67 protein-coding genes and 1 pseudogene (2 of these 68 only partly in view) are annotated in these 56,245 nt (G+C 46.5%); 14 read left to right on the top strand and 54 right to left on the bottom strand.

Annotated elements, in window-relative coordinates; translation table 11 throughout:
* From ACXN9U_RS16925 to spoIIID, 4 genes are all read right to left on the bottom strand, one after another.
* Positions 1-296: the 5' portion of a flagellar hook-basal body protein gene (locus tag ACXN9U_RS16925; protein ID WP_029575297.1), read on the bottom strand. 526 nt of this gene lie to the left of the window's left edge; 296 of the gene's 822 nt are visible here — the first part of the coding sequence; its start codon is at positions 294-296; its stop codon lies off the left edge, out of view.
* A 24-nt stretch (positions 297-320) separates the two neighbouring features.
* On the bottom strand, positions 321-1,118 hold the full coding sequence (gene flhO / locus ACXN9U_RS16930) for a flagellar hook-basal body complex protein FlhO (protein ID WP_047475848.1): 798 nt from the start codon (positions 1,116-1,118) through the stop codon (positions 321-323).
* Positions 1,119-1,277: 159 nt separating this feature from the next.
* Entirely contained in the window at positions 1,278-2,279 is a 1,002-nt protein-coding gene (mbl, locus tag ACXN9U_RS16935) for a cell shape-determining protein Mbl (RefSeq protein WP_016937680.1), read from the bottom strand.
* A gap of 179 nt (positions 2,280-2,458) precedes the next feature.
* Positions 2,459-2,740 carry a sporulation transcriptional regulator SpoIIID gene (spoIIID, locus tag ACXN9U_RS16940; protein WP_003151236.1) on the bottom strand — a complete coding sequence of 94 codons (282 nt, stop codon included), beginning with the start codon at positions 2,738-2,740 and terminating at the stop codon, positions 2,459-2,461.
* A gap of 332 nt (positions 2,741-3,072) precedes the next feature.
* On the opposite strand from spoIIID, the gene ACXN9U_RS16945 reads away from it, so the two are divergent.
* Positions 3,073-3,486: a MarR family winged helix-turn-helix transcriptional regulator gene (locus tag ACXN9U_RS16945; protein WP_438420798.1), complete on the top strand. Its 414-nt coding sequence runs from the start codon at positions 3,073-3,075 to the stop codon at positions 3,484-3,486.
* A 24-nt stretch (positions 3,487-3,510) separates the two neighbouring features.
* On the top strand, positions 3,511-4,707 hold the full coding sequence (locus ACXN9U_RS16950; protein ID WP_045926376.1) for an MFS transporter: 1,197 nt from the start codon (positions 3,511-3,513) through the stop codon (positions 4,705-4,707).
* Positions 4,708-4,742: 35 nt separating this feature from the next.
* Here ACXN9U_RS16950 and ACXN9U_RS16955 read toward each other — a convergent pair whose 3' ends face one another.
* The 3 genes from ACXN9U_RS16955 to ACXN9U_RS16965 all read right to left on the bottom strand — a co-directional run bounded on the left by ACXN9U_RS16955 (position 4,743) and on the right by ACXN9U_RS16965 (position 8,290).
* Complete coding sequence (locus ACXN9U_RS16955; protein ID WP_060964080.1) at positions 4,743-6,197, bottom strand: NCS1 family nucleobase:cation symporter-1; 1,455 nt, start codon at positions 6,195-6,197, stop codon at positions 4,743-4,745.
* 165 nt (positions 6,198-6,362) lie between these two features.
* Positions 6,363-7,727: an MFS transporter gene (locus ACXN9U_RS16960; protein ID WP_188154349.1), complete on the bottom strand. Its 1,365-nt coding sequence runs from the start codon at positions 7,725-7,727 to the stop codon at positions 6,363-6,365.
* Positions 7,724-8,290, bottom strand: coding sequence for an isochorismatase family protein (locus ACXN9U_RS16965; RefSeq protein ID WP_060964078.1), 567 nt, complete (start codon positions 8,288-8,290; stop codon positions 7,724-7,726). Before ACXN9U_RS16965 ends, ACXN9U_RS16960 begins: the two co-directional genes overlap by 4 nt.
* 252 nt (positions 8,291-8,542) lie before the next feature.
* Here ACXN9U_RS16965 and ACXN9U_RS16970 point away from each other — a divergent pair, with 252 nt between their 5' ends.
* Positions 8,543-9,754: an ammonium transporter gene (locus ACXN9U_RS16970; protein ID WP_060964077.1), complete on the top strand. Its 1,212-nt coding sequence runs from the start codon at positions 8,543-8,545 to the stop codon at positions 9,752-9,754.
* A 17-nt stretch (positions 9,755-9,771) separates the two neighbouring features.
* Positions 9,772-10,122 (top strand): P-II family nitrogen regulator, encoded by a 351-nt coding sequence (locus ACXN9U_RS16975; RefSeq protein ID WP_014419080.1) that lies wholly within the window; start codon positions 9,772-9,774, stop codon positions 10,120-10,122.
* A 53-nt stretch (positions 10,123-10,175) separates the two neighbouring features.
* On the opposite strand, the gene ftsW is transcribed toward ACXN9U_RS16975, so the two are convergent.
* Complete coding sequence (gene ftsW, locus ACXN9U_RS16980; RefSeq protein ID WP_489201948.1) at positions 10,176-11,330, bottom strand: putative lipid II flippase FtsW; 1,155 nt, start codon at positions 11,328-11,330, stop codon at positions 10,176-10,178.
* Between the two features lie 164 nt (positions 11,331-11,494).
* Here ftsW and ACXN9U_RS16985 point away from each other — a divergent pair, with 164 nt between their 5' ends.
* A complete protein-coding gene (locus ACXN9U_RS16985) occupies positions 11,495-12,070 on the top strand; it encodes an undecaprenyl-diphosphatase (protein ID WP_047475852.1) in 576 nt (191 codons plus the stop codon).
* A 16-nt stretch (positions 12,071-12,086) separates the two neighbouring features.
* Here the strand turns inward: ACXN9U_RS16985 and ACXN9U_RS16990 are convergent, their stop codons facing one another.
* Positions 12,087-12,509, bottom strand: a complete 423-nt coding sequence (locus ACXN9U_RS16990; RefSeq protein WP_047475853.1) for a VanZ family protein — start codon at positions 12,507-12,509, stop codon at positions 12,087-12,089.
* A gap of 91 nt (positions 12,510-12,600) precedes the next feature.
* Entirely contained in the window at positions 12,601-13,470 is an 870-nt protein-coding gene (gene spoIIQ, locus ACXN9U_RS16995; protein WP_489201949.1) for a stage II sporulation protein SpoIIQ, read from the bottom strand.
* Between the two features lie 138 nt (positions 13,471-13,608).
* Here spoIIQ and ACXN9U_RS17000 point away from each other — a divergent pair, with 138 nt between their 5' ends.
* Positions 13,609-14,100 carry a GNAT family N-acetyltransferase gene (locus ACXN9U_RS17000; protein ID WP_489202508.1) on the top strand — a complete coding sequence of 164 codons (492 nt, stop codon included), beginning with the start codon at positions 13,609-13,611 and terminating at the stop codon, positions 14,098-14,100.
* Positions 14,097-14,549 carry a DUF5362 family protein gene (locus ACXN9U_RS17005; protein ID WP_489201950.1) on the top strand — a complete coding sequence of 151 codons (453 nt, stop codon included), beginning with the start codon at positions 14,097-14,099 and terminating at the stop codon, positions 14,547-14,549. Before ACXN9U_RS17000 ends, ACXN9U_RS17005 begins: the two co-directional genes overlap by 4 nt.
* Positions 14,550-14,581: 32 nt before the next feature.
* On the opposite strand, the gene ACXN9U_RS17010 is transcribed toward ACXN9U_RS17005, so the two are convergent.
* Positions 14,582-15,019 (bottom strand): DUF5392 family protein, encoded by a 438-nt coding sequence (locus ACXN9U_RS17010; RefSeq protein WP_016937666.1) that lies wholly within the window; start codon positions 15,017-15,019, stop codon positions 14,582-14,584.
* Between the two features lie 220 nt (positions 15,020-15,239).
* On the opposite strand from ACXN9U_RS17010, the gene cls reads away from it, so the two are divergent.
* The 3 genes from cls to xynA all read left to right on the top strand — a co-directional run bounded on the left by cls (position 15,240) and on the right by xynA (position 18,318).
* A complete protein-coding gene (gene cls, locus ACXN9U_RS17015; protein ID WP_489201951.1) occupies positions 15,240-16,688 on the top strand; it encodes a cardiolipin synthase in 1,449 nt (482 codons plus the stop codon).
* A gap of 137 nt (positions 16,689-16,825) precedes the next feature.
* Positions 16,826-17,212: a DUF5362 family protein gene (locus tag ACXN9U_RS17020; RefSeq protein WP_060964070.1), complete on the top strand. Its 387-nt coding sequence runs from the start codon at positions 16,826-16,828 to the stop codon at positions 17,210-17,212.
* 464 nt (positions 17,213-17,676) lie between these two features.
* Entirely contained in the window at positions 17,677-18,318 is a 642-nt protein-coding gene (xynA, locus tag ACXN9U_RS17025; RefSeq protein WP_060964069.1) for an endo-1,4-beta-xylanase XynA, read from the top strand.
* 289 nt (positions 18,319-18,607) lie between these two features.
* Here the strand turns inward: xynA and ACXN9U_RS17030 are convergent, their stop codons facing one another.
* From ACXN9U_RS17030 to ACXN9U_RS17105, 16 genes are all read right to left on the bottom strand, one after another.
* Entirely contained in the window at positions 18,608-19,012 is a 405-nt protein-coding gene (locus ACXN9U_RS17030) for an Rrf2 family transcriptional regulator (RefSeq protein ID WP_045926364.1), read from the bottom strand.
* A gap of 140 nt (positions 19,013-19,152) precedes the next feature.
* Entirely contained in the window at positions 19,153-20,862 is a 1,710-nt protein-coding gene (gene ureC / locus ACXN9U_RS17035) for an urease subunit alpha (RefSeq protein WP_060964068.1), read from the bottom strand.
* Positions 20,859-21,233 carry an urease subunit beta gene (ureB, locus tag ACXN9U_RS17040; protein WP_060964067.1) on the bottom strand — a complete coding sequence of 125 codons (375 nt, stop codon included), beginning with the start codon at positions 21,231-21,233 and terminating at the stop codon, positions 20,859-20,861. The genes ureC and ureB overlap by 4 nt, the downstream gene beginning before the upstream one ends.
* Positions 21,230-21,547: an urease subunit gamma gene (ureA, locus tag ACXN9U_RS17045; protein ID WP_016937659.1), complete on the bottom strand. Its 318-nt coding sequence runs from the start codon at positions 21,545-21,547 to the stop codon at positions 21,230-21,232. Before ureA ends, ureB begins: the two co-directional genes overlap by 4 nt.
* Before the next feature lie 350 nt (positions 21,548-21,897).
* Positions 21,898-22,086 (bottom strand): CsbD family protein, encoded by a 189-nt coding sequence (locus ACXN9U_RS17050; protein WP_016937658.1) that lies wholly within the window; start codon positions 22,084-22,086, stop codon positions 21,898-21,900.
* 73 nt (positions 22,087-22,159) lie between these two features.
* Positions 22,160-22,639, bottom strand: coding sequence for a hypothetical protein (locus ACXN9U_RS17055; protein WP_060964066.1), 480 nt, complete (start codon positions 22,637-22,639; stop codon positions 22,160-22,162).
* Between the two features lie 122 nt (positions 22,640-22,761).
* Entirely contained in the window at positions 22,762-23,892 is a 1,131-nt protein-coding gene (locus ACXN9U_RS17060) for a response regulator aspartate phosphatase (protein WP_060964065.1), read from the bottom strand.
* Between the two features lie 189 nt (positions 23,893-24,081).
* Positions 24,082-25,107: a GTP 3',8-cyclase MoaA gene (gene moaA / locus ACXN9U_RS17065; protein ID WP_489201952.1), complete on the bottom strand. Its 1,026-nt coding sequence runs from the start codon at positions 25,105-25,107 to the stop codon at positions 24,082-24,084.
* A gap of 17 nt (positions 25,108-25,124) precedes the next feature.
* Complete coding sequence (gene fdhD / locus ACXN9U_RS17070; protein WP_049627565.1) at positions 25,125-25,913, bottom strand: formate dehydrogenase accessory sulfurtransferase FdhD; 789 nt, start codon at positions 25,911-25,913, stop codon at positions 25,125-25,127.
* 94 nt (positions 25,914-26,007) lie between these two features.
* Positions 26,008-26,172, bottom strand: coding sequence for a hypothetical protein (locus tag ACXN9U_RS17075; protein ID WP_007407587.1), 165 nt, complete (start codon positions 26,170-26,172; stop codon positions 26,008-26,010).
* 85 nt (positions 26,173-26,257) lie between these two features.
* Entirely contained in the window at positions 26,258-26,938 is a 681-nt protein-coding gene (locus tag ACXN9U_RS17080) for a VWA domain-containing protein (protein ID WP_060964063.1), read from the bottom strand.
* A gap of 309 nt (positions 26,939-27,247) precedes the next feature.
* Positions 27,248-27,934 carry a VWA domain-containing protein gene (locus tag ACXN9U_RS17085; protein WP_060964062.1) on the bottom strand — a complete coding sequence of 229 codons (687 nt, stop codon included), beginning with the start codon at positions 27,932-27,934 and terminating at the stop codon, positions 27,248-27,250.
* A gap of 265 nt (positions 27,935-28,199) precedes the next feature.
* Positions 28,200-29,231 carry a stage II sporulation protein D gene (gene spoIID, locus ACXN9U_RS17090; RefSeq protein WP_489201953.1) on the bottom strand — a complete coding sequence of 344 codons (1,032 nt, stop codon included), beginning with the start codon at positions 29,229-29,231 and terminating at the stop codon, positions 28,200-28,202.
* 201 nt (positions 29,232-29,432) lie between these two features.
* A complete protein-coding gene (gene murA, locus ACXN9U_RS17095) occupies positions 29,433-30,743 on the bottom strand; it encodes a UDP-N-acetylglucosamine 1-carboxyvinyltransferase (RefSeq protein WP_016937650.1) in 1,311 nt (436 codons plus the stop codon).
* Positions 30,744-30,776: 33 nt separating this feature from the next.
* Entirely contained in the window at positions 30,777-31,517 is a 741-nt protein-coding gene (locus ACXN9U_RS17100) for a YwmB family TATA-box binding protein (protein WP_060964060.1), read from the bottom strand.
* Between the two features lie 142 nt (positions 31,518-31,659).
* Positions 31,660-31,890: a DUF1146 family protein gene (locus ACXN9U_RS17105; protein WP_007614366.1), complete on the bottom strand. Its 231-nt coding sequence runs from the start codon at positions 31,888-31,890 to the stop codon at positions 31,660-31,662.
* Between the two features lie 172 nt (positions 31,891-32,062).
* On the opposite strand from ACXN9U_RS17105, the gene ACXN9U_RS17110 reads away from it, so the two are divergent.
* On the top strand, positions 32,063-32,533 hold the full coding sequence (locus tag ACXN9U_RS17110) for a hypothetical protein (RefSeq protein WP_060964059.1): 471 nt from the start codon (positions 32,063-32,065) through the stop codon (positions 32,531-32,533).
* A gap of 44 nt (positions 32,534-32,577) precedes the next feature.
* On the opposite strand, the gene ACXN9U_RS17115 is transcribed toward ACXN9U_RS17110, so the two are convergent.
* From ACXN9U_RS17115 to spoIIR, 18 genes are all read right to left on the bottom strand, one after another.
* Entirely contained in the window at positions 32,578-32,976 is a 399-nt protein-coding gene (locus ACXN9U_RS17115) for a F0F1 ATP synthase subunit epsilon (protein ID WP_013353907.1), read from the bottom strand.
* A 23-nt stretch (positions 32,977-32,999) separates the two neighbouring features.
* Complete coding sequence (gene atpD / locus ACXN9U_RS17120) at positions 33,000-34,421, bottom strand: F0F1 ATP synthase subunit beta (RefSeq protein WP_016937646.1); 1,422 nt, start codon at positions 34,419-34,421, stop codon at positions 33,000-33,002.
* A 25-nt stretch (positions 34,422-34,446) separates the two neighbouring features.
* Entirely contained in the window at positions 34,447-35,310 is an 864-nt protein-coding gene (atpG, locus tag ACXN9U_RS17125) for an ATP synthase F1 subunit gamma (protein ID WP_003151172.1), read from the bottom strand.
* A 75-nt stretch (positions 35,311-35,385) separates the two neighbouring features.
* Positions 35,386-36,894, bottom strand: a complete 1,509-nt coding sequence (atpA, locus tag ACXN9U_RS17130) for a F0F1 ATP synthase subunit alpha (RefSeq protein WP_016937645.1) — start codon at positions 36,892-36,894, stop codon at positions 35,386-35,388.
* Between the two features lie 16 nt (positions 36,895-36,910).
* The gene (locus ACXN9U_RS17135) at positions 36,911-37,456 is read right to left on the bottom strand and encodes a F0F1 ATP synthase subunit delta (RefSeq protein ID WP_003151169.1); all 546 of its coding nucleotides are present in this window, start codon (positions 37,454-37,456) and stop codon (positions 36,911-36,913) included.
* Positions 37,453-37,965, bottom strand: a complete 513-nt coding sequence (gene atpF, locus ACXN9U_RS17140) for a F0F1 ATP synthase subunit B (RefSeq protein ID WP_016937644.1) — start codon at positions 37,963-37,965, stop codon at positions 37,453-37,455. The genes ACXN9U_RS17135 and atpF overlap by 4 nt, the downstream gene beginning before the upstream one ends.
* Positions 37,966-38,106: 141 nt before the next feature.
* Positions 38,107-38,319 carry a F0F1 ATP synthase subunit C gene (gene atpE, locus ACXN9U_RS17145; protein ID WP_003151167.1) on the bottom strand — a complete coding sequence of 71 codons (213 nt, stop codon included), beginning with the start codon at positions 38,317-38,319 and terminating at the stop codon, positions 38,107-38,109.
* Positions 38,320-38,365: 46 nt separating this feature from the next.
* Positions 38,366-39,100, bottom strand: coding sequence for a F0F1 ATP synthase subunit A (gene atpB, locus ACXN9U_RS17150; RefSeq protein ID WP_016937643.1), 735 nt, complete (start codon positions 39,098-39,100; stop codon positions 38,366-38,368).
* Positions 39,101-39,107: 7 nt separating this feature from the next.
* Entirely contained in the window at positions 39,108-39,491 is a 384-nt protein-coding gene (gene atpI / locus ACXN9U_RS17155) for an ATP synthase subunit I (protein ID WP_013353910.1), read from the bottom strand.
* Positions 39,492-39,910: 419 nt separating this feature from the next.
* Positions 39,911-40,540 carry a uracil phosphoribosyltransferase gene (gene upp / locus ACXN9U_RS17160; protein ID WP_060964058.1) on the bottom strand — a complete coding sequence of 210 codons (630 nt, stop codon included), beginning with the start codon at positions 40,538-40,540 and terminating at the stop codon, positions 39,911-39,913.
* 134 nt (positions 40,541-40,674) lie between these two features.
* Entirely contained in the window at positions 40,675-41,922 is a 1,248-nt protein-coding gene (gene glyA, locus ACXN9U_RS17165; protein ID WP_060964057.1) for a serine hydroxymethyltransferase, read from the bottom strand.
* A 147-nt stretch (positions 41,923-42,069) separates the two neighbouring features.
* Positions 42,070-42,612 (bottom strand): TIGR01440 family protein, encoded by a 543-nt coding sequence (locus ACXN9U_RS17170; RefSeq protein WP_060964056.1) that lies wholly within the window; start codon positions 42,610-42,612, stop codon positions 42,070-42,072.
* 13 nt (positions 42,613-42,625) lie between these two features.
* Positions 42,626-43,075, bottom strand: coding sequence for a ribose 5-phosphate isomerase B (gene rpiB / locus ACXN9U_RS17175; protein ID WP_016937637.1), 450 nt, complete (start codon positions 43,073-43,075; stop codon positions 42,626-42,628).
* Positions 43,076-43,206: 131 nt separating this feature from the next.
* Positions 43,207-43,662: a low molecular weight protein arginine phosphatase gene (locus ACXN9U_RS17180; protein ID WP_060964055.1), complete on the bottom strand. Its 456-nt coding sequence runs from the start codon at positions 43,660-43,662 to the stop codon at positions 43,207-43,209.
* A 73-nt stretch (positions 43,663-43,735) separates the two neighbouring features.
* On the bottom strand, positions 43,736-44,293 hold the full coding sequence (locus tag ACXN9U_RS17185; RefSeq protein ID WP_489201954.1) for a manganese efflux pump MntP: 558 nt from the start codon (positions 44,291-44,293) through the stop codon (positions 43,736-43,738).
* A gap of 69 nt (positions 44,294-44,362) precedes the next feature.
* Positions 44,363-45,403, bottom strand: coding sequence for an L-threonylcarbamoyladenylate synthase (locus ACXN9U_RS17190; protein WP_060964053.1), 1,041 nt, complete (start codon positions 45,401-45,403; stop codon positions 44,363-44,365).
* Between the two features lie 156 nt (positions 45,404-45,559).
* On the bottom strand, positions 45,560-46,003 hold the full coding sequence (locus tag ACXN9U_RS17195; protein ID WP_060964052.1) for a GNAT family N-acetyltransferase: 444 nt from the start codon (positions 46,001-46,003) through the stop codon (positions 45,560-45,562).
* A 72-nt stretch (positions 46,004-46,075) separates the two neighbouring features.
* Positions 46,076-46,756, bottom strand: coding sequence for a stage II sporulation protein R (spoIIR, locus tag ACXN9U_RS17200; protein WP_060964051.1), 681 nt, complete (start codon positions 46,754-46,756; stop codon positions 46,076-46,078).
* A 160-nt stretch (positions 46,757-46,916) separates the two neighbouring features.
* On the opposite strand from spoIIR, the gene ACXN9U_RS17205 reads away from it, so the two are divergent.
* Entirely contained in the window at positions 46,917-47,291 is a 375-nt protein-coding gene (locus tag ACXN9U_RS17205; protein WP_060964050.1) for a UPF0715 family protein, read from the top strand.
* Here the strand turns inward: ACXN9U_RS17205 and ACXN9U_RS17210 are convergent.
* The 3 genes from ACXN9U_RS17210 to prfA form a co-directional block, all read right to left on the bottom strand.
* On the bottom strand, positions 47,278-47,556 hold the full coding sequence (locus tag ACXN9U_RS17210; protein WP_029575295.1) for a DUF5316 family protein: 279 nt from the start codon (positions 47,554-47,556) through the stop codon (positions 47,278-47,280). The genes ACXN9U_RS17205 and ACXN9U_RS17210 overlap by 14 nt on opposite strands.
* 70 nt (positions 47,557-47,626) lie before the next feature.
* Positions 47,627-48,487, bottom strand: coding sequence for a peptide chain release factor N(5)-glutamine methyltransferase (prmC, locus tag ACXN9U_RS17215; protein WP_060964049.1), 861 nt, complete (start codon positions 48,485-48,487; stop codon positions 47,627-47,629).
* Between the two features lies 1 nt (position 48,488).
* Positions 48,489-49,559: a peptide chain release factor 1 gene (prfA, locus tag ACXN9U_RS17220; protein WP_029575294.1), complete on the bottom strand. Its 1,071-nt coding sequence runs from the start codon at positions 49,557-49,559 to the stop codon at positions 48,489-48,491.
* A gap of 111 nt (positions 49,560-49,670) precedes the next feature.
* Here prfA and gloA2 point away from each other — a divergent pair, with 111 nt between their 5' ends.
* Together gloA2 and racA are read left to right on the top strand one after the other, a co-directional pair.
* Entirely contained in the window at positions 49,671-50,054 is a 384-nt protein-coding gene (gene gloA2 / locus ACXN9U_RS17225) for an SMU1112c/YaeR family gloxylase I-like metalloprotein (RefSeq protein WP_489201955.1), read from the top strand.
* A 111-nt stretch (positions 50,055-50,165) separates the two neighbouring features.
* Positions 50,166-50,729 (top strand): chromosome-anchoring protein RacA, encoded by a 564-nt coding sequence (gene racA / locus ACXN9U_RS17230; RefSeq protein WP_060964048.1) that lies wholly within the window; start codon positions 50,166-50,168, stop codon positions 50,727-50,729.
* Between the two features lie 33 nt (positions 50,730-50,762).
* Here racA and ACXN9U_RS17235 read toward each other — a convergent pair whose 3' ends face one another.
* The 6 genes and pseudogenes from ACXN9U_RS17235 to ACXN9U_RS17260 all read right to left on the bottom strand — a co-directional run.
* Positions 50,763-51,719: an AEC family transporter gene (locus ACXN9U_RS17235; protein ID WP_316099674.1), complete on the bottom strand. Its 957-nt coding sequence runs from the start codon at positions 51,717-51,719 to the stop codon at positions 50,763-50,765.
* 85 nt (positions 51,720-51,804) lie between these two features.
* A complete protein-coding gene (gene malS / locus ACXN9U_RS17240) occupies positions 51,805-53,502 on the bottom strand; it encodes an oxaloacetate-decarboxylating malate dehydrogenase (RefSeq protein WP_060964047.1) in 1,698 nt (565 codons plus the stop codon).
* A 276-nt stretch (positions 53,503-53,778) separates the two neighbouring features.
* Positions 53,779-54,369 carry a thymidine kinase gene (locus tag ACXN9U_RS17245; protein WP_489201956.1) on the bottom strand — a complete coding sequence of 197 codons (591 nt, stop codon included), beginning with the start codon at positions 54,367-54,369 and terminating at the stop codon, positions 53,779-53,781.
* Between the two features lie 82 nt (positions 54,370-54,451).
* Complete coding sequence (gene rpmE / locus ACXN9U_RS17250) at positions 54,452-54,652, bottom strand: 50S ribosomal protein L31 (protein WP_003151132.1); 201 nt, start codon at positions 54,650-54,652, stop codon at positions 54,452-54,454.
* Between the two features lie 122 nt (positions 54,653-54,774).
* Complete coding sequence (rho, locus tag ACXN9U_RS17255) at positions 54,775-56,061, bottom strand: transcription termination factor Rho (protein WP_489201957.1); 1,287 nt, start codon at positions 56,059-56,061, stop codon at positions 54,775-54,777.
* A pseudogene (locus ACXN9U_RS17260) lies at positions 56,058-56,245 on the bottom strand (hypothetical protein) (it continues 22 nt past the right edge of the window). The gene rho and the pseudogene ACXN9U_RS17260 overlap by 4 nt, the downstream one beginning before the upstream one ends.

Consider the following 56,245-nt stretch of genomic DNA (forward strand, 5'->3'; position numbering starts at 1 on the left):
AACGCGATATCAAGGTCACGGTCAGTTTTTTTGATGCTTCCCTGCCCTGAATCCAGCTGCGGCGTCATCATCGCTCCGGCGCCGAGACGCAGGCCGGGCGGTGTTTTCCGCATGTTCGGCGAATTTTCCTTTTTATCATCTATTTGATCATACTGCTGCCTGATCAGCTCGGAAAAGCGGGAGTCCCTCGCTTTATAGCCTGTCGTATCACTGTTTGAAAGGTTGCTGCTGACTGTATCCATCTGCTGCTGAAGCTGGTTTAAGGCTGTTGAAGCCGTCAGCATTGATCTGAGCATCATAATTGAACGTCCCCCATTTTATTACACTTTGCCGATTTCATTTGCGGCTTTATCCATGCTTTTATCGTAAGCCTGAATGACTTTCTGATTGGCTTCAAATGATCTGTATGCTTCCGTCATTTCTGTATACGTGCTTGTCACGTCCACGTTTGAAAGCTCCGAGACGCCTTGTTTTAAGGTATACGAGACTTGGGGATTCGCCGCCGCACTCGGCAGTTCAGAGCCGTCGGCCGTGCTGTATAGGTCATTGCCGTCCCGTTTCAGATTGCGCACGTCTTCTTCCATTCTGATGTCAATCTGCCCTGCCGGCCGGCCGTTTGTTGTGACCGTGCCGTTTTCTGATACGGTGAATTTTTCATTGTCGACTGTAATCGGCTGTCCGTTTGTTGATAAAACAAGATTTCCGTTTATCGTAAGCTGATTGTTTTCATTTAATGAGAAAGTGCTGCTTTTTGAGTAGCGGACGCCGCCCGCAGTCTGAACCGGATAAAACAGTTCGGCATTTTCATTCGTTTCGGCATTCTTGGGAACTTGATTCTCCATAAGCGCGATATCCGTCGGCTGATCGGTCGTTTTCAGGCTTCCCTGCGTGAACAATGGTTTCAGCTCCTGCATGTACACGCCTGTGTTGACGGAACCGATTTTCGTTTTTTTGTCGCCTTCTATTCGGCTCAAAAGCATTTCGGGAAAGGCGCGGATTGAACCTTGATCCTCTTTGTACCCTGATGTATTCGCGTTTGCGATATTATTTGACAGCATTTCCGTTCTTCTCTGCTGTGTAATCATTGCGGACGTTGCGGTATATAATCCTTTTAACAAGTCTTCCACCTCTGAAATAGCATGATTTCCAGTTGCCTAACCGGAACATTTGTTCTATAATGAAGATCAGCATTTTTTCTTATTATCGGATTTACATTCCCTTTCGTGAAGGGTTTTACAGAAAAAACCTCATTCTTTTTCAAGAATGAGGTTTTATGATCAGCTCAGTTTGCGTTTTGGAAGCTTGTCCATGTTATCAAGCATGACGCCGGTTCCGACCGCAACACAATCCATCGGATTCTCAGCGACAAGAACAGGCACCTTCAGTTCTTCGGCAAGAAGCTGGTCAAGTCCATTTAAAAGCGCTCCCCCGCCGGTAATGATGACGCCGCGGTCGATGATATCGGCGGACAATTCAGGCGGTGTTCTTTCAAGAACCTGCTTGGCAGCCTGCACAATGACGGCAACTGATTCACGAAGGGCTTCTTCCACTTCTTTGCTGTTTACTGTAATCGTTCTCGGCAGACCGGAAACCATGTCACGGCCGCGAATGGTGATTTCTTCATGACGTGCGTCTGGGAAAACCGTTGCGACCTTCACCTTAATATCTTCAGCGGTACGCTCACCGATCAGCAGCTTGTACTCGCGTTTGATATAATTTAAGATTTCCATGTCAAACTTGTCCCCAGCCATCTTAATAGAAGAGGAGGTGACAATATCGCCCATAGAAATAACTGCGATATCCGTCGTACCGCCTCCGATGTCAACAACCATGTTACCGCTCGGCTGGAAGATTTCCATACCTGCGCCGATAGCGGCAACTTTCGGTTCTTCTTCAAGGTACACATGCTTTCCGCCGCTTTTTTCAGCGGCTTCTTTAATCGCTTTTTGCTCAACGGACGTAATATTCGTCGGGCAGCAGATCAGCATACGCGGTTTTGAGAAAAGTCCTTTTACATTCAGTTTATTAATGAAGTGTTTCAGCATGGCTTCTGTTACTTCGAAGTCTGCGATTACGCCGTCTTTCAGGGGACGGATCGCAACAATGTTCCCAGGTGTACGTCCAACCATTCGTCTGGCTTCTTCGCCGACCGCCAGCACTTTGCCGCTGTTTTTATCAAGCGCCACAACGGACGGCTCATTCAGAACAATTCCTTTTCCTTTTACATGGATCAGTACATTTGCAGTACCGAGGTCAATTCCAATATCCCTTGCAAACATCTATTTATATCCTCCTTGATATCTGTTTCACAGTAAAATATCCACATTGTGCCCTAATTATATATATTATCATAATTTATCAAAAAAAAGCTGCTGAACGAGATAAGTTCTTGACAAAATTTTGCGGATATTCGCGAAACCGCCCGGAGGAAAAAAAGGGAGCCGGCAGACGTCAGACGCTACGGCTGCTGAACGGGCTCCCCTTCTAGAATTTCATCTTTTTTGTACTTTAATTTTGTCGCCTCTCCTCCTCTTAAATGTCTGATGGATTTATGATAATCGAGTATTTCTTTTACTTCATTCGCCAAGTCAGGATTGATTTCAGGCAGGCGCTCTGTCAGATCTTTGTGTACGGTACTTTTGGAAACACCAAACTCTTTCGCAATGACACGAACGGTTTTTTTCGTCTCCACGATATACTTGCCAATCTTGATTGTTCGCTCTTTGATGTAATCGTGCACACCACTCGACCTCCCCAGTTGGATGTGAGAAGTGTGAAATGAGATCCGTATTCTGTAACAGATTCACTGATGATGCAGCTTCTTTGTTGTCCGATTATATAAGAAGGTTTTTGAAATATGCCCACGATCCCTCACCTCAAACACTCTCTTTGATAGGTTTGTAACAGTGTATTAGCAATGAATTGGGAATATGCTAAAAACTCAATAAGGACAAGGGACGGATCGCAATTTTCTGCTTTTTGAACGGGGGGCTTTACATCCGCGCGATCCTGCTGTAGAATGAAACAGCGCAATTAGTTACTTAGGTAAGTTTTTTGAAAAGGAGAACGGAAATGATCCCCGTCAACAGACGCCTCATTCATCAAATCAATCAATGCGCCCGCCTGATTACGAAGAAAGCCAATGAGCGGCTGGAACCATTCGGCCTGTACTCCTCTCAATGGTCAATCCTATATTGCTTGAAAACGATCGGACCGATGACCCAAAAAGAAATCTGGTCCTATATGAATGTGGAGGCGCCGACCGTTACCAGAACGATCAAACGCCTTGAAGAAAACGGCTGGATTCAGCGGGAACAGGGAGAAGACAAGCGGGAAAAGCTCGTCGTCTTGACGAAGGAAGCTGAATTGAAATATGACTGCATCAATCAAGAGATGCTGAAGTTCGAGGAAGACATGCTTGCGGATTTCCAGGATGGAGATAAGGAAGCTTTTTCTGAGTTTCTGAATGTGTTTTTAACGAAATAAAAAAGAAAGGGAAGTGCTGTACTTTTGAGTAAATCTGACTCGATCTGGACCAAAGATTTTATTATGGTCGTACTCGTGAATTTATTTGTCTTTGTGTTCTTTTATACATTTTTGGCCGTGCTGCCTATTTATATGATTCAGGAGCTTGGCGGCAGTGAATCGCAAGGAGGGCTTTTGATCAGCCTGTTCCTGTTATCTGCTATTATTACCCGTCCTTTTTCAGGGTCGATTATTGAACGGTTCGGCAAGAAAAGAATGACGATTGTATCTCTGGCGCTGTTCGCCCTGTCTTCTTATCTGTATTTGCCGATACACAATTTCTATCTGCTGCTCGGACTGCGTTTTTTCCAAGGCATCTGGTTCAGCATTTTAACGACGGTCACGGGCGCAATTGCCGCTGACCTTATTCCCGCCAAGCGGCGCGGCGAGGGACTCGGTTATTTCGCGATGTCTATGAACCTTGCCATGGCGATCGGTCCGTTTCTCGGGCTGAGCCTTGTGAAAGTCATTTCATTCCCGGTTTTCTTTACGATTTTTGCCGTGTTTGTTTCTTTAGGCTTGTTAATTGCTTTCATGATTCGCGTGCCGGATCAAAACAACAGCGGAACGACTGTCTTCCGTTTTTCTTTCTCCGACATGTTTGAAAAAGGCGCGCTTAAAATCGCGATTGTCGGGTTGTCCATTTCTTTCTGTTATTCAAGTGTGACTTCATATTTATCCGTTTATGCAAAGACGATCCATCTGTTGGATGTCAGCGGCTATTTCTTCGTCTGTTTCGCCGTGACGATGATGGCCGCCCGTCCTTTCACAGGAAAGCTGTTTGATAAAATCGGGCCGGGAATCGTCATCTACCCGTCGATTATCGTGTTTTCCGCAGGGCTTTGCATGCTGGCGATGACAAACAGCGCCCTCATGCTTCTCTTATCCGGCGCCGTCATCGGTCTCGGCTACGGCTCTATCGTACCGTGTATGCAGACTTTGGCGATTCAGAACTCGCCCGGACACCGTTCAGGCTTCGCAACGGCTACCTTCTTCACTTTCTTTGACAGCGGGATTGCCGGCGGGTCCTATGTATTCGGCCTCTTCGTCGCTTCGGCCGGATTCCATTCGATTTATCTGGCAGCAGGGCTGTTCGTCCTGATTGCTTTACTTCTGTATGGCTGGAGCCAGAAAAAAAGAACGCCGCTTGAAGCGGACGGAAACGTTTCAATCGCAGACTGATATGACAAAAAGCCGGGGGAAGCCCCCGGCTTTTTTTATTCTGCCGCTCTTTCCCGCACCATTTGTCCCGCCGCTTTCGCATAAGGCGGATGGAAATACATAAGCGCCGTATAACCGAGACATGACACAATCACACCCGCGAACCAGGAAATATCGTAGATGCCGGCGAACGCCGGGACGTACATCCCGATTAAGGAGATAAACGCGCCGAGAAAGGTCGCGGCAAAGGCCCGGTAATTATAGCCTTTGTAATAAGTGTACTGTCCGTTTTCCGAATAAAGGTCTTCAACTGAAAGCTGTCTTTTTCTGATGAGAAAATAATCAGCCATCATGACCCCGGCTACCGGTCCGAGCATCCCGCCGATGAGTCCGAGAAACGCATATACATTCGTGGCGCTCTCCATCAGCTTCCAAGGTATTGTGAACAGGGCCAGAACGGCGGTCAGATACCCTCCCCTTCTGAACGTAATATATTTCGGCAGGGCATTCGCCAAGTCATAGGCCGGTGACACGATGTTTGCCGCCACGTTGACCGAGACGGCGGCGATGCAGAGTGTGATGACCGAAAGAGCGATAACGAAAGGATTATCAAACCGGGCCAAAATCTCCACCACATCCCAAATCGGTTTCCCGAATGCTACCTGTGAACCGGATGTCACCGTAATGCTTGCAAACGCAAACAGGGCAAACGTTCCCGGCAGGCCGTAAAACTGGCCGCGAATCTGTTCTTTTTGCGACGCGGCGAACCGGGTGAAGTCAGGAATATTCAGAATCAATGTCGCCCATATTCCGATAATGCCCGTTACTCCGGCTGCAAACGGCCAAAACGTTTCAGAAAAGGTATGAAATTTTCCCGGCTGTGAGTAAATCGGACCGAGCCCGCCGGCAATATCTATCGCCCACCAGACCATGCCGCCGAATACGAGATAAACAAGCGGGCCCGCCCATACTTCAAATTTTTTGATTGATTCCATGCCGTGCCGCAGCACAAGCAGATGAATGCCCCAAAAGAAAATAAACGACAGAAAGCCCGGCAGATGAAGTCCGAGTATATTCCAATCTCCGCCGAGGCTTCCCCAGCCCGGCCATATGTTCAGCAGCAGAATGTTTAAAGCTGTGCTCCCGGCAAATGTTTGAATTCCGAGCCACATAATGGCCGTAAACGCCCTGAGAAGCGCCGGAATGTTTGCGCCGTATATTCCGTAAGAAGCCCTGATGATGACCGGAAAGGGAAGCCCGTATTTCGTTCCGGCATGTCCGTTTAAGGCGAGAGCGGCGAATAAAATGAGTGATGCTGTCACGATAATGGCGAGCACCTGCCACGGAGAAAGGCCGATCGCAATGAGCCCGCCTACAGTCGCATAGGTCGGGATGTTATGAATGCAGCCCATCCAGATAGATGCAAAATTCACCGCTTTCCATGTCCGTTCTCCTTCTTCTAAAGGCAGTAAATCTTTGTTGCTGAGCCGATCATTCGTTGGTTTTTTCATCTTCACCCTCCTGTATGTACGGTTTCCTCACATATCATGTTAAAGAATATAACTGAAAATTCCGCAAATAACATTGGGCGCTATCGACAATTTTCGTTTTGATTTTTGAGCACATTGCACATAAAAAAAGAGACGGGGAGTACCCGTCTCTTTTTGATGCGGCTGTTAAGAGGCCTTTTTGAGAAGAACTGAAAACCGGAACGCCATCAAAAGGCTTACGGCGCCGACAATGATAAGAATCGTGCCGAGCATATGAAAATGGCCTGCGGTTATTTCTTTTCCGAAAAGAATGCCCAAAATGACGGAAGATAAGATCGAACCGAGATACCGGCAGGTCTGAAACAGGCCGGACGTTGTTCCGACCATGTCGGCTGGACTTGTTTTCAGCATGGCCGCCTGAAACGTCACATTGCCGAAGCCGTAACCGACACCCAGCACAGACAGAATCAGCCCTTTTCCTATCATAGGCGCCTGAAGGAAGAAGAACGTTAACAGGACCGCCCCGATCGCGGTCAGGCAGGTTCCGGCAACAATCGGCTGAAGAACCCCTTTCTTATCTATCCATTTTCCGGTCAAAGGCGACACCAGGATGCTCATGCCCGACATAAACAGCATAATCATTCCGCTTGTCTGAACGGACAAATGCATTTCATCCTGAAAATAGCTCGGAAGCCCGAAAAAGATGCAGTAAAAGAATATATTCAGCAGAATAAATTGAATATACACCGACGATAGTTTCCGATGCGTTTTAAACAGCCTGACATCAATAAACGGCTTCTCCGTTTTCAGCTCGCGCCAGATAAACAGCCCGACAAACAAAAGCCCGAATATACCTTCTGTATAATGGGGCTTCGTACTGAAGGACAACAAAAATGACAAAAGCAGAATAATCGCCCCGGCAAACAGGAGTATCCCGATCGTATCAAGCTGGCGGAGCACGGCTTTCAAGCCGCCGATCTCGCGTTTTTCATCTTTCGGAAACATATACATCCCGAGAAAAAAGCTGAGAATGATAAACGGCAGATTGACGAAAAAGATTGCCGGCCACCCTCCCCAAACGATCAAAAAACCGCCGAGTGTCGGACCGAGCGCCGTCATGGCTGAGGCAAAGATCGACAGGACGGCAAGCGCCGACGCCTGCTTCTCCTGTATATTCGAACGGATCAATCCGACGCCGGACGGATATATCGCGCTGCTTCCGATCGATTGAAACAATCTCATCATTAACAAAGTCATGAAAGTCGGCGCAAACGGCGCGCCGACGGCCGAAACGGCAACAAGCAGAAGCCCGATCAAAAACAGCTTCTTCCTGCCGAGCATATCACCGAGCTTTCCGGTAACAGGCTGCGCCACCGCACTGGCCAGATAAAAGGACGATATCAGCCAGGACACCGTTGTAAACGACAGGTGAAATTCATGCTGAATACTGTGAAGCGCAAGAGAAATCATCGACGAGTTCAATGGGTTCAGCATCGTCCCCGAAGCCACGGCTGTTAAAAACAGAACGCGGCTTTTTTTGGAGATTGTCATTTGGTCTCTTCGATGAACTCTTCCGTCGTCCGGCTTCTGCCGATTTTCGGGAAGATAAACTTGAGTGTCGCTTCATGCTGTTCATCGCTGAACGTCGCCATCGCGTCAGTTATGAAAACTTGCTGATACCCGAGCTGAAAAGCTTCCCGCGCCGTGCTTTCCACACCGATGTTTGTCGCAATCCCGCATAATACAATCGTGTCGATTCCCCGTCTTCTGAGCTGAAGATCAAGATCAGTGCCGAAAAACGCGCCCCACTGCCGCTTTGTCACCGTATAATCATCTTCTTTCACTCCGATTTCAGGCACAAATTCAGCCCAATCCGCCGCCGGAGCCGAATGGCCCGCCGCCCCTTCATCCGTCAGCGGCTTCAGCGCATCAGCCCCGTCATGAAAATCAACGTTCACAAAGCTGATAAAACCGCCTTTTTCCCGGAACACATCAATTAATTTTTTCGCGTTCGGCACAACGGCCCCGCTTTTATCCATCGGCACAATGCCTTTTTGTAAATCAATAAGGACCAAAGCCGTTTTTTCAAATTGCAGATTCAATGATGTTGTCATATTCAATTCCTCCTGATGCAGTTAGTGTTTCTCACCCCGATTATTTTACTCTTTCCCGGACAGGATTTCTTCTTCGGTGCTCCGATGCTCTTTTTATGGATATAAAGTCACATGACGTTCATTTGAAAAGCGACATGATGAACGCAAAAAACCATGTTAGATAACCTTACACGAAAATGTTTTATCATTCTTTTTTCTCTATAATAATGAATTAATCACAATTACATTCTGAATGAGACGGAGGAATACAACATGCAGATGGGCGATACAGTATTTATGTTCTTTTGCGCTTTACTCGTGTGGCTGATGACCCCCGGGCTGGCTTTATTTTACGGCGGAATGGTAAAAAGCAAAAATGTGCTCAGCACGGCGATGCACAGTTTTTCTTCCATCGCCATTGTATCCGTCGTTTGGGTTTTGTACGGATATTCACTTGCTTTTGCTCCCGGCAATACATGGCTTGGCGGCATTGAATGGGCGGGGCTGAAGGGAATCGGCTTTGCCCCCGGAAGCTACAGTGATACGATCCCGCATTCATTGTTCATGATGTTCCAAATGACATTTGCAGTCCTGACGACGGCGATTATTTCCGGAGCATTCGCTGAACGCATGAGATTCAGTGCTTTTCTTTTATTTTCCTTTTTGTGGGTTTCCCTCGTATATACACCCGTTGCGCACTGGGTATGGGGCGGCGGCTGGATCGGCCAAATGGGCGCCCTTGATTTCGCAGGCGGAAATGTTGTTCACATCTCTTCCGGAGTTGCCGGACTCGTTCTGGCGATTGTCCTCGGGAAACGCAAGGACGGCACGGCGGCTTCTCCTCACAATTTAATTTATACGTTCTTGGGCGGGGCGCTCATTTGGTTCGGATGGTTCGGCTTCAATGTCGGCAGCGCCCTGACGCTTGACAGTATCGCGATGTTTGCTTTCATTAATACAAACACCGCAGCTGCGGCCGGAATTATCGGCTGGATTTTAATCGAATGGATGCTGAACAAGAAACCGACTATGCTGGGCGCTGTATCAGGCGCTATCGCCGGACTTGTCGCCATTACGCCGGCTGCCGGGTTCGTTACGCCGTTTTCTTCCATCGTGATCGGTTTTATCGGCGGGCTTGTCTGCTTTTGGGGCGTGTATTGGCTCAAAAAGACTTTCGGATACGATGATGCACTTGACGCTTTCGGCCTGCATGGAATCGGCGGGACATGGGGCGGCATCGCGACCGGTTTATTCGCGACCACTTCCGTCAATGACGGCGGGGCAAACGGGCTGTTTTACGGCGATCCGGGACTGCTTTGGAAACAGGTTGCGGCCATTGCGGCAACCTATGTATTTGTATTTATTGTCACTTTCGTTATCATTAAAATTGTAGGTCTCTTCATTCCCCTCCGCGCCAGTGAAGAAGAAGAATCACTCGGGCTTGATTTAACGATGCACGGGGAAAAGGCATATCAGGACTTATAAAGTGAGGAGTGACTTAGATGAGCGGTCAAATGTTCAAGGTAGAAATCGTTACGCGTCCGGCTAAGTTTGAAACATTGAAGCAGGAACTCGGTAAAATCGGAGTCACATCGCTGACTTTCTCCAACGTACACGGATGCGGCCTTCAAAAAGCCCACACCGAACTGTACCGCGGAGTCAAAATTGAAAGCAATGTGTATGAACGGCTGAAAGTGGAAATCGTTGTCAGCAAGGTCCCCGTTGATCAAGTGGTGGAAACGGCGAAAAAAGTGCTGAAAACGGGAGAGCCCGGCGACGGCAAAATATTTGTCTATGAAATCGGAAACACGATTAATATCCGCACCGGAGAGGAAGGACCAGAAGCTTTATAAACATACAGAACGCCCGGAGACAGCATGTCCCGGGCGTTTTTTTTCGGACTTCATTAAAAAGAAGAAGCCTTTTTTTCATGCGGGACAGGCCGCTTATGCCGTACGGTTTGTTTTTTTGAATATGTACTGATATTGACCAGTATGCCGCACAAAAACAGCGTCATAATCAATGAAGAACCGCCGTAGCTGATAAACGGCAGCGGCACACCCGTAACCGGGAGGAGTCCGCTCATCGCTCCCAAATTCAATACAACCTGAAACATCAATTGAAACGTAATTCCGATGGCGAGAAGCTTTCCGAACGGGTCATCAGCACGCATGGCTGTTTTTACGCCGAGAAGCATTAACGCGAAATATAATCCCAACACGATCAGAACACCGAATATCCCCAGTTCTTCGCTGATCACGGCCATAATGAAGTCAGTATGCGCCTCAGGCAGGTAATTCATTTTTTCAACACTGTTCCCAAGTCCTCTTCCGAAAAATCCGCCTCCGGAAATGGCAAAATAAGATTGAATCAGCTGATAACCGTCCCCGTTCGCGTCACCAAACGGATTGGTAAAGGAAACAAGCCGCTTCACACGATAGGAAGCGGAAAATGCGAGATAAACGACTCCCGACACCGCCGTCGCGCCGAGCACGAGCAAATGGCGCTTTTTCAAGCCGGCACATAATAAAATTGACCCGCACGCCGCCAGAATTAAGGAAGCCGTCCCTAAATCAGGCTCTGCCAATGTCAGCAGAAAAGCGGTTCCCAAAATGACTAAAGGCGGCAGTACCCCCTTCACAAATTGATGAATGTACGGCTGCTTTTTCGTGTAAATCGCAGCGAAATACAAAATCATCGCGATCTTCGCCAATTCAGACGGCTGTATGACAAGCGGCCCCGCTCCCAGCCATCTGCGGGAAAAATTCCGCTCCAGCCCGATTCCCGGTATCAATACGAGCAGCAGCAACACCAGCGATCCGACCACAAACAGCGGTACAAGCCGGGCATACCGCTTATACGGCAGACAGGCTGCAAATAAAAATAAGCATATTCCGAGCAGCAGAGAGGTTCTCTGTTTATGGAAGAAATAGGATGGATTTCCGTATCGCTGAGACCCCATCACATCACTGGCGCTATACACCATTAACAAACCGAATCCGCAAAGCAGCATGATGACAAACACAAGCGGCAGATCGGCGTTTTTCAAACGTTTCAGCAACGGACAAAACTCCTTCGGCTATTCTTTTCCCTCATACTTGACGCACAGTAATACAGTCACGTTTCATTCTGTTTACTTTTTTATAATTATTTTTAATACCAATTGTGTCTCATAGAAAAAAGCATTACACTGTTCATATAAAATAAAGATAAAAGGTGATATTTGTGAATTACGAACTGTTTAAAGCGATCAATGGTTTGTCGCACCATAGTGCCATTCTCGACTCTATCATGGTATTTATAACGGAATACGCCCTTTACGCCTACGCCCTTTTCCTGCTTGCCATGTGGCTGTTTGGAAACACAAAAGGCAGACAAAACGCCCTGTACGCCGGCTTTACCGGCATCGCGGCGCTTATCGTCAACTACATCATCACAAAAATCTATATCGAGCCGCGCCCCTTTGTCGATCATACGGTTCATACGCTGATCCCTCATGCCGCGGATGCTTCTTTTCCGAGTGACCATACGACAGGCGCTTTGGCCATTTCAATTGCGATTCTGTTCCGCAACAAAAAACTCGGCTGGCCGCTGGTGATTTTCGGCCTTTTGACCGGCTTCTCAAGAATTTGGGTCGGCCACCATTATCCGATTGATGTACTCGGAAGCATTATCGTTTCCCTCGTTGTCGGATTCCTGCTGTTCAGATTTTCAAATGTGCTTCGTCCGATTGTCGACCTGATCGTGCGAATCTACGAAAGTATCGTTCATAAAAACAAATCGACAAACCATCATATATAAAAAAAGCCGGCGTCTTTCACAGACTGCCGGTTTTTGTATGTTTGGCGGTATGTTTTTTCCTTTGTAAAACACAGAATACAGCAATGCCGAGACTGTCAATCAGCACATCGCGGAGGCAGCCGTTTCTGCCGAAAAAGAGCTGGACGATTTCTGTCAGGAAGGCGGCGGCCAATGCATACAGCACCGCCCTCTTCATGCGTCTGCGCTCCCTGAAAAACAAACAGGTGAGCACAAAAAAGGAAAACGCGTGCCCGAGCTTTTGAATCGCCGCTTCAGGTACGGTGAGCTCCGCCATATCGAACACAAAGAAACCGGATGCATCCGGATGGGGCGTGAAACGGAAGGCCATCGTCTGCGTCACAATCATATCGTGAAAGCTTTCAGTCAAAGCAGAAATGAAAATAAAGACGAGCCATCCCGCCGCCAGACATTTATTCATTCAGCATCTCCCTCGTTTTCTATTAGTATAAAGGCACATGAGACAAAATGAAAAGCGCCTATCAGAGCTGATAGGCGCTTAGGGATCACAGTTACTTGCCTGAATCTTTCATTGAACCGTCATCTTTACCATCTGTCTTGTCTTTTGTGCCGTCTTCTTTACCGCCGGGTTTTTCCTCGGTTTCTTGTTTAGGCGTCACATCTTTTTTCTCGGAAGACTGCTGAATGGACCCTTCCGTTTCTTCTGTGACAGCGTTTTTCTCTTCAGCTGCCGCTTTTTCAATAGATGTTACCGGTTTGTCCATAAAGTTCATCGGATTCATTGCTACGCCGTCTTTGCGGATTTCAAAGTGTACGTGATTTCCGCTTTCTTCACTGTAAAGGTTTTTTCCTGATTTTCCGATAACCTGGTTCTGCTTCACTTTGTCGCCCTGATCGACGCTGACTTCAGATAGAGACTGATAGACAGTAGACAGGCCGTCTGAATGTTCAATTTCAACCACATATCCCAGTACCGGATCTTTAGCAGCTTTCACAACCGTACCGCTCAGAGAAGCGGAAACGTCAAATGATTTTCCGTCTTTCTCAGCTAAGTCAATTCCTTTACTTAGGCTGTACGTGTTATTATAGTTAACAAGTGCTGCTTCTTTCTCTTTTTTTGCGGCATTCGTTTCATAAAACTTTTTCACAACAGAAACATTTTCAGAATGAGCAGCCGGCATTGCGACGTTTTCCATTGACTTTCCTACTTCGACGGCATCGTCTTTGCCGCTGTCATACGCGGAGTTTCCGCCGTTATTCGTCAGATTGTCCTTCACATCATTTGAAACGGATTGATACCAAAGGACAGCTGTTAAAATGACGGCCGCACTGACTAAGTAAATTGCAGGGAATATCCAGCGTTTGCGAAAGAACCGCTGAAGTTTTTTGACTTGAGAAGTTTTCTTTTCTTCCTCTCTCATTTGTTCATCACCTCAGCAACATTCTGAACACTTTTCTGAAAATATATACACATCATAAAAAAACTTTTTTGGAAGTAGTATGTGCAGATTGCTCATAATTATGTAATGAAATGTGAAGGGAGATCCCGGAATATGAATTTGACCCTGCGCAAAGCCGTATTGGAAGATTTAGATGCGGTTGTGGCTATATACAACTCGACGATCGCCTCACGGATGGTAACGGCTGATACGGAAGAAGTGACGCCCGAAGACCGGATGGATTGGTTTTTGCGGCACACGGACAGGCGCCCGCTGATGGTCGCGGAAGATGAAAACGGAAAAGTGGCGGCCTGGATCAGCTTCGAAACGTTTTACGGCCGTCCAGCCTATGACAAAACGGCGGAGATCAGTATTTATCTGCACCAGGATTGCCGGGGCAAAGGAGCGGGAAGCTTTCTGCTGAAAGAAGCCCTTGAGATGGCTCCGAAGATCGGCATCCGTAATCTGATGGCTTTTATCTTCGGCCATAATGCGCCGAGCATTAAGCTGTTTGAAAAATTCGGTTTTACCGAATGGGGCGTATTCCCGGGTATCGCCGAAATGGACGGAAAACGATATGACTTGAACATTTTAGGGAGAGAACTGTCATGATCAGCATCGATAAAGAAGAAAAAGACGGTAACCAGCAGCTCAATAAAAAAGCCCGTTCCCTTGCCGACATCGCCAAGTGGGGAAAAATCACCGCCGTGTTTCTTATCATTACGGGCTCACTTTCCGCCCTGTCAGCCATTGTGACGCTGCTCGGAGCCATACCGGGTGTTTTGCTCATCATTTCCGGCGTCATGCTGATGCGCTCGGCAAAAGCCGCAGCCGCCCTTCAGGAAGAATCAGAAGAAAACGCGGAAGAAAATATGCTCGAACATTACGCATCCTTTATCAAAATGCAGTTTTTTTACGCGGTATCGAGTGTGGCATTGGGCATTATCGCTTTTATTTTATTCGTTATTTTCGCTGTCATCGGAATTGTGGCTTACCACAGCACTGATACGTATGACGCGCCTGATTCATATTACTATGAGAACGACCCTGTGTTTGAATGACAAAAAGAGCTGATCGCGCGTCAGCTCTTTTTTTAATACAGCATTTCTTTTTTCCGGTCTTCTTCTGTTAAAAATTCAATAAAGCTTTTCATCGCAGACGGCTCCTCCGCTACCAATCGGGTATAGGCGCTTTTCCGTTCCTCGGACAGAATATTGCTTTTTCTGATTCTGTTCAGCATATACAGGCGGATCGTTTTTTGCACCTGTTTCCGCTGGTAGCCGGCTTCCTTGAAAAACGCAAGACCCAGAGCCGCAAGGAGTGCAAAAATGCCGGCCGACACGAGGGCTCCTCTCCCGGAAGGGGCCTGAATCAAAAGCGATGCCAGATGAAACAGACTAAAAGCGGCGAGCGGGAAAGCGAGAAAACGGTAAATGATGCTTTTTTTCATCAGCGGTGCGATGGCGATTTGTATTTTCTGAATTTCTTTTTTTATGAATCCCGGCAATTGTTCCGCATGTTCTAGCTTCATATCCTCTCCCCTTTGCTGTCATTTTTGTCTTCTTTTTCATATATGCTTATTCTACCGCACCCGGAACTTTCTTTGAAAGAAAACTGCATCCATCTTTGATTCCGGCTCTTTATTCTTTTAAAATGTCAATGTTATAATTTGAAATGGGAATCAGATTGCTGCACTTGTCGGAATACTAATGGGCACAGTCTTGATAAATATGATATAGCGGGGTTGCAAAGTGAGCATTTCATTTATTTTATTCGGATTTTTTTTCGTTTTAAATATACTTTTGGCCGTCATCATGATTTTCAAAGAAAGACGCGACGCCAGCGCTTCATGGGCCTGGCTCTTGGTTCTTTTTTTTATTCCCATTTTAGGGTTTATTTTATACCTGTTATTCGGCCATAACCTGAGACGCAAGCACCTGTTTCAATGGGAAGACCGTAAAAAGATCGGAATTGAAAAGCTGCTGAAGTCTCAGCTGAAAGATCTGAAGTCGAGGCAATTCCAATTTAACAACAGGGCGACCGTGGATAATAAAGACCTCATCTATATGCTTGTCATGAACAACCACGCGGTTTTTACAGAGGATAATTCGGTTGAGATTTTAACGGACGGGCGCGATAAGTTCAAACGTTTAATGAAGGACATTTCCAACGCAAAAGATCACATTCACCTTCAATACTATATTTATAAAGGTGATGAGCTGGGAAAAAAATTGCGTGACGCCTTAGTGAAAAAAGCACAGGAAGGCGTAAAGGTCAGAGTGTTATATGATGAACTCGGTTCACGATCACTCAGAAAAAAATTCTTCAAACCGCTGCGGGACGCCGGCGGCTATGTGGAAGTCTTCTTTCCTTCCAGGCTTCGGCCGATTAATTTGCGGCTCAATTATCGGAATCACCGCAAGCTCGTGATTATTGACGGCGAAACCGGCTATGTCGGCGGCTTTAACGTCGGAGATGAATATCTCGGCCTGAATCCGAAATTCGGCTATTGGCGGGATACGCACCTCAGGCTTCAAGGCACGGCGGTCCATGCCATTCAGACACGGTTTATCCTCGATTGGAACCAAGCCTCCCATCACCATACGCTCACTTACGTTCCGAATCATTTTCCGGAATGCGAGCCAAAGGGCAATGTCGGGATGCAGATTGTCACAAGCGGACCGGATTCAGAATGGGAACAAATTAAAAACGGCTATATCAAGATGATCTCAACGGCGAAACGGTCGATCCTGATTCAGACGCCTTACTTTATTCCTGACTCCAGTCTTTTAGACGCCCTCAGGATCGCCTGTCTGTCAGGCATCGACGTCAAAATCATGATCCCGAACAAACCGGATCACGCTTTCGTTTACTGGGCGACTTTATCTTACATCGGCGATCTTTTGAAAGCCGGGGCCTCGGTCTACATTTACGATAACGGCTTTATTCATGCGAAAACGATTGTCGTCGATGATGAGACGGCTTCTGTCGGTACGGCGAATATCGACGTCAGAAGCTTCAGGCTTAATTTTGAAGTCAACGCCTTTATTTATGACGTCACCATCGCGAAAAAGCTCATCTCCTCATTTAAAGAAGATCTGCTCGTCTCCAGAAAATATACGTATGAAGAATATCAGGAGCGTTCGCTGTGGATTCGCATTAAAGAATCGGTTTCAAGGCTTCTGTCGCCGATTTTGTAATTCCCGGGTGCATCCCGGGAATTTTATCATATAGAAACGGATGCACGGCAGGAAAAAAACACATTTTATATTCAAAAGAATGACCGAATAGTGTATAAATGAAAAGTGAGTATTTTTTTGTAAAGGAGTGCCATGTGTTGAAACCTGAATCAGTAAATCGTTCGCTTATTTCTATTTCGAAATGGGGAAAAGCGACAGGTATTTTATTCATTATTATGGGCGCATTTGCGGCGCTGTCGGGTGCGTTTTTCTTCTTAATCGGAGCCATTCCCGGCGTTTTGCAGATTATTGCCGGCATTTTTCTGATGCGCTCGGCAAAAGAAGCGGGACAGATGGCGGAACAGTTCAATGAACTGACAGAAGAACATATGCTGGAGAATTACGCAAAATTCGTGAAAATGCAGGGGATCTACCTCATTGTAACGATCGGCCTGTCCGTTCTCGGCATCATTCTCTTCATTGTCCTCATGACGTTCGGCATTGTTGACGGTATGTTTGATAACATTGATGCAAATACATATTAAAAATCCCGGCGCGTGAGCCCGGGTTTTTTTCTTATTCGGCTTGCAGCTTTGCCTTTTCTGCCTTTTAACGAGGCTGACCATTCCTCTGCAGGTTCTCAAAATGCCATTGTCCGCCGCAATATCATAAGCAGATTTCCCTGTTCAGTGAGCGGCTTATCGGCGATTAAATCCCCTCTTACATCGAATACAAAGTAAAACATGACAGATGACTCCGTCAGATTCAGAAACAAGAATTGTGATTCTGCGAAAAAAGAATAAGGCTATGGCGGAACAGGACCGCCCATAATGTATTTTTTGGGCCTTTGTAATTAAATTACAAATACTCTTAATCTTCACTTATGCATTCGTGATATGATATTGAAGGGAGCGATCAAAAGCTTTGGCGTTAGTCATTAAGAATGTTTTAAATATATACGGGTGCTGCCTCACGTCAACGTCAGAAAAAATAGTATAGGAGGTCACATATGTTTAAATTTAAAAAGAAGTTCTTAGTTGGATTAACGACAGCTTTAATGGGTATTAGCTTGTTTTCGTCAACCGCGTCTGCTGCCGGTACAGACTACTGGCAAAATTGGACTGATGGAGGCGGAATCGTAAACGCTGTCAATGGGTCTGGCGGGAATTACAGTGTTAATTGGTCCAATACCGGAAATTTCGTTGTTGGTAAAGGCTGGACGACAGGTTCCCCATTCAGGACCATAAACTATAATGCCGGAGTTTGGGCGCCGAATGGCAATGGATATTTGACTTTATATGGATGGACGAGATCACCTCTCATCGAATATTATGTAGTGGATTCATGGGGTACTTACAGACCTACCGGAGCGTATAAAGGTACTGTAAAAAGTGATGGAGGTACATATGACATCTATACAACGACACGTTATAACGCACCTTCCATTGATGGCGATAACACTACTTTTACGCAGTACTGGAGTGTCCGTCAGACAAAGAGACCAACTGGAAGCAACGCTGCAATCACTTTCAGCAATCATGTTAACGCATGGAAGAGTCATGGAATGAATCTGGGCAGTAATTGGTCTTACCAAGTCTTAGCGACAGAGGGATACCAAAGCAGCGGGAGTTCTAACGTAACAGTGTGGTAACACATTATCTTTAATCAGGGGCAGCTAACGGGCTGCTGATCGTTCCTTGAGAAATTTTAAAATCATTATGATTGTGAGTGCTAAGAGGCGACGGTCTTTTAGTTGGACTCCCGATATGGAGCCAAAACCGCAGCCTCTTGATCTTTTACATTTGATGCATGTCTCCGATGGCTGTCATTTCATGCCTGCGTTCCTTCGCTTCTATCATAACGGCTTTTCCGCTGTTCTTTTCCTCCTTATTCCTGTAACCATTTTCATTACATCTCAAACGACATGAAGCCATCTCTTTTTAACAAAAGAGATGATTCATTACATCATAAAGAGATTTGTTCGCCAGTTCATTCTCCATTGCCCGCTGTACGCTTCCGAACGTCTCATCAAGCGCGCGCTGAATATTTTTGCCGACCGGACAGTCCGGATTCGGATTGTCGTGAACCGCAAAAAGCTCTTCCTTATTTTGTACCGCCCTGTAAACCTCTAAGAGGGTAATCTCCGACGGATCTTTTTTCAGGCTGGCTCCCGCAACACCTGCCCGGGATGTCAGAAGACCTGCTTTTTTCAGCTGGCTGATCGTTCTCCGCACTACGACGGGATTGGTGTTTACGCTGTCCGCAATCATATCTGACGATGCCCGTTCATCCGTTGAGATCAGCGAAAGAATGTGAATGGCCACAGCAAGACGGCTGTTAATCATGTTTTTCACCACCGGTGTAACCACAATAGTTACATTTCATTTGTTTTTCAATTATTAATATACACTAAAATACGCGGCAGGATGAAATCAAGTTGACAATAGAGGTGTAAATAGGCCGGCGGAAACCGGCCGGAGAGGGATTAAAATAAAAAATAACGCTGTCCGAGCGGAACATGGCTGACAGGCTGGCATGCCAGTTCTTCTCCGTCGGCGAACACCTGATAGGTTTTCGGATCGACTTGTATATTCGGCATTGCGTCATTCAGCTTCATGTCGAGCTTACTCAGCTTGCGGATATTCCGTACGGGGGAAATCATTTTTTCAAGCCCGAGCTTTTCCGGTACACCGTTTGCGATACCGGCCTGGGACATAAATGTTATAGACGTATTGCGGTTCGCTTTCCCGTAGGATGCGTACATCTGGCGCATAAACACAGGCTCAGGCGTCGGGATAGAAGCATTCGGGTCTCCCATCTGGGCGCGGGCGATCATGCCCCCTTTGAGCACAAGTTCAGGTTTGACGCCGAAGAAAACCGGATCCCACAATACGAGGTCAGCGAGCTTTCCTTTTTCAACGGAACCGACTTCATGACTCAGGCCGTGAGTGACGGCAGGATTGATCGTGTATTTGGCGACATAGCGTTTGGCGCGCACATTATCATTGCCGCTTTCTCCTGAAAGAGCGCCTCGCTGCTTCTTCATTTTATCGGCAACCTGCCATGTCCGGATAATCACTTCTCCCACCCTGCCCATCGCCTGCGAGTCAGATGATGTCATGCTGATCGCGCCGATATCGTGCAGAATATCCTCCGCCGCGATGGTGGCCGCTCTGATGCGTGAATGACTGAACGCCACGTCTTCAGGGACTTTTGAATCTAAATGATGGCAGACCATCATCATATCAAGATGCTCGTCCATCGTGTTGACCGTATACGGAATCGTCGGCGTCGTAGAGGACGGCAGGATATTGGCGTAAGAAGCGAGTTTCATAATATCAGGTGCATGGCCTCCGCCGGCTCCCTCTATGTGATATGTATGGATAACCCGGTCGCCGATCGCATCAAGCGTATTTTCTAAAAAGCCCGCTTCATTAATCGTGTCTGTGTGGATTGCCACCTGAATATCCGCCTCATCCGCGACTTCCATGCACGCTTTAATGGCGCTTGGCGTTGATCCCCAATCTTCATGCAGCTTCAGGCCGATCGCGCCGGCTTCTGTCTGTTCAATGAGAGGCGCTTTATCAGAGGCATTCCCTTTCCCTAAAAAGCCGACATTGATCGGAAACTGCTCAGCCGCCTCCAGCATTCTCGCCATGTACCATGCGCCGGATGTACAGGTCGTCGCTTTACTTCCCGTCGCAGGGCCCGTTCCGCCGCCCAAAAGCGTGGTCACGCCTGAAGAAAGCGCGACTTCCATCTGCTGCGGGCAGATGAAGTGGATGTGCGTATCAACGCCGCCGGCCGTTACGATTTTTCCTTCGCCGGAAATGACTTCTGTTCCGGCGCCGATGACCATGTGCGGGTCCACCCCATCCATAATATCCGGGTTGCCGCTTTTCCCGACGCCGACAATCCGGCCGTCCTTCACCCCGATATCCGCCTTGACGATCCCTGTATAATCCAAGACGACGGCGTTTGTAATGACCAGGTCAAGCGCTCCGTCTTTCCCGGTGATACGGCCGTTTTGCCCCATGCCGTCCCGGATTGTTTTTCCTCCGCCGAAAATCATTTCTTCTCCGTAATTCGTGAAGTCTTTTTCGACTTCAATCCATAAATCCGTATCTCCGAGTCTGACTTTGTCTCCCGTTGTCGGTCCGAACAGCTCTGCGTATTGCTCACGTGACATTTTCATCGGATCGCTTCCTCCATCCATCCGGCTTTTTTAAGATTCGACAGAGTCTTTTCTTTTCCCCGCTCATCCATATACGTATCGGCCATGCCGTTCAGGCCTCTGACCGTTTTTCGTCCTCCGATTTCCACGAGTGTGACGGTCTTCTCTTCTCCCGGTTCAAAACGGACTGAGGTGCCTGACGGGATGTCAAGACGCATGCCGATTGCTTTCTCACGATTAAAGGACAGGGCGCCGTTGGCTTCCGCAAAATGAAAATGCGACCCTACCTGCACTGACCGCGTTCCATGATTGGTAACTGATACTTCCAGCGTCTTTCGGTCTTCGTTAATGGTGATGGTCCCTTTTGCGACTTGAATGGCTCCCGGCTTCATGACTTCACCTCCGCTTTGATCGGCTGATGAACGGTGACAAGCTTGACCCCGTCCGGAAACGTCGCTTCCACCTGAATGCTGTCCAGCATTTCCGGAACGCCTTCCATAACGTCTTTTTCCGTCAATACGCTGCGGCCGGATTCCATCAGCTCAGCGACGCTTTTTCCGTCTCTGGCGCCTTCCATCAGATAACAGGTCAAATATGCGGCAGCTTCAGGATAATTCAGCAGAACGCCGCGCTCTTTCCGCTGTTTTGCGAGCTCTCCCGCTGTGAAAATAAGCAATTTTTCTTGTTCAACCGGTGTCAATTTCATCTGTATTCCCCCTTAGTGATAGTCAAACGCAATCCACATGGTCATACCGAAACGATGCAGGCGATTACCACCCCCTTCACCTCATGAAATGTTAAGTAATAAAAAGTATTCGACGGTGAACGGCCTGATTCCTTTTGCAGAAATTTCAGATTTCTTATTTTTTTAAACAAACGTTTAATCAAATGTGAAAAAAGATCACATTCTTTGTGAATATTATAAAGAAATTACCGCATAATTTATAGAATATTTAAAAATTTAGTGAATATTAACCAATCGAACTGGAATTTTTGTCATTTCTCATAACAAAAAGCCCAAAATATTTTGGGCTTTTGCTTTGTTTCAATATCAAATTAATCGTCACTGAGTTTATCTTTCGTTTCACCGACACCCTTTTGCAGGCTGCCTTTCGCTTTGTCCTTCTTCCCTTCAGCTTTTAAGTCGGACTTGTTTGCCATGTCACCTGCTTTGTCCTTCGCTTCCCCTTTCATTTTGTTCATGCCGCCTTTTACTTTGTCTTTTAACCCGTTATCTTGACTCATATCTCTTCAGCTCCTTTTTTGTTTTGTGTACTTGTTTTCTTCCCTTTCAGCCCTATCGCAAACATGTAAACTCTCAATTATTGATTTCACAGCGCTCCCCGTAGCGGAGCACTTTGTAAACGGCCAATCCGTCTGACAGCTTATTATCCCCGTATTTGACCGGCAGTAGAGCAAAGAATACATAATACGTTGAAAAATAGACAAATTGGTAAAAAAATAAGTTTGGCTCGAGAACATCTTTTATGATCAGCAGATTTATTATAAAGATAGAAGCGAGATTAAACAGACAGCCTCCGGAATAGACGAGCGCGCTCGTCAGACGGTTATCTATCCGCAATTCGCCGAACTTGCAGAAAGAATCTATAAAGTAGATACGCCGCACCTGAATCGGCCCCACTTTTAAAAAACGTTTCCCCATACCGATATCCAATGACGCCTTGCCTCCGAACAGCATCGCCATAAAGCTGTGGCCTGACACATGGATGACAGACACCATCGGCAGAATGATGAGAAAGGATACGAAAAACTTTATCATATCATTAAATCCGAACAACAAATCCCTCCTTTCAATCGTCCGTTTTTCCCTCTTTTGCGATTTTTCCGATTTCTTCAATGATCAAACGTCATAATGTGCATAAAAAAAATAACCATCTGCCGATCAGATGGTTAGAAAATTTATATATCGTATAAACATTGTTCTTTTTGAATGTTTTCTCTCATGTGAATCACTTTTTCATAAAAATACGCCGCTTCTTTATATTGCTCATGGGCGCTTGTGTATATGGCAGCCTCCAAGGCGAAATCTTCAATATACACATACAGCGATTTTTCATTCATATAGTCAAACACTTCATGGATTAAGTCCATATTGAGGGATTCCAAGTAAAGCGCTTGTAAAAACTTATATTTCTCTAAACTGAATCGGTCGCCCCGTTCTTTCGCGATCGTGACCCCTTTTTCATAATAAGTAAGGGCCGCTTCGTCATCACGCAGCCTGAAAAGGGTGTGTGTTAAGCTGAACAGCGCCTTCGGAAGCTGTTCAAGCTGATGTTCTTCAAAGACGGGCACCGCTTTTCTAAAGTAACGGGCCGCTTCAGCCAGATCACGCTTTTCAGAATAACAATTCCCCAGATTGTAAAGCGAAGACCCGATCAGGCGGGGCTGCCCTTCAAGCAAAGAAAGGCGGAGCGCTTCGTCTAAATGCCCAAGCGCTTTGTCGTAGTTTTTGCAGTCGATATAGTTTCCTGAGATGACGAAATGGCACTGTATTCTCCGCACTCTGTAAAAATCGTGTTTCATATATGTATCCAGCGCCTGAATCCCGTGATTCATGGAGAAATGAGTCTGCTTCATGACGTAAAACACTTCAGACATCTTGAAATGGAATTCCGCCCTCTCTATATCATCCTCGACAAATGAAAGGAGTTTTTCCGCTTTCCGGTAAAAAGAAATAGCCGCAACATAGTTATTCTGATCGAATTCATACATTCCTCTGAACAAATGAAAATAATACTCGGACAGTCCCGATATGCTGTCCGTGCTTTCGATCGTCTTTTGCAGCTCGCTGTACTGAATTTGAGATTGTTCGGTGAAATCCGGCTTGACGTAATCAAGCATAATATGATGGCGGTAGCTGATCAGCTGGTAATATAACAGCAGCAGCTGGTCTTCCTCCATACGTTGTATATCCTCATCAATTTCCTCTTTCAGCTTTATGGCATCAGCCGCTTGAAACGCTAAAATGTGCTTGTACCATTTGTTGATCTTGACTCCAACTTGAGATGACGGAATCTCGTATGCGGTCATGCCCCTTTCACAACCTTTTCTAATTTCTATTGGTTATATTTTAACATATTGTATGGCTTTGGAATTGAATAACTTGATCGTCCTGCATCAAAATTCCTATCATATATTTCGGCAGACATCGGTTTTTTTTGAACAGGCCTGAGCTTCATTTGAATAAAAAAGCCTGCCCTTGTTCGGGCAAGCCTTTTTTCATCCGCCTATATACGACATTTCCACTTTCTTTTTCCCATCTGTTTTAGAAAGTGCGCGGTCAATTGAATACTGATCCGTGCGATTTCTCCAGACAGAGGCGATGGATTCCGTCAATTCGTCATCAGTCAGGCCGCCGCGCACAAGCTTCCGCACATCGAAGCCGCTTGAAGCGAACAGGCACGTAAAAAGCTCGCCCCTTGCCGACAGACGCGCTCTGTTGCAGGAGGCGCAGAATGCATCCGAGACGGAGGAAATCACGCCGATTTCGCCGGAACCGTCGAGATAGCGGAATCTGGAAGCGACCTCTCCTCTATAATTCGCTTCTATCGGCTCCGCCGGCATGTGCTGATTGATCAGATCAATGATTTCAGCCTTCGTGATGACGTCTTTTTTATTCCATTGATTTGTATTGCCGACATCCATAAATTCAATAAACCGAAGAATATGGCCCTTTTCTTTAAAATAGCGGGCCATCGGCAGGATGTCTTTTTCATTGACGCCCTTTTGAACAACCATATTGATTTTCACACCGAGTCCGGCCGCTTTTGCCGCTTCAATGCCCTCGAGCACCTTGTTCACCGAGACGCCGCGGCCGTTAATAGCCTTAAACCGCTCATCCTCTAAAGAATCAAGACTGACGGTCACGCGATGCAGCCCCGCCTGCTTCAGCTTTTCAGCATACACGGGAAGCAGAGAGCCGTTCGTCGTCATCGCAATATCGTTAAGCCCCGGGATGCGCGCAAGCTTTTTGATCAATTCAGGCATATCTTTTCTCATCAGCGGCTCCCCGCCCGTCAGCCTGATTTTTTCAACGCCGAAGCGGGTGACAAACAGTTTGGCAAGCCGTTCAAGCTCCTCAAATGAGAGCAGTTCCGTCTTTTGCAGAAATGGATAATCCGGTCCGAACAGTTCGGCTGGCATACAGTACGTGCATCTGAAATTGCAGCGGTCGGTTACAGAGATACGGAGATCCCTGAGCGGCCTTTCCCTTTTGTCTGACACGCGGCGCGTTTCTGTATTCATAAGCTCAAGACCCCTTTCTATTGTTCAACCCGTTCAGGATGTGTGTATACGTTAAACGATCCGTTTCTGACAAAGCCTATCGCCGTCATGTTCAGCTCTTCCGCCATTTGCAGCGCAAGCTCCGTCGGCGCCGATTTTGAAATGACAATCGACACGCCGATTTTTGCGGCTTTCAATAAAACCTCTGAGGAAATCCGTCCGCTGAAGACAATCAGCTTGTCACGGACCGGCATTCCGTTTTTCAGGCAGTTGCCGTACAGCTTATCCAGCGCATTGTGACGCCCGATGTCAGTCCTCATGAAGAGCATCTTTTCCGTATCGCACAGCGCCGCATTATGGACGCCGCCCGTTTCTTGGAATGTGCCGCTTTCGCTTTGCATCTCCTTCATGAGGCGAAGACACGTTTCAGGAGTTATGGTGATGCGGCTGACGGCGGTTTTGGCCGTTTTCACATCCTGCTGAAAGTAAAAATGGCGGCCTTTCCCGCAGCATGAACCGATCACTCTCTTCGTATAGTCTTTTTGCTCAAGCACTTCGGGATTCGTCAGCTCCACATATGCAAATCCGAGACTTTCATCTATCGTAAAGCTTTTGATCTCTTTTTCAAAACGAATGACGCCTTCTGACGCGAGAAATCCGATAACGAGTTCCTCTAAGTGGTCGGGCGTGCAGACGAGCGTAACAAATTCCTGCCCGTTCACCATGACAGTCAATGGATACTCTGATACCATCCGATCTGCCGTTTTTGTTAATACCCCTTTTTCATAGCGGTATATTTCTCTTACCGCTGTTGTTTTTTCATCCACTGTTTTCCCCTCCGCAGTATCCTTCTCTTTTATTCTTCCATAATCCCTGTATTTTGTCGAATTTGCGGTTTAAAAAAAGAGCCCTCTTCGGACTCTATGTTTCGTTGCGATGATGTCTGCTCAAAATGGTGAATAAAATAACTGCGGCGATAATGGCCAATATACTGACGAATATGAAGGCGGCAAGCTTCAGAAAAATTCCCATCAGTACAAAAACGACTGCCGCCAGCACTAATATAATGCCTGCTCCTTTTAACAACAGCGCTCATCTCCTTTTAGTTGTATCATTCCCGCTGTTCCGTTTTCTAAACAAAAAAGACGCCGCGCGGGCGTCCTTTTTCAGCCTATTCTTTTGCTAAATCCTTTGCAGCGTCTTCCCAAGCCTGTTTGAACTCGTCCGCGCTGTCAGCTGAGACATACGTCCCGCCTCCTGCTTCCGCCGCTTTTTCAAGGCTTTCGCTTCCTTTCATGCCGAAGTTGAAGCCGATGATATTGACGATTGTGTTGACGTTCGCTTTACGGAGCTTTTGAATTTCAGCCTGAGGATTACCGCCGCATGTTTCTTCACCGTCTGTAATCAGGTATACGACGTTTTTCCCTTTAGCGCCGGCCCGCTCAAATTCTTCGCGCGTATCAGAAAGCGCTTTCGCTATCGGTGTCCAGCCTGTCGGTTTAATTTTGCTGAGTGATTGCTCAAACGGAGTCACGGCGTACGGCTGAAGTCCGTATAACGTTTCTGTCGCGTTACATGATACGGCTTTGCCGGAGTTTTTATTATTGCCCTTATGGCCGAATACCCGAAGCATCAGATTCGTGTCTTCAGGAAGAACTTTCGCAAAAGAGGTGACAGCATCTTTCGCAACATCTATTTTACGTTCTCCCCCCGTTTTTTGTATCATGCTTCCGCTTGCATCAAACAGCACAGCGACGTTGGTTTCCTCTTGCTTTTGCTCAGCCGCAAAAACAGGTGATCCGAGTGAGAGCGTCAAAAGTCCGACAATCCCCGCAGTAAACATTTTTTTCATTTCCTTCATTCCTCTCCATTTGTTTTTTTGCCGATGGGCCCCGGCTCTTCTCTATGCTAGTTTAGCTATTTGGAAAAAGATATAGGGCGTGATGCCTTTTGTGAGACGGCGATATATTACCAAAAATGAACAGAATTATGCGCATCATCCTAAAAAGATTGGCTAAATGATGACAGTTTTAATGCCTTTTTTGTCCTTTTTGTAATATAAGTCCGGGATCTGATTCTTTTTACAGTTTTCTCTTCATCTCTTCATGAAAATTTTGTTAAATCAAACATAAAAAAAGGGCCGATAAACGGCACCTTTTTCTTATTCCGCTAATGATCTCGCTTCCATTGTAAAGATACGGTTCATATCCTTTTGGCTGTGAGCTTCGTAATATTTTCCTCCGCCCGCTCCGGCAATCGCGTGCAGCTGGCCGTTGAAGCCTTCCTTAAAGTCAAAACCGATCACGTTGACTTTAATATGATGTTTGCGAAGTTCTTTCGCCGTCTTAATAGGATCTCCGCCGCATGTCTCCTCACCGTCCGTCAACAGGTAAACGGATTTAAAGCCGAATTTATGAACACCGTTAAAAGAAGCCTTCGCATCTTCTAATGCTTTTGCAATCGGTGTCCAGCCTGTAGGCCCGATTCCGTTCAGAGAGTTGAGGAAGCTTTGTCTGTCAAACTTTTGTAATCCGTACACACCGCGAATGGCTTCACATGATTGAACTTTTCCGGAATTTTTATTATTGCCTTCCGAACCGAAAACCGTCATTCTGACCTGTGATGTAGACTTAATTTGATCCGCAAAACGGATGATTTCATCTTTTGCCATATTGTATTTAGATACGCCGTCTATCCGTTTCGCCATACTGCCGCTCGCATCAAGTAAAATGGCGGTATTGTTTCTGAATAAAAGAGTGTTCTCGTCTGCTTTCTCAGCAGCAAAAGCAGGAGATGCAGCAGTCAGCATCAATCCGAGCATAAGTATGAGTGAAAATGTTTTTTTCATTGCTTTTTCCCCTTTTCAATAGATTTACGTTCAACGCTGAACAATATTTATCGTAAATGAGATGAAAAGGGAAATAAATAGGACGGGCTTCCTCATTATTTTTGCGTACATTCACATAGAAGCGGCAATTTTATCAGTGATTTTCACCCGGTGCGCAGCCATCTATCCCCATTTGTCAGCCTTTAGCCTTTCGTTATATGAGTCCGTTGGTTGTTTTACCGTTTATGGAATAGTTTTCCGAAAAAGTAGACGCTGATGACAGCGTCTACTTTTTCGCCATATATTTGTTTAAAAATGAAGCGGCCTCGGAAATGTTCACTCCCTGATAGTAATGCTTGACGATGTCCGTCACGGATTTTCCCTGCTCCGCCATGTAATTGGCTCCGTACTGGCTCATACCCACGCCATGACCGAAACCCTTTGTCGTGATGGTGATGCTGCTCCCGTTTCGTTTCCATTCAAAGTCGGCAGAGCGGAGTCCGAGTTTTTCCCGGATGTCTCTGCCCTTCAGCTTCTTGCCGTTTATGACGGCCGTCGCCACTTGATGCCCCGGTGTTCTGGCCGTAATATGCCCCACCGTGCTTTGTCCTGAAAGCTGCACGCCGAGCTTCTGCTGAAACTCAGTCACACTGAAGGTCTGGGTGGCGAGATATTTAGGCGATTTCTTATCCCAAGGGCTTTTCACACTCTTTAAATAAGGAATGGCGCTTGTCCAATAGGCTTCCGCATTTTCCGTATAGCCGTTGCTTGTAGAGAAAAAAGATGCCTCAATCGGTTTGTTGTCATACGTTAAAATCTTTCCTTGGGTGCCGGCCACCGCATTTGTGATTTTCTTCAGCTTTTGAGCGTACTCAGAACCCCACTCTTTTTTCAGCTGGCTCTTGCTTTTATAGACTTGAAACATCTGTGTGTCATCCACCAGCGATCCTTTAGGCGCCTGAACGGCTGAGTCAGCGACCATCAGTCTGACGATGAATGTCCGGGCAGCGAGCGCCTGGGCTTTTAACGCCTCCGGTTTAAAGTCAACGGGCATTTCGGAAGCTACGACTCCGGTCACGTACTCTTCAAGCGGAATGTTCTCTACAGAATGTTTGGATGTCCGATAAACCGGAATGGATACAGGTGATTCTTTCAATGTTTCTGCTCCTTTTGTCTCTCGTATGGTGAGTGCTGTTTTGTGTCCGGGCTCTTTGTTCGCGGCCGCTCCTTTTTCTGCCTGAAACGGAAGAACGAGAATGGTGGGAACAAGAAGAATAAGTACACACAGCCCGGATAGTAGAAATACAATGGGTTTCATATATCAGCTGCCTCCTGCTTGGGATTCGACTCTACTTCATCTTATGGGCAGGGACAAGCTAATATGACTTCCTTTTGGACAGAATCTTTATTCGATGATTCACGCCAAAAACGTATTCTTTTTTGAAAATCAGAGCATAATAATGATGATAAATCCTATAAAAAACAGTATGCCAGATTGACATACTGTTTTTATAACCTTTTATGCGTTTAAGTCAGTAACGGCTTCTTTGCTTTCTTGTTCAGCGGCCGTTTCATCAACGACACGCTCGATGTCAGCGCCGAGAGCCGCAAGTTTTTTATGGAAATCCACATAACCGCGATCCAAGTGCTTCAGTTCCGTAACGCGTGTATGACCTTCAGCCACTAATCCCGCAAGAATCAGCGCCGCGCCCGCACGCAGGTCCGTAGCGGCAACTTCTGCGCCTTGCAGCTGTACAGGACCGTTAATGATCACAGAACGTCCTTCAATTTTAATGTCGCCATTCATCCGGCGGAATTCTTCAGCATGCATAAAACGGTTTTCAAACACAGTTTCAGTAATCATGCTTGTTCCGCTCGCGCGGAGAAGCAGCGCCATCATTTGCGACTGCATGTCAGTCGGGAATCCGGGGTGAGGCATCGTTTTGATGTCGATCGGCTTCAGCTGGGCAGGACCGATAACACGAAGGCCTTCTCCTTCATCCGTAATTTTGACTCCCATTTCTTCCATCTTCGCAATTAAAGACGTAAGATGCTCAGGAACCGCACCTTTTACTAATACATTTCCTTCCGTAATAGCCGCAGCCACCATGAAAGTACCCGCTTCAATACGGTCAGGAATGATGTTGTGTCTTACGCCGCGAAGCTTCTCGACACCTTCAATTTTAATGGTGCCTGTGCCGGCTCCGCGGATTTTTCCGCCCATCGCATTGATATAGTTCGCTAAGTCAACGATTTCAGGCTCTTTTGCCACGTTTTCAAGCGTTGTTGTTCCTTCAGCTAATGCAGCTGCCATAATCAAGTTTTCTGTCGCACCCACACTTGGGAAATCTAAATAGATTTTTGCGCCCTGTAGACGGCCTTCCACTTCCGCTTCAATAAAGCCGTTGCCTACTTTGATTTTTGCACCCATTGCTTCAAAGCCTTTTAAATGCTGGTCAATCGGTCTTGAGCCGATAGCGCAGCCGCCCGGAAGCGCTACTCTTGAATGACCCGTACGGGCTAACAGAGGGCCCATTACAAGCACTGACGCGCGCATTTTACGCACATATTCAAAAGGTGCTTCTGTTTCTAAAGCGTAAGAAGCGTTTACCGTAACTTCATTATTCTCAAAATGCACATCTGCTCCTAAATGACGCAACACTTCATTAATTGTATATACATCGGAGAGCGTAGGTACATCACATATTACGCTTTTTTCTTCACTTGCTAATAAAGATGCAGCGATAACAGGTAAAACGGCATTTTTTGCTCCTTCAACTTTCACTGTGCCGTTTAACTTCTGACCGCCGCGGACGATGATTTTTTCCAAGGTATTCCCCTCCGCGTCCCTATATTCTCTATATTAATATTCAGTTGTCACGATTGGTGTGCCAACCGTAACGGTATGTTTTTCGCCCATTCCCGCACTTCTAAGCGCAATTTGCACATTCATCTTATGTTTAGATGTCATGATGTAATCTGTCCACTTATATGTAAATGCAGAAACAGAAACGAAATGAGGCTCAACTACATGTTCAACTGGACTTGCTTCAAATTCTTTCATGAGCTGTTCTGCTTTTTTTTGCAAAACAATACTCATATTATCATTTAAATGACCCTTAAGACAAGTAAAAATAAATACTTTATTTTGAAATATGTCATGTGCCTGCCGTTCAAACTGTTCATATGTATCATTCCAGTTTTCCGGTTGCTCCGGGCTCATTTGCTCATATAATAAATACGAAGTTGGGTTCTGGTTTTTGAGGGTAGTGACGAGCTGCAGTTTAAAAGTTGTATGATTTTTTTTGTCAGAATACGTGCCGACAGCCTTTACAATTTTATCTTCTTGAGCGGTTTCCCACTGATATTGAGGATTCTGCGTCTTCAGTTCTTTCACCTTGTCATCAAATTCACTCAGTGACAGGTTCAGATTTTCTTTCGCATGAAGCGTCCACTCATCTACAGTGACATGCTGCCGCTCCATTCCTTCGGCAATCTGGGCAAGCGGAGACAGCTCACTTGCATGAATGGAATGAAATACCACAATTAAGGCGCTTAAAAAAACAAAAAACAAGATGATACGGCCTGCTCTTTTTTTCTTCATATCGGTCTCTCCCCCTTACTCCCATTTTTGCCGGAGCCGGGGAAAGCGATACATGGAAAACTTCGTCAAAACTCGCCAAACGGGTGAAGAAAAAATTGGTTTCTCCCCCAGCGATTCCCTTCATTTCAACTGACGAAACACCTTAAAACAAGTATGGAAGCTGCTTCGAATACGTAAGATAATCTAAAAAGAAGTCAGCGACTGCCGTTCCGATCGCAATGGTAAGAAGAATAATCAGCAGCCTTGCCTGCACTATTTTTCCTTTTCGGATCAGCGGATCAAAGTTGACGGCCTGTAGGGCCCACCAAGTCACCGCAATGCATACCAGATGAACCAGAATGCTGATTGCGGCCTGCTGCCCCAATACATTCACACATTCCATCTCCTTTCATTTTTTCCGTCCCTCATATCCTCTCTTATTATATAAGAAGAAAAGAGAAAGATGATCATTTTCACAGCAGAATTTTTATCCAAAATTAGGGGCAATCCCCGCTTAAATGTCCGTTCTCCTGCATGGTATACTTTTTTGGAAAGGAGATGGGAATATGAATCATTCCTTTTTTCATCCGGAAAAGCAGTATGGAGAATCACTGCCCGTATTTGACCACGAGTGGGAAGCGATAGCATTCTACTATGATTATAGACAGTCTCAAACAGAGGAACTGAAAGAATTATGTCAGTTTTTCAACATTTCTCTTGATTATTCACACGGAAGCCTGACGAAATTGGAAGCTCTTTACTTCCGCAGCATAAAAGAGCTGCTATTGGCGGACTGGAATCTGCCGATTGACGAATTTGAGAAAATGCTCAGTGTGTATGTCATAGATTGCGCCATCAGACACCATGACGATGCCGAATGGATCGTTAAACCTTATCCGTATACGGACGGCGCCTATACGACGGGCGTGCGAAGAGGAAACAAAACGTGGCACACCGACAACTGCTGTGAACATTTATATCTGCAAAAAGAAGAGGATCATCCGCTTATCGGCGTCTATGAATCTCTTATGCGTTAATATAGAAAAAGAATCCTTCTCAGACAGCCGAGAAGGATTCTTTTTTAGTTTCCTGCAACATCCAATCTGTTTACAGCCCGCTGTAACGCAAGCTCAGCCCGACGAATGTCAGTATCATCTGATCGTTTGTTCAAACGGTCTTCCGCCCGCTTTTTCGCAGCAAGGGCGCGCTCTTTATCAATGCTGTCCGCAGTTTCAGCGGCTTGTGCAAGGATAGTGACCTGATCAGGACGGACTTCCAAAAATCCGCCGCTGACAGCCGCCAAGTCGGTCTGTCCGTCTTTTTTAAGACGGACAGCGCCGATTTTAAGCGGAGCCACGGTCGGAATATGGCCCGGCAAGATACCGAGATCACCGCTCTCGGCTCTTACGCTTACCATTTCAATATCAGCATCATATACTGGGCCGTCGGGAGTAACGATATTGACTTTAACGGTCTTCATGCTTTTACCCTCCTAGGACCAGATTAAACTTCTACACCCATCTCTTTTGCATTCTCAATAACTTCTTCAATGCGTCCTACAAGACGGAATGCATCTTCCGGAAGATGGTCATATTTACCGGAAAGGATTTCTTTAAAGCCTTTAACTGTTTCTTTAACAGGCACGTAAGAACCCTTTTGTCCCGTAAACTGCTCAGCTACGTGGAAGTTTTGAGAAAGGAAGAACTGGATACGGCGTGCGCGGTGAACGACAAGCTTGTCTTCTTCACCCAATTCATCCATACCGAGAATTGCGATAATATCCTGCAGTTCTTTGTAACGCTGAAGCGTTGACTGAACTTCACGCGCCACCGCATAATGCTCTTCTCCGACAATTTCCGGAGCAAGCGCGCGGGAAGTGGAAGCCAGCGGATCAACCGCAGGGTAGATACCCATTTCAGTTAATTTACGCTCAAGGTTAGTCGTTGCATCCAAGTGAGCGAACGTCGTCGCCGGAGCCGGGTCAGTGTAATCATCGGCAGGCACGTAGATCGCCTGGATAGATGTAACTGAACCAACGTTTGTAGACGTAATACGCTCTTGAAGCTGACCCATTTCTGTCGCAAGCGTCGGCTGATAACCAACCGCAGAAGGCATACGGCCGAGAAGCGCGGAAACCTCTGAACCCGCTTGTGTGAAACGGAAAATGTTATCGATAAAGAACAGTACGTCCTGTCCTTGTTTATCACGGAAATGCTCAGCCATTGTAAGACCAGTCAGTGCTACACGCATACGTGCGCCCGGCGGCTCGTTCATTTGTCCGAAGACCATGGCTGTTTTCTTGATAACGCCTGAATCGCTCATTTCGTAGAAAAGGTCGTTCCCTTCACGAGTACGCTCTCCTACACCGGCGAATACGGAAATACCGCCGTGCTCTTGCGCGATGTTGTTGATTAATTCCTGGATTAATACGGTTTTACCTACACCGGCACCACCGAACAATCCGATTTTACCGCCCTTGATGTAAGGAGCGAGCAGGTCAACGACCTTAATTCCCGTTTCAAGAATTTCAACCTCAGTTGAAAGCTGATCGAATGAAGGAGCTGATCTGTGGATCGGGTCCTTTTGAGCATCCGCAGGCAGCGGTTCATTTAAATCAATTTTATCTCCCAGTACGTTAAATACGCGTCCGAGAGTCACATCACCGACAGGAACGGAAATCGGAGCACCTGTATCAACTGCTTCCATTCCGCGCTGAATTCCGTCCGTAGATGCCATGGCAATTGTACGGACTGTATCATCGCCTAAATGAAGAGCAACCTCTAGCGTTAGGTCGATGCCTACTTCATTTTCGCCTGTAGCTGGCTGTGAAACTTTAATCGCATTATAAATCGCAGGCAAGTGGCCGTCCTCGAAACGTACGTCGACAACCGGTCCAAGCACCTGACTTACGCGTCCTTTCTTCATCGCTATCCCTCCTGACAAAATCTTTCTATTCTAAAGCGGCTGCACCGCCGACAATTTCGGTAATTTCTTGTGTAATCGCCGCTTGACGCGCGCGGTTATATGAAAGCGAAAGTGAATCAATGAGTTCTTTCGCATTATCAGTCGCATTTTTCATTGCTGTCATTCTCGCAGCGTGTTCACTTGCTTTACTGTCAAGAAGCGCGCCGTAAATTAAGCTTTCCGCATATTGAGGAAGCAGCACTTCGAGCACCTCTTCTTCATCCGGTTCGAACTCGTAAGAAGCCGTGCGCTTCCCGCCGCTCGTTCCGAAATCCGTTAAAGGCAGCACTTTTTTCTCCGTCACTTCCTGTGAAATCGCACTGACGAAATGGTTATACACCAAATGCAGTTCATCAAAAGCGCCGTCGATAAACATTTGAACCGTCTGACGGGTCAAATCCTTAATCTGAGCAAAAGTGACCTCGTCGCCAAGCCCCACTAACTCAGACAAAATCGGCATTTCCCGTTTTTTGAAGAAATCGCGGCCGACTCTGCCAATTGCAATCACCGTGTATTCATCTTTAGACTGATGGCGTTCTTGAATGGTGCGGTAAGCGTTTCGCAAAACCGAACTGTTAAACGCACCCGCAAGCCCGCGGTCAGACGTAATGACGAGATACGCCGTCTTTTTCACTTCTCTTGAGACAAGCATCGGGTGTTTCGCGTTTTTCGCGCCTTTTCCGACGTTAAACACAACCTCCTGGATCTTATCCATATACGGAGCAAATGACTTCGCGTTGGTTTCCGCACGGTTCAGCTTCGCAGCGGATACCATCTGCATGGCTTTTGTAATCTGGCTTGTTTTTTTCGTTGACGTGATCCTTGACTTAATATCGCGTAATGAGGCCAAAGATTTCACCACCTTTATTCTTCATTTGCGTAAAAAGAGAGAAAAAGAGAACCTTTTTCTCTCATCTTCTAAGGGTTAGTTGCTTGGTGCAAATGTGCGTTTGAAGCCTTCGATTGCAGCTTTGAAGTCTTCATCAGCAGGAAGGTTTCCTGTTTTCGCAATGCCGTCAAGCAGATCTTTATGGTTTTGATCAAGGTACATGTAGTACTCTTCTTCAAAACGTCTGATATCCGCAACCGGAATATCATCAAGATATCCTTTTGTCAGCGCATAAAGAATGGCTACCTGTTTTTCAACCGGAAGCGGTTTATTCAAGTCTTGTTTCAGCACTTCAACTGTACGCGCACCGCGGTTCAGTTTCGCCTGAGTCGCCTGGTCAAGATCAGATCCGAATTGGGCGAATGCTTCAAGTTCACGGTATGAAGCAAGGTCAAGACGCAATGTTCCCGCTACCTTCTTCATCGCTTTGATTTGGGCTGATCCGCCGACGCGGGATACTGATAATCCGGCATTGATCGCAGGACGCACGCCTGAGAAGAATAAGTCGGATTGAAGGAAAATCTGTCCGTCAGTAATGGAAATGACGTTTGTCGGGATATAAGCGGAGATATCTCCTGCTTGTGTTTCGACGAACGGCAGCGCCGTAATTGATCCTGCGCCTTTAGCGTCACTCAGCTTGGCTGCACGCTCAAGCAGACGGGAGTGAAGATAGAATACATCCCCAGGGAATGCTTCACGGCCCGGCGGACGGCGAAGAAGCAATGACAGCTCACGGTAAGCGGCCGCTTGTTTGGATAAATCATCATATACGACGAGTACGTGCTTGCCGTTGTACATGAATTCTTCACCCATTGTCACCCCTGCATACGGTGCAAGGTAAAGAAGCGGAGCCGGCTGTGAAGCAGACGCCGTCACAACAATCGTGTAATCAAGCGCGCCATGCTTACGAAGTGTTTCCACCACGCCGCGTACTGTAGATTCTTTTTGACCGATCGCTACATACACACAGATCATGTCTTGGTCTTTTTGGTTTAAGATTGTATCAATCGCAACAGATGTTTTACCTGTCTGACGGTCCCCGATAATCAGCTCACGCTGTCCGCGGCCGATCGGAATTAACGCGTCGATCGCTTTGATACCCGTTTGCAGCGGCTCATGTACCGATTTACGGTCCATTACGCCTGGTGCCTGGCTTTCGATCGGGCGGGTTTTGCTTGTCAGAATCGGACCCATTCCGTCTACCGGCTGTCCGAGCGGGTTGACGATACGTCCGATTAATTCTTCACCTACAGGAACTTCCATGATGCGGCCCGTTCTTTTGACCTCATCACCTTCACGGATATCTCTGTAAGGTCCTAAGATAACGATACCTACGTTGGATTCTTCAAGGTTTTGAGCCATACCCAAAACGCCGTTTGAAAACTCAACAAGTTCACCGGCCATACAATTGTCAAGGCCGTGCACACGCGCAATACCGTCTCCGACTTGGATGACTGTACCTACGTCATGAACTTCAATTTCAGATTGGTAATTTTGAATTTGCTGCTTTATCAGCGTGCTAATCTCTTCAGCTTTGATGCTCACTTAGGTTTCACCCCTTCTATCGATTTCCTCCGGCAAGTTGACGTTCCATGCGCTCAAGCTTTCCGCTCACGCTTCCGTCATAAATCCGGTTTCCAATGCGGACTTTAATGCCGCCTATTAAATCCGTCTGCACTTCATTTCTGATTCTGAGCGAAGCGATTCCGGCTTTTTTTGCAAACACTTGAGATAATGATAACATTTCCGCTTCTGACAGCGGTTTTACTGAATAAACAACCGCATCCTCTGTCTGACGGGCCTGATTGGCGAGTTTGATAAACTCGTCTGTGAGATCAGGCACAATCGAAGACCGGCGGCGGTCAATCAGAAGAAAAATCGTATGCAGCACAGACTCAGACAGTGCGCCGAACGATTGCTGAATCAGCTCTTTTTTCTTAGCAGCCGATACCTTCGGATGGCTTAACACTTCCTGTAATCCGGCTTCATTTCGGAAAACTTCTTTTAGTACGGTAAGCTCTTCTTCGATTTCATTGATTTGAGAAGTCTCAACGGCAATGTCGAAAAGCGCTGACGCGTATCGTTTAGAGACAGCAGATCCACTCATCGGCTCTCTCCTACCTCTTTAAGATAATCCTGAATCAGTTTTTCCTGGGCTTGTTCATCAAGCTCTTTTTCGATCACTTTCGATGCGATTAAGACAGAAAGTGATGCGACTTGCTCGCGAAGTGCGGAAACCGCTTGTTCTTTTTCTTTGACAATTTCGGTTCTCGCCGCTTCTTTTAATCTTTCAGACTCGGCGCGCGCAGCCTGGATAATGTCTTCCTTCTGCTTTTCACCCAGTTTTTTCGCATTTTCAATGAGTGATTGTGATTCCTGTTTCGCTTCTTTTAGAAGAACGCGCTGCTCTTCAATCAGCTTCTGCGCTTCTTTATTTCTTTCTTCAGCGGACGTAATTTCGCCGGTGATATGATCTTCACGCTGTTTCATTATATTTAATAGCGGTCCAAGAGCGAATTTCTTGAGAAGCGCTAATAAAACTAACATAGCTAACAATTGGAATAGGATATCTCCGCCGTTAAACGACAGTCCTAATTCAAGAGGTAATTGAGACATCTACTACGGCAACTCCCTTCTGCAGGTTTTCTCTGCTGATAAAAGCCGTTTCAAGACGGCCTGCTTATCAGACATAAAGCAATGGCGAAGGTTCTCTTAGAGTGATCTTCGCCATTTTTAGTTCATATAAGGCTTTTATGCTTAGCCAAAGAACGCTAAGAACGCGATAACGACAGCGATAATTGGAAGGGCCTCAACCAATGCGATACCCATGAACATAAGAGTTCTAAGTTCTTTTCCTGCTTCCGGCTGACGGGCAATTCCCTCTACCGTACGTGAAACAATCAAACCGTTACCAATACCTGCACCAAGTGCACCTAAACCGATTGCAATCGCAGCTGCTATTAAATTCATGAAAAAGTTCCTCCTTTAAAATGTTATCCGAATTGGATATATGATTTTAATGATCATGACTGATTTTGTGTGACATGTACACCATCGTCAGCATCGTAAAGATAAATGCCTGGATGGTACCGATGAACAAGCTGAACGCCTGCCATGCAAGCATCGGAATAATGGCTCCGACTGTACCGACCAAACCGAGAAAGAAACTGTTTGAGTAGAAATTCGTCGCCAGATTTGCAAGAAGGCCAAGAAGAATTTCCCCGGCGAAAATGTTACCGTAAAGACGAAGTCCGAGTGTCAGCGTATTCGCAAACTCCTCAATGATCTTCATCGGGAACATAAGCGGAACCGGTCTGAGGTAATCCTTAGAATATTCCTTCAAACCTTTCATTTTCACGCCGTAGTAGTGTGTTAATGACACGACCATAACGGCTAGAGTCAGAGTAATAGCCGGATCAGCCGTCGGTGATTTCCACCAAAGCTCGTGTCCGACCGTTACAGAAAACGGCAGCCCCAGCATATTTGATACGAATATGTACATCAGCAAGGTTACACCAAGCGCCAAGAAGTTAGCCCCTGTCTTTAAATCCATTGTACTGCCTATAATATTGCGGACAAAATCAACAATCCATTCCATGAAGTTCTGGGCTTTTCCCGGACGGATGGACAGCGTTCTTGTAGTAAGAATCGCAATCAGCAGCACAATCACACTTGCCACAGTAATCATCAGAATGTTTGTCAGATTAAAAGTAAGACCATACAAATCAATAGTTCTGTAATCGTGATTCAATGGGTTTTCACCTCTCTTCCATTGATGAACGTTTGAGCTGAATAATGGAATCTATCATAATGACGGGATAAATTGTCATTAATCCAATAATCACACTTGCCACACTGACTTTGTCGGGATATTTAAAGGCGATAGCCATCGCAAGTATCGCATTGCACCAACGCGCTGCGCTCCCGAGTGATCGTATGGACTTTCCTTTCGCTACGGCCTTGTCAAAAGCATTCATTCTTCTGGTCAAGAGCCACAGATTAAACAAACTGAAAACAGTTCCCAAAAAGAGGCCTAAAAAAACAGTTTTATACGCCGTAAGACCATATCCCAGCAAATAGATTGCCAAGATCACAAATACATATCTCCGTTGTCTGCTGAATGTAAGATTGGGATCGTCCATCAACTATCTGTCTCCTGATGAAAAAGTAATATAATTCCTGGATACGGCATACATGCGGTTAACCCTTTGCAGAAGGCCTTTTTTGTCCCGCAAAAAAACGGCCTGTTCGAAAAAACCACTCATCCTCCTGATGCGGGATGCTGTTTCATTCGCTTAGATAAATCCTCATATAACGGGTTTTTTTGGAGGATTTAAAATGAGGATGGATACTAGAAATGAAAGGAATGAAAACCTTCTCATAATACCCTCGTTTAGCATACAATAGCCCCTAACATGTGTCAATCTGTTTAAAGTTAAAAAACTTTTTATACCGGAAGCATACACAGAATGTTCACAAATTCACCTATAAATGTATGAACTCTCCCCTTTCAGCAAAAATTTGGATAAAAAAAGAAAACCTCTGAATGAGGTTTTCCGATTTATTTTGTTCCGTACAGTCTGTCACCCGCGTCACCGAGACCCGGAACGATATAGCCTTTTTCATTCAGCTTTTCATCCAGGGCCGCGATGTAAATATCAACGTCTGAATGGTGTTTCTGCAGCTCTTCCACGCCTTCGGGAGCCGCTACAAGACACATGAAACGAATGTTTCTCGCCCCGCGTTTTTTCAGGCTGTTTATCGCTTCAACCGCAGAGCCTCCCGTTGCAAGCATCGGGTCCACGACAATAAATTCACGTTCTTCCACATCAGAAGGAAGCTTCACATAGTATTCCACCGGTTTTAAGGTTTCCGGATCACGGTATAATCCGACATGTCCCACTTTGGCGGCAGGGATTAATTTCAGCATGCCGTCAACCATTCCGAGACCCGCTCTCAGGATCGGCACGATACCGAGTTTCTTCCCTGAAATCACTTTGGATGTCGCTGTTTGAACAGGTGTTTTCACTTCCACATCTTTAAGAGGAAGATCACGTGTAATTTCAAACGCCATCAGTGATGCAACTTCGTCCACAAGGTCTCTGAAATCCTTTGTGCCTGTATTTTCATTCCGAATATATGTCAGCTTATGCTGGATTAAAGGATGATCAAATACGTAAACCTTTCCCATACTGTGTTCAGCTCCTTTTTTGTTGTCCGAGTAACTTTTTCACACTTCTATTGATTCTACAGAAAAAGACAAACAGTTTCAAGAAAATCATAAAAAAACCCGCCGGATTAGGCTTCCGGCGGATTTCTTCCTTATTAATAGTCCAGTTCTTTATATAAAGGAAACTTTTCAGTCAAGGCAGATACGCGCTGTCTTGCTTCTTCAAGCTTTGCTTCGTCTTCATGATTTTTCAGCGCAAGGCCGATGATGGCGCCGACTTCTTCAAGTGCGTCACCGTCAAATCCGCGGCTTGTCACAGCTGCCGTACCGAGACGGATTCCGCTTGTGACAAACGGTTTTTCCGGATCATAAGGGATTGCGTTTTTATTAGATGTAATGCCGATTTCATCAAGAACATGTTCAGCGACTTTTCCGGTCAGACCGAGAGAACGGAGGTCGACAAGCACGAGGTGGTTATCCGTTCCGCCTGATACGAGCTGAATGCCCTCTTTGGTCAGAGATTCAGCAAGACGCTTCGCGTTCGAGATGACGTTTTGCGCATATGTTTTGAAATCATCTTCAAGCACTTCCCCGAAAGAAACGGCTTTGGCCGCGATGACATGCATAAGCGGTCCGCCTTGGATGCCCGGGAAAATGGATTTATCAATCTTTTTGCCGAACTCTTCACGGCAAAGGATCATTCCTCCGCGCGGTCCGCGAAGTGTTTTGTGAGTCGTTGTCGTTACAAAGTCAGCGTAAGGAACCGGATTCGGATGAAGGCCGGCCGCGACAAGACCCGCGATATGCGCCATGTCCACCATGAAGTAAGCGCCGACTTCATCAGCGATTTCGCGGAATTTTTTAAAGTCGATCGTGCGGGGATACGCGCTCGCTCCGGCAACGATCAGTTTCGGCTTATGCGCCAGCGCTTTTTCACGCACATCTTCATAATCTATATATTGCGTGTCTTTATCGACACCGTATTCAACAAAGTTGTATTGAACGCCGCTGAAATTAACCGGGCTTCCGTGTGTTAAGTGGCCGCCGTGGGAGAGGTTCATCCCGAGCACCGTGTCGCCGTGCTCTAAAATCGTGAAGTAAACAGCCATGTTCGCCTGAGCGCCTGAGTGCGGCTGAACGTTTACATGCTCGGCTCCGAAAATCTCTTTCGCGCGGTCGCGGGCGATGTCCTCAACGACATCAACGTGCTCACAGCCGCCGTAGTAGCGTTTGCCGGGGTAGCCTTCAGCATATTTGTTTGTTAAAACAGAGCCTTGTGCTTCCATTACCGCTTCCGTCACGAAGTTTTCAGAAGCAATTAATTCGATATTAGTCTGTTGACGCTTACGCTCATTTTTAATGGCGTTAAACACTTGTTGATCTTGTGCAGGTAAATGTTTCATCAGCGAAATCCTCTCCTATCCGTTTCCTGTTCTTTATTTTTACCACCCTTATTGTACATGGTTTTTCAGGTGAATGTAACAGCTTATTTAAAAAAATCACAATATTTAATTGGAAAACACGAACATTATATAGGAAAAGTATTTTCATCATTCGCATTCGTAAACGGCGCGAATTCCGCCGATCAGCTTCGGCCTTGTCCGGGCCATCGTCACATGCGCTTCTCCGAGCTCACGGCTTGATATCCGGACAGGGACGGCAACGGGTTTTAAATGCATGCCGATGAACGTATCACCGATGTCAATTCCGGCGTCAGCCTGAATCGATTCAGCGAGCACGGGAGACTGCATCTGCCGGTATGCATATGAAGCCATCGCTCCGCCCGCTTTCGGGACGGGGACGGCTGAAACGATGGGGAGCCTGAACCGCTCGGCCGTTTCCGCCTCAATGACAAGCGCCCTGTTTAAATGCTCGCAGCATTGAAAAGCAAGATGAACACCCGTTTTTTCCTTGAACCGGGCAAGTCCGCCGTAAATCAATTCAGCCCAATCGCCGCTCCCCGCGGTGCCGATCCGGCTTCCGGCGGCTTCACTCGTACTGCACCCGATGACCAGCAGACTGCCGTCCTTAAGTCCGGCCTGCTCTTGAAATTCAGTCAGCATGTCCGTCCATTTTCGCTTCATCTCTTCCATTGTCCAGCACCTCTTACAGATTTTTTTCTTCGTAATCTGCGATTTTGCCGATCCGCCGTTCGTGGCGGCCGCCCGTAAATTCAGTCGTCAGCCAGATTTTTGCGATTTCGCGCGCCAGACCCGGGCCGATGACGCGTTCCCCCATCGCAAGAACATTCGTATCATTGTGTTCCCGCGTCGCTTTTGCGCTGAAGGTGTCATGCGCAAGCGCACAGCGTATTCCTTTTACCTTGTTTGCGGAAATGCTCATGCCGATGCCTGTGCCGCAAATTAAAATTCCCCTGTCAACTTCACCGTTCACCACTTTTTCCGCTACCGGAAAAGCGTAGTCAGAATAATCAACAGAACCGCTGCCGCATTCACAGCCCATATCAATGTATTCAATCTGCAATTCATCCAACAGACTTTTGATTTCTTCGCGGATATGGACGCCGCCGTGATCTGACGCAATAGCTACTTTCATTCATTTACCTCCTAGGTGTGGCTGGGCGAAGACAGCCCAGTGTGCTTGTCCTTTTTTACGAAATCCGTTGATTTTATTCTACTCTTTCATATTCGTTTTGCAAATGACCTGTTTGCAGATTTTCTGACAGATTACTTGCTTTTTCCGTCAAGCAATTGGTCAGCCAAAAGGGTCAGCAGTTCCTCCAGTTCGTCCCGCGTCCTTTTATAAACATCAAGCGGACCGCCGAATGGGTCAGAAATATCGCCGCTTTTTCCCGTTACGTATTCTTTAATGGTAAATACTTTACCATGACTGTTTCGATATCGGCTTTCGATCAGCTGTTTGTGCTGTTGGGTCATCGTCAGCACCAGATCGGCCGTCTCGATATGTTCTTCCGTTAAGGGAGAAGAACTGTGATTGAGAGCGATCCGTTTTTCAAACAGCGCTTCCACGGCATGAGCCGACGCTTTTCCGTTCGGGGACGCAAATACTCCGGCAGAGCTTGCGCTGACGTCCAGCCCTTTCGTTACTGCAATGGATTTAAAAAGAGCCTCAGCCATGGGACTGCGGCACGTATTGCCTGTACAAACAAAGATTATTTTCATATCCGTCACCTCTTACTGCCTATTATAAATGAAGAAAAAAGAAACGGCATCTTCGTTTCTTTTTTACTCAGCCCTATATCGGTAAAAGCAATTTCAGCCCGAATCCGATCAAAATGGCTCCGCCGAGGGCTTCACTGTAGGAGCCGAGCCATGATTGCACCTTTCTTCCCGCCAAGAGCCCCGCCCATGTTAAAACGGTGCTGAAGATTCCGAACAGCGCAACGGCCAGAATCGGGTTGGAGCCGTTCATCCCGAGGCTGAGCCCGACAGAAAAACTGTCAAGACTGACACCGACCGCGAATAAAAACAGTCCCGAGCCTGCCGGAGATATGAGCGGCCCGTCCGATTGCTTAAACGAGGCGATGATCATTTGCACTCCTAAAATGAAAAGAAGAGACCCGCCGATGTAAACGGCAAGCATACCCAGAAAACCGGACAGCAGATGCCCGGCCGCCATTCCTGCCAGCGGCATGATGACATGAAACAGCCCGATGACAATTCCTATATGAAAGATTTGTTTTTTCTTCAGCTGAATCATTCCCATTCCGAGCCCGACGGAAAAAGCATCCGTCCCCAAAGCAAATGCCATGATGCTTAAGGAGACAAGCTCCCCGATGAATAGATTCGACATGAAATAAAAAACCCCCTTGGACGTGCCCGCTTGTTTAGCTTATGCATGTCCGATAAGGGGTAGAACAAGTTAATGGATAACGGTGCCGCCCGCAGCCTTCATCAGCCTGTTCATAATGGCGAGTCCCACTCCGGTGTCCGGAAAGGATTCAGATATAATCATATCCACTTTCGCATCATCAAAGCTGCGGAGCGCATCGTACAAGGCCGACGCCACTGTTTCAAGGTCGGCGCGCCGGCCGCATACTTTAATAAAATCAGCCTGGTAGCTATCGGCATTCTCCTCTGTTGTCAGAATGCCGATCCGTTTTCCCCGGCTTTTATATTCGTCAGCCAGCTCTTGAATTCTCAGAGCGCCGCCGTCGGCAATAGCCATCGGCGCAGAAGGCGCATAGTGTGTATATTTCATACCGGGAGAAATAGGAACCTGATCTTCTTCGGTCAGCCCTTTATCCACAAGAACCGGACCGGCTGCGGATTCAATCTGTTCTTTTGTCACGCCGCCCGGACGAAGCAGCACGGGCTGTTTCCCCGTACAGGACAGAACGGTTGATTCCACTCCGATCCCGGTCGCTCCGCCGTCCACAATGCCGGCAATGCGGCCGTTTAAATCATGAGCCACATGCCCGGCCTTCGTCGGGCTCGGTTTTCCTGATAAATTGGCGCTCGGCGCTGCGATCGGCAGTCCGGCTGAGCTGATGAGGGCTAACGCCACCGGATGATCAGGCATTCTGACCGCTACCGTCTCAAGTCCCGCGGTGACACGGGGGGACAGCACGCCGGGCTTACACGGCAAGACCAGAGTCAGCGCACCCGGCCAAAAAAGCGTCATGAGCTTTTTCGCCGTTTCAGGAATATGGCTGATAAAACGATCAAGCTGGCTGATGTCAGATATGTGCACAATCAGCGGATTATCGCTCGGCCTTCCTTTCGCCTCATAAATTTTCGTTACGGCTTCCGTATTTTCAGCGTTAGCGCCCAGTCCGTAAACGGTTTCTGTCGGAAAAGCCACAACTTCATTCTGCCGGAGCAATTCCGCGGCTTGTGTAATCTGGGGATCGGTTGTGGATAATTCTGCGGAAGAATCCACAAACCATCTTCTTGTTTTCATGTATAACCAAACTCCTTATTTTAAAGCGGTAAAACTTTATTTTCTCTCGTGTATTCCTTTTGAAAGTATAAAAGATGTCCTTTAATAAAACAAGTGTTATCCACAAACTGTGGACAACACTTTTCGATAAGTGGATAACTTTGTGCATAAGTGAGGTTATGCAGAGGTTTTCACCATCAAAAACGAACCCTCTGTGCATAACGAATTGCGGAAATGCTCGGACGTATACAGTTCATCAGGCACATCTGCGCATTCTTCAAATCCCATCACATTCAGAAATTCAGCAGATGAGGGCTGATTGGCGACTAAGTAGACATCTTGAATTTCATGTTTTTTGCACAGCACATCCATACTTTGAAACAGCGTAACGATATGGCTTTGGTTCAGCCTGTCCGACATAACGAGTGAACGGAGAAGCCCTTTTCCGCCGCTGAATTTTTCGATCCCGAGACAGGCGGCAATCTCTTTCTCACTGTCCTCCAGCATGATAAACCGGCTGATCTGCTGATCGATTTCCGCATGTGCCGTATCAGCCTTTTTCAAAAAAGCCTCCAGCGCCTCCGTATCTTGATCTCTTGCCACTCTCAGCTGATAAAACATATATTTCCCCTCCGTTTCGATCAACTCTTTCTTCCAATCTATGAATCGAATCCGGATTTATGCCTTTTTGCTTCAGGAAAACAGATCTGAAATCCAATCGACGAGGAAAAACTTCACTTCGGTATCATCGTCATCTTTATTTTCTTTCTTCGCTTTATCAGCTTTCGCTTTGACGTCATCCATCACTTTTTCTGTCTGTTTTTTCGTTTCTTCCTGCTTCTGTCCGTCGTCTTCCTGATCTTTCACCGCTTCACCGTTTGAGAAATCAAGGAAGCACAGCGGCGGAAACAAGACGCACCACCAGTTGGCGCCCTCGCCATTGCCGAGGGTAATTAAAATCGCTTCATATTTTCCGGCCGGATAGACCATATTGCCGTAAAGCTTTGTCGGAAATGAAATTTTATTGAATTCAACTGAAACGGATTGATGCGCACCTTTTTCTTTCATTGTTTGTTTGGCGATGTCTTTAATTTCAGGAAGCTTTGAACGGATGAGCCGCCGCGCTTTTTCAATAGAAGTGATATCTTTCACCCAGCCCGTGATTTCCTTGTTTACAGCATCTCTGATCTGGCGCTTGAGCGTTTGATCCTCATCGTTATCACTGTTGGCTAAGATCCGAAGCCGTATCGCTTCATCCGGTATGACAACGGGCTCATTGGCTGACGCCCGCGCCGTTTCTTCTTTCGTCAAGCCCGCAAGCGCTCCTGATAATAAAAGAAAAATATATATGCAGATCATCATTGTCTGTTTCATCGGTCCCCACCGTTCCTCTCCGTGCTTTTTTATCTAGTCTTATTATGGACATGACCGAAAAGGTTTAAACCGGCGGGAAGAAAAAAATCTAGCAAGCTGATAATCTGCATTGACAGACTCAGAATATGGTACGATATTATTTTGATAGGAGGGTTTTCAGATGAAATATAATTACACCGTGCTGCTGTCGGCGGCATGTATGTCTGTCATTTATTCTATTTTGTATGTTCATCAATTTATTTTCGCGGCTTTCATTTCGATGGCATTTTATTTTTTGTTTCCCTATTTGATTTTTGCGCTGCCGCTTCAATACTTTTTGAATAAAAAGCCGAAGAGATTTCATCCGCTTTATTTCATTTATTATTTAGGAACGTCTTTTGTCGCAAACGGGATCATCTTCGGTCTTTTGCAGCCGTCAGGCCAATCCCTGTTTTCTAATTCGGCCTTTTATATTTTTGCGGTTTTAACAGCCGCCGTCTATTGGGTGTGGGATTCCGTATTGCTGCAAAGACAAAGTCCGGCTACAGAAGCGTAATCAGCAGACAGACGGCTGAAGGCAGAGCGGCGCAAAAGAAAACGGCTGCCATCTTTAAACGGGCGTGCCGGCCTTCTTTTGTTTCAGAATGATAATTGGCCCGCTGTTCTGCTCCGCTTACGGCCAACCCGGAAACAATGATCGCTGTGATGATAAGAACGGCCGTAACGGCACCGAAAATGCCGTCAAAGCCAAACGGCAGAACAAACCCCGCCGCATAAGCTGCGGCGGCGAGTATACATCCGAAGGCGAACGCTTTTTTCAAGGCGATTACCCCTTTCATTTTCTTTCCATTGTAACAAAAGCCTGCCGTGTGCGTCACCGGCAGGCTTTTTTCATGATGTGATGACCGCGGATACGGTTCTGTCTTTTCCATTGATGTCCTTTATGACTTCCACTTCCGCATTCGGAAAGGAATGACGGAACAGGTCTTTCACGGCTTTTCCCTGATTATATCCGATTTCAAAGACGACAAGCGCTTTATCTTTCATGACAAGAGGCAGCTCCTCCATAAACCGCTTGTAGAATTTCAAGCCGTCACCGCCGTCTGTAAGAGCATGAAGCGGCTCATGAAAACGGACGATATCGGATAACTCCGCCATCTCTTCTTCAGAAATATACGGCGGGTTGGACACAATAATATCCGCTTTTATTCCTGATGAAATAAAAGGAGTCAACAGATCTCCCTGCAAAAAGCGGACGTCCGCTCCGAGGTTTTGCGCATTTCTTTCCGCCACTTGAAGCGCTTCTTTTGAAATGTCCGAAGCCGATACTGAAAAATGTCCGCATTCAAGCGCAAGCGTCACCGCAATGGCTCCGCTCCCCGTTCCGATATCAATGACATTCAGGCGTTCTCCCTCAGAAAACACCCGCTTCTGTCTGTCCAGCAGATGAAAGACAACTTCTTCCGTTTCCGGACGCGGAATGAGAACATCGTCATTCACAAAGAATTCCCGGCCGTAAAACTGTTCTTTCCCGATAATATATTGAATCGGAACGCCTTCTTTATGCATTTCCACATGCCGCATGAAACGGTATAGCTCATCCTCGCCGACAGGCTCCTGCAGACTTGCGAGAAGCTTGCTCCGATCCATTCCGGTATCATTTAACAGCAGCAGCTCGGCCGCGTTTTTTTCTCTTCCCGCTTCGGTTAAATAAGAAGAAGCCCAGCTTAGGGCTTCAAAAACGGTCTTCATCTTAATTTTCCGCCTGCTGGAGCTTGCTTGACTGGTCTTCTACGATTAACGCTTCAACCACTTCATCAAGCTTTCCTTCAAGGATTTGGTCCAGCTTTTGAATCGTCAGTCCGATGCGGTGATCCGTCACACGGTTTTGCGGGAAATTGTATGTGCGGATACGTTCAGAACGGTCGCCTGAACCGACGGCTGATTTGCGTGTCTGATCATATTCAGCCTGGGCTTCCTGCTGGAATTTGTCATAGATTCTGGCGCGGAGCACCTTCATCGCTTTTTCTTTGTTTTTAATCTGAGATTTTTCATCCTGACAGGATACGACGACACCCGTCGGCAAATGCGTAAGGCGCACGGCCGACATTGTCGTGTTTACGCTCTGTCCGCCCGGTCCGCTTGATGCGAATGTATCGACGCGGATATCCTTTTCATGGATGTCCACTTCTACTTCTTCCGCTTCCGGAAGACACGCCACCGTCGCCGTAGACGTATGAATGCGGCCGCCTGATTCCGTTTCCGGCACACGCTGCACGCGGTGCGCCCCATTCTCATACTTCAGCTTGGAGTACGCGCCTTTTCCCGTAATCATAAAGATGATTTCCTTGTAACCGCCCGTTCCGGTCACGTTTGCTTCCATGACTTCGGTCTTCCAGCCTTGGATTTCGGCATAACGGGAGTACATTCTGTAGAGATTTCCCGCAAACAGCGCGGCTTCTTCTCCGCCTGCTGCGCCGCGGATCTCCATGATTACGTTTTTGTCATCGTTCGGGTCTTTCGGGATGAGGAGCACTTTTAAACGCTCTGATAAGGTTTCGGTCTCTCCTTGCAGCTCGGAGATTTCTTCCTTCACCATTTCTCTCATATCGGCATCAAGCTTATCCTCAAGCATTGCTTTCGCATCGGCAAGCTGTTCTGATGCGTCTCTGTATTGTCTATAGACTTCAACAGTTTCCTGTATATCAGATTGCTCTTTCGAATATTCTCTAAGCTTTTTCGGATCGTTGACCACTTCCGGATCACTTAAAAGCTCATTTAATTTTTCGTATCGTTGTTCAATTGACTGTAAACGGTCTAACACGGTCTTCACCTCTGTTTTCCTGTGCGTAACATTCTCATTATAGTATAGGGCTTATCGCCAGTCAAAAGCAATCGGCCTCTGCTATACTGAAACAAAAAAGGATGAGCGGATATGCTGAAATCCATCCACCATATAGCAATCATATGCTCTGATTATGAAAAGTCGAAAGCTTTTTACACCGAAACGCTCGGTTTCGGCATTATAAAAGAAACCTACCGAAAGGAGCGCGGGTCTTATAAACTCGATCTGGCGCTGGACGGCACATATGTGATTGAATTGTTTTCCTTTCCCGATCCGCCCGAGCGGCCGACCCGTCCTGAAGCAGCAGGTCTCCGGCACCTCGCCTTCACTGTAAACGATCTTGAAGCGGCCGTCAGGGAGTTAAAAGAAAAGGGCATCGACACAGAACCGGTCAGAACCGATCCGCTGACGGGGAAACACTTTACCTTTTTCTTCGATCCCGACAAGCTTCCGCTAGAATTGTATGAAGCGTAACGTTTTTTGAAGAAATGTTGCTTTCTTTGGCGAATTCCTTCTTGTTTTGTCTAACATGAAGGGAACGCCGCCTCATGGTCGAATACCTAGCTGAAAAGGAGGTATGTGATCATGAATACAAACATGGCCGCGAAAGAACTCGGTGTCTCCGCAAAAACGGTGCAAAGGTGGGTCAAGCAGCTGAATCTTCCGGCTGAACGGAATGAGCTCGGGCATTATTCCTTTACGCCTGAGGATCTTGATGTACTTAAATCGGTCAAACAGCAAATTTCTGAAGGCACTGCTCTGCTGGACGTACAAGTGCCCCGGCAGCCAAAAAAAAGGACGGGCTTTATTTTGCAGCGGCCGAAAACCAGCGGCGGCGCCGAACAAAGGTTGGCAGAGCTGGAACGCAAACTGGATATTCTCACGAAAGAGAAACAGGACGGGGACCAACTGCTATCAAGAATAGATGAGCTGGAACGCCAGCTGAAACAAAAGGCGGATGAAGGTGTGTCTTATCAGCTTCTTCAGCACAGACGGGAAATCGACGACCTCAATGCCGAATTGCAGACATTGGCCTCCCGCATCCAGGAACTTGCCCAGACAGCTCCCCTCTCAGAAACAGCCGCTTCTTCAGAACATAAGAAACCCAGAAAAAAAACGAGATTTTCGCCTTTTAAATTTCAATTCTAATGAAAAAAGCTCCCTGAAACAGGGAGCTTTTCATTATGCAGTCAGCGCAATGATGATCGGCAGTGAGATTAGAGATAAAATCGCACTGATCACGAACGCAGACGCAGTTTCTTCCTCTTGTTTTTCGAAACGTGTGGCAATCATCGCCGCTACCGCAGATCCAGGGAATGCAACAAGCAATACCGCTTTTGTGATCTGGTCAGCCGGAAGTCCGACTGCAAGAGCGATCAAGTACATCAATGCAGGCTGAACGGCAACTTTTAACAAAGCGATACCGAAAGCCGGCACACTGAGCTTGATGTTGCGGATACCGACAGTTACACCGACGGCGAAGAGCGCAACACCTGATGTTGTGCTTCCGAGCTGCTCAAGCATTTTGTCGCCGAGCTCAGGAAGACTTACACCGAACAGCACTAGGATGATACTGATAAGCGGTGCAGCCGCAAGCGGTTCGGAAAGACCGTGAAGAATAGACTTACCAGTCATTTTCCAGAAGCTTTCGTTTTCATTGTCTTTTTTCTTAGATGACTCACCGACAGTAGCGATAATGATCGCAAGCGGATCAAGCATAGCGTTAACCACGATACCCGTTACGGCAATAGGAATCGCTACTTCGTTTGCGCCGAATAAGCTTCCGAGTACAGGAATACCCATAAATGCAAATGTCGGCTGTGCTGAGTTTAAAGAAAATACAGATGAGTTCGTTAAATCATACTTAAAGATGAATTTACAAACCAGCAGAATGACGATATAGAATCCGACAATCCCGATGATCAAAGCGATCATTAAAGGAACCTGTGTTAAAAACGCACTTCTTGAAGTGGTTAAAATACTGGCGATAAAATGCGCCGGAAGCGCGTACTTCGTAACTAAGGTGCTTACCCCTTTTGCTGACTTCGCGTCATAACTTCCGAAGCGACCTGCGAACCATCCCAGCACGATCACGAAAAAGATCGGCGCCAGGAGGATTAAAATATCTAAGAAGCTCAAAATGTTCTCCTCCAAATCCTTAATGTCCGTATACTTTAGCCTTTACATAAAAGCTTTCCCTCGGACTGTTAAATTAATCGTAAAATTATTTAGCGACAACTTGTTTGTATTGCGGTTTCCACATTGCATCAAGAACGGCTTGTTCTACATTTTCAGGAATGCGGTTTGCCACGCCTTCTTTAATTGCAGTTTCTGCTACGGCGATCGCAACTTTAATTGAAACTTCTTGTAAGTCGCTCATGCTCGGAAGAAGGCCTGAACCCGGTGTTTCAAAATCAACGCTTTCTGCGATTGCGTCAGCAGTTGCCGCAAACATTGCAGGAGTAATCACTTTCGCTTCTACAACGATTGAACCGAGGCCAAGTCCAGGGAACGCGAATGCGTTGTTAGATTGTCCGATTTCATGAGAAACGCCATTGTACTCAACATTGTCAAACGGGCTTCCTGTTGCCACAAGAACTTTACCGTCAGTCCATTTGAAAAGATCGCTAGGAACGGCTTCAGCAAGCGGTGTCGGGTTAGACATCGGCATGATGACCGGACGCTCAACGTGTTTTGCCATTTCTTTTACGATTTCTTCACTGAATGCGCCGCTTTGGCCTGAAGTACCGATTAAGATAGTCGGTTTTGCTTGACGGATCACTTCAATGAAAGGAATTTGTCCATTTTCATCGCGTTTCCAATCTTTAATTTCTTCAGCTGTGCGCAGGTACGGCTCTTGGAAATCAAGAATGTTTTCCATACCTTCAACTAACAGGCCTCTGTAGTCCATTGTGTAGAATGCTTTGTTAGCTTCTTCTTCAGAAAGACCGGCAAGCACCATAGTGTCGCGGATTTGGTCAGCGATTCCGATTCCGGCAGATCCCGCACCGAAGACAACCACACGCTGATCTTTAATAGAAGCGCCTGTTTTCTTCATAGCTGCAAGCACACCTGCAAGCGTAATCGCACCAGTACCTTGAATGTCATCGTTGAAAGTAAGAATTTCATGATTGTATTTCTTCATGATATTGCGCGCGTTTTTGTTTCCAAGGTCTTCCCAGTGAAGAAGAGCTTTAGGGAAATATTTAAGCGCAGCTTTTACATAAGCGTCAATGAAAGCTTCATAACGTTCGCCTTGGATACGTTCATGGCGGTTACCGATGTATAAAGGATCGTTCAGAAGTTTTTCATTGTTCGTACCGACGTCAAGAACGACAGGAATAACACGGCTTGGATCAATACCGGCAGCGGCTGTGTATACGGCTAATTTACCGATGGCGATGTTGATTCCGCCTACACCCCAGTCACCGATTCCGAGGATGCTTTCTGAGTCTGTCGCAACGATCAGATCAATATCGCCGGCAGTGGCATGAAGGTTTTCAAATGCTTCTTCAATGCCTTCCACATTGTCGATAGAAAGGTAAATCCCTTGAGGTCTTCTGTACTCATGGCTGTATTCTTGAATCGCTTCACCAACAGTCGGTGTGTAAACAACCGGCAGCATTTCGCGAAGATGGTTTTGAAGCAATTTAAAGAAAAGAACTTCGTTACGGTTTTGCAAATCATTCAAATACACGTTTTGGCGAAGGCGGTCCGGCTGAGCCTGAAACTGCTCGTATGCGCGTTTAGCCTGCTCATCAAGAGACAGAATTGTCGGAGGAAGCAGCCCGTCTAATCCAAGGCTTTTTCTTTCCTCTGCTGAAAATGCAACACCTTTATTTAAAGTAGGGATAGATAGAACTTCTTTTCCTCTTAAAGTAGTTTCTAAGTTGCCTTCCTTCGTTACTTTAATATTATTCAAGAAAATCTCCTTCTTTCTTCAAATAGTTAACAAAGTTAAGTAATCACCTAATTTGGCCAGTGTGATCGCGATCTGCTATATCTTTTTTTGACAATTATTCGAACAATGTCTCATAACTATTTACATTACTTAGTCATTTTATGCCTGTAAAAATGAAAATTCAAGAGATGAAAATTACTTAATTTTTTCATACTCTTTTTTAAGTTATTTAACTACAATTTTTGAAAAAACGTCAAAAAAACACCGGATCTTTTACCGATGTTTTCATGAAAAGGGTTATTTATCAGTCTGTTTATTCGGCACTTCGTGATGGTGTCTGCATCTCGCTTCGTATGACTCTGATGCGCCGACTAAAATGACCGGGTCATCATAGGAAGCGGGCTTCCCTTCAATTAAACGCTGCGTACGGCTTGCCGGCGACCCGCAGACGGAGCATACCGCCTGCAGCTTCGTTACCGATTCGGCAACCGCCATCAGATTCGGCACAACGCCGAACGGCTCTCCGCGGAAATCCATATCAAGTCCGGCCGCGATGACACGATAGCCTTTATCGGCAAGCCGGGATAAGTCGTCAATGATCGATTCGCCGAAAAACTGCACTTCATCCACCGCGATGACGTCCGTGCTTTCACTGATATGATCCCATATTTCAGCCGAAGACGAGATGACGTGGCTTGTCATGGATGTGCCGTTGTGAGAAACGACGGCTTCCTCACTGTAGCGATTATCAATGGCAGGTTTGAATACCTTAACCTCCTGCTTCGCATATGTCGCTCTTTTCACTCTGCGGATCAGCTCTTCTGATTTCCCAGAGAACATGCTGCCGCATATCAGCTCAAGCCATCCGCTTTGCTTCATTATGTACATAGGCTATCCGCTCCCCTTTTTCCTGTTTATAGACATAAAAAACAGGCAAGAAGCAATTCTTGCCTGCCTGTAAAATCTATTATTACTTAAGACCGTATTTTTTGTTAAAGCGATCAACACGACCATCAGCAGAAGCGAATTTTTGACGTCCAGTGTAGAATGGGTGGCATTCAGAGCAAATCTCAACGCGTACCTCTTCTTTTACTGAGCCTGTTTCAAATTCATTTCCGCAAGCACATTTAACTGTTGCTTTTTTGAAATTAGGATGAATTCCTGCTTTCATTGTATCCATCTCCTTCCGCCCTGAATCCCGTGTGGAAACAGAGTTATTATTCCGGAGCGAATCCGGAACGCATATGAGAGAATTATATCAGTCATTTACTGCATTTGCAAATACATTTTTTATCAGCGGCGGGCTGATGATGACAGGTTCGCCTGCTTCCATTCTTGGTTGATCAGATCGAAGAACTCCTGATTCGTTTTCGTTTTTTTCATTTTTCTCATAAACTTCTCTGCGAAGTCAGGAGAATCAGACATCGACTTGCGGATCGCCCATAAACGGTCAAGATGCTCTTTCGGCACGAGCAGCTCTTCTTTCCGTGTGCCGGAGCGGCGGATATCGATCGCCGGGAAAATCCGTCTTTCCGCAAGAGAACGGTCAAGGTGAAGCTCCATGTTGCCCGTTCCTTTAAATTCTTCATAGATGACGTCATCCATCCGGGAACCCGTGTCTACGAGTGCCGTCGCTAAAATGGTCAGGCTGCCGCCCTCTTCAATGTTTCTCGCGGCACCGAAAAAGCGCTTCGGACGATGGAATGCAGCCGGGTCAATCCCGCCGGAAAGCGTTCGTCCGCTTGGCGGGATAACGAGGTTGTAGGCGCGTGCCAAGCGGGTAATGCTGTCCATCAGGATAATAACGTCTTTTTTGTGTTCAACGAGACGCATCGCCCGTTCAAGCACAAGTTCCGCTACCTTAATGTGATTTTCCGGCACTTCATCAAACGTGGAGCTGACGACATCGCCCGCTACGGAACGTTCAATATCCGTTACTTCTTCCGGTCTTTCATCAATTAAGAGCACGATCAATTTAGCGTCAGGCTGATTTGTCGTAATGCTGTTAGCGATTTCTTTTAACAGCATGGTTTTACCGGCTTTCGGCGGCGCCACGATCAGACCGCGCTGGCCGAAACCGACGGGAGCCATCATATCGAGAATTCGTGTTGAGAGATAATTCGGTTTCGTCTCAAGCACCATTTGGCGGTCGGGATAAAGCGGAGTCAGCGCAGGAAAATGAACGCGCTCCTTCGCGGATTCCGGATCATCGCCATTTACCGCTTCAACGTGCAAAAGTCCGTAATAGCGTTCGTTCTCTTTCGGCGGGCGCACCTTGCCGGAAACTTTGTCACCGTTTCTTAAATCAAAGCGGCGGATCTGGGAAGCAGAAATGTAGATGTCTTCTGAGCTTGGCGAGTAATTAATCGGTCTGAGGAAGCCGAACCCTTCCGATTGGATGATTTCGAGCACACCTTCCATAAACAGAAGATCCTCCTGCTCGGCGTTGGCTTTCAGTATGGCAAAGATTAATTCTTTTTTGGTCAGTTTGCTGTAATAGGAGATTTTATAATGTCTTGCCAGTTCGTACAGTTCTTTTAATTTCATATTTTCCAAAGAGGAAATAGATACGTCTTTCATAAAAACACCACGCTTTTCATAGTCAATGTATTGCTGTTTTCATTCAAATCGGCTGCTTTGCATGATTCCGCCAAAGCACATTCTTTTATAAAACATTCAGGAACTTCTATCGGTAACACTTCCACCCATGATCGGCGCTTTTTTTTAAAAAGGATTGTCTTAATGAGTTTTGAAGGAAGCGAGG

This window comes from Bacillus sp. BACIII (assembly GCF_057836745.1).

Excerpts from the sequence above, each read along its gene's own strand:
- mbl (WP_016937680.1), bottom strand. The coding sequence starts at position 2,279 with ATGTTTGCAAGGGATATTGGAATTGACCTCGGTACTGCAAATGTACTG.
- ACXN9U_RS16945 (WP_438420798.1), top strand. The coding sequence starts at position 3,073 with ATGATCCCCGTCAACAGACGCCTCATTCATCAAATCAATCAATGCGCC.
- ACXN9U_RS16955 (WP_060964080.1), bottom strand. The coding sequence starts at position 6,197 with ATGAAAAAACCAACGAATGATCGGCTCAGCAACAAAGATTTACTGCCT.
- ACXN9U_RS16960 (WP_188154349.1), bottom strand. The coding sequence starts at position 7,727 with ATGACAATCTCCAAAAAAAGCCGCGTTCTGTTTTTAACAGCCGTGGCT.
- ACXN9U_RS16965 (WP_060964078.1), bottom strand. The coding sequence starts at position 8,290 with ATGACAACATCATTGAATCTGCAATTTGAAAAAACGGCTTTGGTCCTT.
- ACXN9U_RS16970 (WP_060964077.1), top strand. The coding sequence starts at position 8,543 with ATGCAGATGGGCGATACAGTATTTATGTTCTTTTGCGCTTTACTCGTG.
- ACXN9U_RS16975 (WP_014419080.1), top strand. The coding sequence starts at position 9,772 with ATGAGCGGTCAAATGTTCAAGGTAGAAATCGTTACGCGTCCGGCTAAG.
- ACXN9U_RS16990 (WP_047475853.1), bottom strand. The coding sequence starts at position 12,509 with ATGAATAAATGTCTGGCGGCGGGATGGCTCGTCTTTATTTTCATTTCT.
- spoIIQ (WP_489201949.1), bottom strand. The coding sequence starts at position 13,470 with ATGAGAGAGGAAGAAAAGAAAACTTCTCAAGTCAAAAAACTTCAGCGG.
- ACXN9U_RS17005 (WP_489201950.1), top strand. The coding sequence starts at position 14,097 with ATGATCAGCATCGATAAAGAAGAAAAAGACGGTAACCAGCAGCTCAAT.
- ACXN9U_RS17010 (WP_016937666.1), bottom strand. The coding sequence starts at position 15,019 with ATGAAGCTAGAACATGCGGAACAATTGCCGGGATTCATAAAAAAAGAA.
- xynA (WP_060964069.1), top strand. The coding sequence starts at position 17,677 with ATGTTTAAATTTAAAAAGAAGTTCTTAGTTGGATTAACGACAGCTTTA.
- ACXN9U_RS17030 (WP_045926364.1), bottom strand. The coding sequence starts at position 19,012 with ATGATTAACAGCCGTCTTGCTGTGGCCATTCACATTCTTTCGCTGATC.
- ureC (WP_060964068.1), bottom strand. The coding sequence starts at position 20,862 with ATGAAAATGTCACGTGAGCAATACGCAGAGCTGTTCGGACCGACAACG.
- ureB (WP_060964067.1), bottom strand. The coding sequence starts at position 21,233 with ATGAAGCCGGGAGCCATTCAAGTCGCAAAAGGGACCATCACCATTAAC.
- ureA (WP_016937659.1), bottom strand. The coding sequence starts at position 21,547 with ATGAAATTGACACCGGTTGAACAAGAAAAATTGCTTATTTTCACAGCG.
- ACXN9U_RS17050 (WP_016937658.1), bottom strand. The coding sequence starts at position 22,086 with ATGAGTCAAGATAACGGGTTAAAAGACAAAGTAAAAGGCGGCATGAAC.
- ACXN9U_RS17060 (WP_060964065.1), bottom strand. The coding sequence starts at position 23,892 with ATGACCGCATACGAGATTCCGTCATCTCAAGTTGGAGTCAAGATCAAC.
- moaA (WP_489201952.1), bottom strand. The coding sequence starts at position 25,107 with ATGAATACAGAAACGCGCCGCGTGTCAGACAAAAGGGAAAGGCCGCTC.
- ACXN9U_RS17080 (WP_060964063.1), bottom strand. The coding sequence starts at position 26,938 with ATGAAAAAAATGTTTACTGCGGGGATTGTCGGACTTTTGACGCTCTCA.
- ACXN9U_RS17085 (WP_060964062.1), bottom strand. The coding sequence starts at position 27,934 with ATGAAAAAAACATTTTCACTCATACTTATGCTCGGATTGATGCTGACT.
- spoIID (WP_489201953.1), bottom strand. The coding sequence starts at position 29,231 with ATGAAACCCATTGTATTTCTACTATCCGGGCTGTGTGTACTTATTCTT.
- ACXN9U_RS17100 (WP_060964060.1), bottom strand. The coding sequence starts at position 31,517 with ATGAAGAAAAAAAGAGCAGGCCGTATCATCTTGTTTTTTGTTTTTTTA.
- ACXN9U_RS17110 (WP_060964059.1), top strand. The coding sequence starts at position 32,063 with ATGAATCATTCCTTTTTTCATCCGGAAAAGCAGTATGGAGAATCACTG.
- ACXN9U_RS17115 (WP_013353907.1), bottom strand. The coding sequence starts at position 32,976 with ATGAAGACCGTTAAAGTCAATATCGTTACTCCCGACGGCCCAGTATAT.
- atpD (WP_016937646.1), bottom strand. The coding sequence starts at position 34,421 with ATGAAGAAAGGACGCGTAAGTCAGGTGCTTGGACCGGTTGTCGACGTA.
- ACXN9U_RS17135 (WP_003151169.1), bottom strand. The coding sequence starts at position 37,456 with ATGAGTGGATCTGCTGTCTCTAAACGATACGCGTCAGCGCTTTTCGAC.
- atpF (WP_016937644.1), bottom strand. The coding sequence starts at position 37,965 with ATGTCTCAATTACCTCTTGAATTAGGACTGTCGTTTAACGGCGGAGAT.
- atpE (WP_003151167.1), bottom strand. The coding sequence starts at position 38,319 with ATGAATTTAATAGCAGCTGCGATTGCAATCGGTTTAGGTGCACTTGGT.
- atpI (WP_013353910.1), bottom strand. The coding sequence starts at position 39,491 with ATGGACGATCCCAATCTTACATTCAGCAGACAACGGAGATATGTATTT.
- upp (WP_060964058.1), bottom strand. The coding sequence starts at position 40,540 with ATGGGAAAGGTTTACGTATTTGATCATCCTTTAATCCAGCATAAGCTG.
- glyA (WP_060964057.1), bottom strand. The coding sequence starts at position 41,922 with ATGAAACATTTACCTGCACAAGATCAACAAGTGTTTAACGCCATTAAA.
- ACXN9U_RS17170 (WP_060964056.1), bottom strand. The coding sequence starts at position 42,612 with ATGGAAGAGATGAAGCGAAAATGGACGGACATGCTGACTGAATTTCAA.
- rpiB (WP_016937637.1), bottom strand. The coding sequence starts at position 43,075 with ATGAAAGTAGCTATTGCGTCAGATCACGGCGGCGTCCATATCCGCGAA.
- ACXN9U_RS17180 (WP_060964055.1), bottom strand. The coding sequence starts at position 43,662 with ATGAAAATAATCTTTGTTTGTACAGGCAATACGTGCCGCAGTCCCATG.
- ACXN9U_RS17185 (WP_489201954.1), bottom strand. The coding sequence starts at position 44,293 with ATGTCGAATCTATTCATCGGGGAGCTTGTCTCCTTAAGCATCATGGCA.
- ACXN9U_RS17190 (WP_060964053.1), bottom strand. The coding sequence starts at position 45,403 with ATGAAAACAAGAAGATGGTTTGTGGATTCTTCCGCAGAATTATCCACA.
- ACXN9U_RS17195 (WP_060964052.1), bottom strand. The coding sequence starts at position 46,003 with ATGTTTTATCAGCTGAGAGTGGCAAGAGATCAAGATACGGAGGCGCTG.
- spoIIR (WP_060964051.1), bottom strand. The coding sequence starts at position 46,756 with ATGAAACAGACAATGATGATCTGCATATATATTTTTCTTTTATTATCA.
- ACXN9U_RS17205 (WP_060964050.1), top strand. The coding sequence starts at position 46,917 with ATGAAATATAATTACACCGTGCTGCTGTCGGCGGCATGTATGTCTGTC.
- prmC (WP_060964049.1), bottom strand. The coding sequence starts at position 48,487 with ATGAAGACCGTTTTTGAAGCCCTAAGCTGGGCTTCTTCTTATTTAACC.
- gloA2 (WP_489201955.1), top strand. The coding sequence starts at position 49,671 with ATGCTGAAATCCATCCACCATATAGCAATCATATGCTCTGATTATGAA.
- racA (WP_060964048.1), top strand. The coding sequence starts at position 50,166 with ATGAATACAAACATGGCCGCGAAAGAACTCGGTGTCTCCGCAAAAACG.
- ACXN9U_RS17245 (WP_489201956.1), bottom strand. The coding sequence starts at position 54,369 with ATGTACATAATGAAGCAAAGCGGATGGCTTGAGCTGATATGCGGCAGC.
- rpmE (WP_003151132.1), bottom strand. The coding sequence starts at position 54,652 with ATGAAAGCAGGAATTCATCCTAATTTCAAAAAAGCAACAGTTAAATGT.
- rho (WP_489201957.1), bottom strand. The coding sequence starts at position 56,061 with ATGAAAGACGTATCTATTTCCTCTTTGGAAAATATGAAATTAAAAGAA.